This is a genomic window from Sulfuriflexus sp., from assembly GCF_032250955.1.
Classification (GTDB): Bacteria; Pseudomonadota; Gammaproteobacteria; order AKS1; family AKS1; genus Sulfuriflexus.
On the sequence record NZ_JAVVES010000009.1, the window covers coordinates 1 to 55,780 of the forward strand.

Here is a 55,780-nt window from a genome sequence, read left to right on the forward strand (position 1 = left end):
AGTAAATAAAACAATGTGTTATCGAATCTAAATCCCCTCACCCTAACCCTCTCCCGAAGGGAGAGGGAATTAACGGGTCAGCAGTGACTTTAATTATAACTACAAACGTAGTGGCACCTTGTGAGAAGTAAGTTACAAGGCGACACTAATTGATAGTGATCAGTATCTGTTAACCCGCATGTGGCATATAGAGCTAAACTCTGTCAGTGCGTAGAATATGGTGAACCATCCTGCGGAATATCCCTGGTCAAGTTATCACTGCAATGGATTAGGAAAAGAAAATTTGCCAGTTACGCCCCATCGAGCATATAGGCGTCGAGGGTCAATAGACCCAGACCGGCAATAAAGCTATCGTCAACTATTCCGTACCCATATTCCAGAGATGACGCTGAATGCAATACGCGAAGCGACCAATAAAGCCTGGGTTATGGGGGACGAAAAATTCAAAAACCAGAATATCGAATAATATAAGCAGGTAGGTAGGTACAATCCAGTGGCCATGATCGTGACAGAAAATCTACGATTTATCATCAGCACCGAGACGGTTAATTAATCAACGAGACAGACCCCTTGATGCATTTTCTGTATACGGCATGCTCAATTCGTTCTACCTGCTCGGCAGTCTATTCGTTACTCCTCGTATGACGCATGAAATTCACGAACAGTAAATCGACTCAATGCCAGCACGATTGGCAAAATAATATGTTCATCCACCAAGTGCAACAAATGGAGGATGATAGTCACTACAGACGCCAATAAGCCAGCAATGACATCCCACTCATAACTGGAAAAATATTTAAAGTTCATATTTTATATAACTCAGGTATTCATCAACTTATTTACCATCACAGAATTGTGCAACACGTCCTGTAGAGTGTATTGGCTGATTTCATTGAGAAACGCATCCTGTGCTTTATAAAAAATACGGTTCAAATCACAGGACGTTCTCAATGGACAATGAGTCTGCTGGCAATCAATCAAGGAGTTTCGTCCTTCAAATTCCAGAAACACCTGCCCCAGGTTAATATTTTCCAGTGTCTCACTCAATTCCATACCACCCCCTTTACCAGTATAGGTATGGATATATTTCAATGAAGCGAGCCGATGCACGACCTTGCGCAAATGTTCGCGGGAAATACCATAAAATTCGGCAATTTCCACCATCGTCACACGATGCTGATCATTAATGGCCAGATACATTAGTACCCGATAAGCGTAATCTGTATAGCGGCTGATTTGCATAATGTCGTCATTTTACCTCACTTCTCCCCATGTTTATATTATTGTCACTGTCATTTCCTGGATAACAGAATACCTAACCTGGACGCCATCGACCCTGTGCCGTATGAGAATCAAAATGTAAGAGGCTGAAAAAACAACGAAATTAAGTATCTGAAACACCTGGGAAACACAGTTCCACAGCGTGTAATGTGTGGCATCAATCAATGATTGTACAACCCTGATAAATGCACTCATCAGCAACAATGAAAACATCAGTATCACCGTAAGAGGGGGTTCGAAGACATTACGTCCGGTATGTCCCAGTGCAATACGGGCCATCAGGCCGATACCACCAACGGTAAACGCATGTATTGCCCCCCTGCCAGATGGACAAAGTCTTTAGCAGAGAACCTAACAGGAGGCGTCTTCCAGACGTCCGGCGTATATGACCAGGTAAATCACTCTACGGCAAGCATAAATCTGTGTATGTATCGAACCTCTTCTATTAAGAAATAATTTCACCTTGCTTATTACCCATCTATATTCCCTGTTATCATCACCCCCATTGAAAAATGAACTTGCACTGACCGCTGTGACGCGGTCATTTGCAAAACTTAGTCCTTTTTCTTCTTTTTCTTCTTTTTCTTTTTGATTTTGGTGCCTTTAAACGCAGCGTGGTTATGCATGCCATAGGGTTTCTTTAACATCTCGCTCATGTAGAAATCAGGATCATAACTGGCATCCTTGTCCTTCCAGACATACCAGTCATCTTTCTCAATACCCTCGTATTCCACAATCATTACTGCTCCGCCCGGCATTTTTCCATTATTTGTCGTATGCGGTTCAATGTGATCATGATTAATCCAGCGGCCCGGGTTGTTCATCCGTACGATGACATCCATCCGCGCCCCTTCCGGTACATGTACCACATCCGCCCAGTAGGGTGATTTGAGCGGCAGACCATCCTTGTGGGTGACCAGCACATCATGGCCATGCAGATGATAGGCGGTCTCGGAGCTGACGCCATAAAGCCGAAGTCGCAGTACATCACCTTCCTTTACTCGCAGAGGCTGGCTGGAAGGAAAAGACTTGCCATTGATTGAATAATAGTCAGCTACTTCTCTGGGATGACCACCTTTACCATATTCCATCGCCACATCAGAATTCCAGCCGGAGAACATTAATACGACATCTTTGGTAACCTCTTTTTCCAGGGCAGTAGGTTCTTTTGGATCAACAATAAGCGGTCCCCACATTCCTCTTAGCCCGACATGCTCGGCAACATTGACATGACAGTGATACCAGAGACTGCCCGGTTTATCAGCAACAAACTTGTACACATAACTGTCACCCGGTTCAATCGCTTGCTGGGTTACTTTCGGTACACCATCACTGCGCCATGAATTGGTCTGATAAACACCATGCCAGTGAATGGTATGATTCAATGCAGTGAGATTATGCACGGTGACTTCAACATCATCACCTTCCTTGACGTGTATCAGTGGTCCCGGTACCTGGCCGTTGTAAGCCCATACCCTGGCTTTAAAACCCGGAGCCACTTCAACCTCAACTTCTTCAATGGTCATTTCGAATTTTCGTAATTCGGCATAACTGCTGCTAAACGGATACATGAGCAGCAACAGGGCGAATAGTTGCCACACAATGTTATTCAATTTTATTAATGAACACTTCATGCGCTTTACCTCTATTTTGTTTTCTTCTCACAACACACGGTACGCAGGTAGCGCACCAGCGATTCAATTTGCTGATCGGACAGGTTGCCGTCCCAGTTCGGCATCAGTACCGATTTATCAATGGCCTTACCGCCATGCTTGATTGCCTTGAACAGGTCCTTGTCCGTACGTGACTGCATCTCCCTGGTGTCGGTATGATCCTTGGGTAATACCTCCATATCGGCGACATTAATGCCATAACCGTCACCGCCGACCCCGTGGCATTGCACACAGTAAACCTGGTAAAGGCGCTTGCCGGCATCAATTCCGGATTCGTTGGCCTGCGCTGTCCGAATCATGACCACGGGTAACGTGGTGATAGTGATGCCCAGCAGCAAAGAAATAATGATTCGTCTCGTCATGGTGTTTTCTCCCCAATGAGTTTCAGGTAATCCACCAGTTTGTGAATATCGGCTTCCTGGAGATGACGGTTTGGCATCATGGAATGCGGATCCCAGGCTACCGGATCCTTGATGTAGGACACTATGAATTCCGGCTTCATCCGCTTCCAGGCAGTGTACATTTCAGGTCCGGATAACCCGCCGCTATCTTCTGCATCACGATGACAGGCAGCGCAGCCCTTGAACTTGTTAAAGTTCATCTTGCCAAGCACGGCGGATACCTGTTTGGGCTGATAGGTTTGCGTCAATGATGGAACGTCCTGCGCATGCAATCCCATCAGATAATCGACCACGACTTTCGCTATGTCTTTTGGTACGGCAGGATGGGGGTGGAACGTATTGTCATCAATAACATCGCCGTCATCCGTAACCACAGTGTGATGAGGCGGGAAACTGCCACCGGGCCGTATCCGGTGAGGCTTTTCCAGCCAGCTCTGCAACCACGTTTCATTGAATTTGTCACCAGCGTAATACAACAGCGGTCCTTTGCGCTCGATGCGCTCAATGATACCGCTAGCGGCAAAGTCCGGTTTGGTCACCGCATGACAACTGACACAATTGTCTTCTACATAACGCCGAGCATCCGCGGCAGTGGCGGTGTGACCGGCCAGGAGACCGGTCACACCCAATACCAATACAGCCAACCCGTTGCGTTTTTTCACCTTGTCATTATGTGTAAACATCATCATTCCTCGGATTAAATAACAGGTACGGGTTAGCGAAGAATGAGGTTGCCGTTCCTGCCTTTGGCGGGATCCGCATCCTTGTGATTCATTAATACGGTGATGGCACCGTTCAAGGCCTTTTTCATGCGGTGATCCACCAGCGCATTATTGGTAGCACGATCTGCGGGGCTGACCAGATCAAAAACCATGCCATGAGCCGGTGCCACATCAACCGTCTGCATGCCGTAAAGGACATTTTTCGGATTACCATTATCCCAGACACGTTCCCAGATCCCGGCGATCGGATGGAATGCTGCCGATTCATTGATACTGGCATTGACGAAATAGACTCGGACGCGTTCACCCGGTTTGGACTCCAGCGCAATACTGGCATTGGTGTCATGAACAGGGTCGTAATGGTATACCTTGCCGTTGATCAACGCCGCTTTCCAGCCCTTACCCATAGTGATATCTTTCGGCTTAGTGCCTTCCTTGAACAGGTCACCCTGTACAATCACATATTCACGATCCGGCTTCGGATAAGCTTCGCTGTAGCCTTCGCGGGGATCGACAATAATCACACCGTACATGCCACGGGCGATATGCTCGGACATGGCCTCTGATCCGCAGTGATAAATGAATACGCCTGGCACATCTGCCCTGAACTGAAATTTCCTGGTTTTACCCGGTTTCACCGGGGCAAACTCATTCAGGACATCGACCTGTGCGGCATGGAAATCCATGGAATGACTCTGTTTGTTGGACTTGTCGTTATGCAGGGTAAAATCCACCACATCCCCCTGCTTCACCCGTACCAGCGGACCCGGAATGGTGCCGCCAAACGTCCACATGGATTGCTTGTTGCCAGCGTTATCGATCTGTAGTTGTAACTCTTTGACCGTCATCTCGACATTGATGGTGTCAGCGTAGACATGACCAGACAATATGAATCCAAGTACACATAAGGTGTAGTTCAGTGTTTTCATGCTTAACTCCCTCTTTATGATGTTTTCATAATACATCTTATATCGACATTTAATGTATTTCAAGAACATCTTTTAGGGGAGATGCAGAATCATTAAATATTTTTATGGGAATAATAAATCAGGTTAAATATCAAATTGATAGATAAGAAAAAGCTAAACACTATCCACTCTGCCGTAGCAAGACGGTGTAGTTCCGTTAATGCCTGTTCACGTACACCGGAATCCCGCCTGGGGGAAAGACCTTATACACCGTACATTTGAAATCGGTACTATCCAGCAGCCAAAACAACCAGTCCTGCTCAAGCAAAGGCTGCGCCATACGCTGCGGGATAAAACAGGAACCATCGTTACTCATCAAAATCTGGATGCCCTGCCGGCCGATATTGACTGCTTGCGCCGGTCGTTCCATTTCGGGATAACTACTGTTGTGTTGAGCATAATAAAGCCTGTCCCGAGTCCACATAAATGTAATCCTCACCTGGTTAGTCGCACTAAATCCGCATATTCTTTTTTAACCTCGCCAAGAATACGCACACCCAGACCGTAACCGGAGAAAGGGTGCCAATAAACCATTTCATGTGCTAGACAGACTTCCACCCCTAGATTGCAAACTTCATCCTTGAAGAGTTCACTTTGAATATCCTTTGCCGTAATCAGGCCGCGCAGCTCAAAGTTGTCGTTGACCACCAGCACCTTCTCGATACGGTGTTTGTGCAGCAAGGCGACGACCTCTTCGCGTCCCGCGCCTTCCCGCACAGTCACCAGGCGATCCTTTGGGGTCATGATTTCAGAAACCGGGGCATCAACCCGCGTTTCGAAACGCATATCCCGACCGGTAACGATGCCGACCAGTTCGTTCTTGTCGACCACCGGCACACCCGAGATATTGTACTGTCTCGTCAGTTTGATCAGGTCACCAATCGTCGTCGAAGGCGGCACCGTAATCGGGTCCTTGACCACCCCGCTTTCAAACTTCTTCACGCGGTGGACTTCTTCAGCCTGGCGCTCAATGGAATTCTGAATAAGGGCAACGATTGTGTTACATGCAAACGACTAGCTGCTTCGAGAGAGCTGCCATTCGCCGCTACAGCAAGAAATTTTCGTATTTACTCAATATTAACGTTTTTGATATCGAATATTTCGATATATAAGCCCAATAAATATCGTTTGTCATGCTCTAACATTTTCCAATATGGTTTGCCTTCCTAAATGACAAAAAAATACAGGAATATGCTCATGTCTAGCGACGATAAAGGTCAGGCCATCAGGACATATGATCGTGATTTACCCCAAACTGAAACATACGATTCCGAAATCTTTAAACCTGAACTGCATCTTGCGGATATAAAACGTCTTGACGCACCACCGGTACTATCCCGACTAGTTAAAGATGCAGGAATAAAATTTAACGGCTCGCATCCCTGGGATGTCCAGATACACAATGAAGTAACCTATCGACGGATATTGGCCAAAGGTTCTCTAGGCCTTGGTGAGGCCTATATGGACGGTCAGTGGGATGCGGTTTCACTCGACGAATTATTTACACGTCTTATGAATTTTGATATCGATCAAAAAGTTCATGGCTGGGCAAAGTTCAGACTTTTATTTGAAATGTTCCGTCATAAGCTCTTTAACCTGCAAACTTCCAAACGTGCTTTTCAGGTAGCAAAACAGCATTATGATATTGGTAATGATGTATTTGAAGCCATGCTTGATTCGACCATGAGTTACTCATGTGCTTACTGGGAAAACGCCCAAACGCTCGAACAGGCGCAACTGAACAAACTCGACATGATTTGTCGAAAACTCGATCTTCAGCCAGGTGAACGCCTTCTTGAAATCGGTTGTGGCTGGGGCGGACTCGCACATCATGCTGCCATGAATTACGACATTGAAGTAGTAGGCATCACAATATCCAAAGAACAACAACACTTCGCCAGGCGACGATGTATTGATTTGCCCGTGAAGATTGAATTAATAGACTATCGCGACCTGAATGGAGAATTCGACAAGATTGTTTCGGTTGGAATGTTTGAGCATGTGGGGCCAAAAAACTATTCAACATACTTTGATCAGGTATTCAGGTTATTGAAACCTGATGGTCTGTTCCTGTTACATACCATAGGCAATTATTGTGCCACCAAAACCGTTGATCCCTGGATTGACAAATACATTTTCCCGAATGGCAAACTGCCTTCAGCAAAGGAAATCACATCCATAATCGAAAAAAAATTCCTTATCGAGGACTGGCATAACTTTGGTCAGGATTATGACAGGACATTAATGGCCTGGATGCAAAACTTCGAGCAGGCATGGCCTGAACTAAAAAATAAATATGACCAGCGTTTTTATAGGATGTGGAAATACTATCTATTAAGTTGCGCTGGTTTCTTTCGTAGCCGCCAGGGTCAGTTATGGCAAATCATGATGAGTAAACGTGAGCGATCAAAAATATATCGTTCAGTGCGATACTGATATTACGACATTCCGCACACTGGAGAAATTCGGTTATAGACCAATTAATTCTTCAGAAAAAAAAGAATTTCAAGGGTCCACCGGTCTATGTCGCGGTGTTCAAGGACATTAGACAGAAATGTCTGGAACCGGAATGCAAAGATGTCTCCCTTGATGGACTCTTTATGCGTTGCCTCTTTTCACAGAAAGCGAGCCCACTGGCCTGATGTGGCACAATAACCTGAAGTCCAGTAACTGGAGAGCCATACAGTTTAACTATACCTTCCCGCTCAATAAACGCATACGCAGTTATCTTCAGCTATTTAGCGGCCACGGTGAATCGCTGATCGATCATGATCACTACAATAATCATATCAGTATCGGTGTCACACTCATCGTCTGGCTGTGGTCAGGCTTCGACAGACACCGGAATTTGCACAGAGACCTGCTCGGCCTCGATCAATTGGCCATGACCTGGTAATTCCTGTCAATATTCCATTGATAAGGTATAAGGAAGTATAATCCCCCTTTTCACTGAAAAACCACCCTGACTACCCCGAATCCACCCTTTCCCTGTATCGTCGGCAACGTCCCTGTTATTCATCTTGAGTTTTTCCTAATCAAACACGCTGACCTGTGGAGGGGCGCGCGCGTCGGGCAGTCGAACCGCGTCCTGGCATTCGCCCTTTTCCTTCAGGTGATTCAGGATCTTCTGGATCACCACCGGATTCTCAATGCAGGCGATGATCCTGACTGGTCCACCGCAGGCCTGGCAGCATGGCGGTCTCCCGGTTTGTCATCCACTCCCCGGCCGCCTGCCGCATTGTGTCCACGGCCAGCTCAGATTCAAAACCCAGCTTGCCAGCATCACGCAGGGTTTCCAGTTCAATCAGCCGTATCTCTATCTCTGCACTACCCGCATCGAGGTGATACCCACCATCATCATGATTTTCGTATGCATGGTAACCGAGAACAGTGCGCTCAATCAGGTACTGCGCCACGAGTTGCCGGACAAGCAGGTGAAGGCCTATCCGCCGCCCGATGTGAAGGCGAAACCCTGAACGGCTGAGGCCCCGCGGGGCATCTCGCCGGGTGCGTGATCAGTCGTCATCATCGTCCCGCCCTGGACGGAATGCTTTTCGGCGTGAACCATAGTAGGAGGGATCGTCCAGCATCCTCAGCGGCGTCGCCTGCCCGCCACGGACCATGATCATGCCGCGTACACGCCGACGCGTCGCCTGGTCCTCCTCGCTGAAGCGCCGCTGCGTGCGCGTGCCATCGCCCTGCACCACTTCATACTCATCGGCCAGTGTCACGAACAGGGTGTGGTAGCCGCCTTCGGCGAGCCCCTCACTACCGACCTGATAGCCTACCTGTCCCAGGGCATCCAGCGTGGTGATCACACCGTCAGCATCGGCATAGAGGCGATGTTGCTGCCGGTCAGGGCCGGTGCCCTCCAGAGCGAGGATGCGCACCAGTACCACAGGGCGATTGGTCGCCTGTGCCGAAACAACCGCCGGGAGTGCTTCGGCAGCGACATGGGATGGGAATGCGAGTTGCGACAGGGAAAGCAGGGCCAAAAGCCTGAAGGTACGGATCATCGGAGGGAGCCTCTCTGTGGATGGAAAACGTGCAGGGAGGTTATCAGCCGAAACTTAAATGAGGATGAATGGCCTCTGCGTTAGCCTTGATCGTGATTGCTAGGCACGTTATGTTCCGCTTCACTGCCGGAGCGGGGATTGACCCCGCAGACCTCGTTACCGGGTGCCGCGACGTCGATCTTACGCGGATAGGACAGGTTTATCTCCTCCATTATGAGTATAGGAAACATAAACACCGTTTTTACCCAAGTCCAGCGGTGGTTCGCCGTCAGTGGATCACCTTTTCGCAGCCCGACCGGCTGAAGGTCACCCTGAATTCCATGCCTGTTACCGAATAACCTGCCCGTTTTTTCTCCCTTTACATCCTAAATCTGACCGCCAGCAAGCCGTGACCCTGCCGTGGCTCACGATGCGGCGGCTTGAATCGATCAGTCGAGTTTCGGTATCAGGTGAACAGGCCCATTGGCAGTACCCGACTCTTGGGCAAGAAGGTATGCGCTGTTGTTTCAACCTTGTCTTTCAGATGCTCCAGGATCTTCTTGATCACCACCGGATCCTCAATGCAGGCGATGATCCTGACTGGCCCACCGCAGGCCTGGCAGCATGGCGGTCTCCCGATTTGTCATCCACTCCCCGGCCGCCGGCCGCATTTCAGATAATCATGGAATTCGCGTTGCACGTAACCCGGCAGTTCCCTTCCCTGCGCTGCCACATGCGTAGCAAATGCCGGGTAATACTCTTCGACGATTCGGTAGAGAAGCGTTTGCTCGGGCCGGGCTGGTAACGGTAAGCGCCCCATCCCGTGCCGACAGTCCACGCCGTAGCAGTAGGGAACATGAGTCGCGCACTGTTAGAACCCCTTCGGGTTTCATTCAGCACTTCTTCGCTATTCTCAGGTCATCCATGCGATACTGTACAAACATACAGTCTATCGTCAGGTGACTGCCCCAATCAACCTGTGTTTATCTCACCTTCGTATACATCCTACTCCCACTCGATGGTAAACAAGCCTGAAAAGGCCTTTAATTTTGTTGAGCTATATTTAGTCATAACGTCGATACCATGATTAGAAAATCCTTAAGTGAGTCGAGAACGATGCGGGCGCAACCCGAGATGCGTATCGATTAAGCATCCCATGCACCGTCATGTAATTCTGCATTAAAATATCCGGGGCTTGAAAGCACAAGGTCTTCCGTGGTCGTTTCAGAACCACCTGGCCGGGAGCACGTCATGCATGGCCGATCAGCGGTCTACAGCAAATGTTTCCTCACTGTCATGGCGTGCCTTTGGAATACTCACGGTCGGCGATCAAGTGTGCCCAGGCGAGCGGGCTGATTGCAGTATCCGCATAAATACCAAACACCAGCGTCGCGACGGCAGTCACCAGCGGCGGCAGGAGCAGTAGCCAGACGGTTTCACGCCAGTGCCTCGCCGGGATATTCTCGTCCGGCCAGGCATCCGCCCGCTGGCGGAACCATGCCCGGAATACAATAGGCAGAAAATACGCGGCGTTGAGCAAGCTCGATGTCCACAATACCCAGACCACCCAGCGCATGTCAGCCGCCATAGCGCCGTCCATCAACCATACCTTGCTTACCGCACCGGCGGTAAACGGCGCACCCATCATACCCAACGCTGCGATGCTGAACGCCAGTGTGGTCAGCGGCATGCGCCGTCCGGTGCCATTCATCTCGCTTATCTTGTGAATGCCCAGCGTCTCGGCGTAGTTGCCGGCACAGAAGAATAGCGTGATCTTCATGATGCCCTGATGCACCAAATGAACGAGTCCGCCGATGGTGCCGGCTGGGCCGAACAAGGCAACACCAAGCGCGATATAGGAAACCTGGCTGACGGTGGAGTAGGCCAGCCGTTTCTTAAGGTCGTTCTGGAACAGCGCTCGCAGACTACCCCAGATGATGGTCACGGCCGCAACGACGGCAAGCGGCGTCAACAGATTAAGTAACTGCGCGAACTCCACGCCGTAGACATCATAAACGACCCGCACGATGCCAAAGGCGCCGGCCTTCACCACCGCCACTGCGTGCAACAATTCGCTGACCGGCGCAGGGGCGACCATGGCCAGCGGCAACCAACCGTGTAACGGCACCAGCGCTGCTTTCACGCCCAGCCCGGCGATCAGCAGGAAAAAGATCGCAATCAGCACCGGATGGTGTGCCGTGTCCAAACTGTGAAGAAAACCGCGCTCGGTAAATTCCAACGTGCCGGTCAAGGTGTAAAGCCATACTGTGCCCAGTAATAGCAGGCGTGTCTGGCGCAAGGCCTGCACGGAACCCCACACGATGGCCGTCGCGCCCAGCAAGCCCAGGAATGCTGCTACACCGTCGCCGGCGAATGGACCGAAGAGCATGATCCACAAGCGCAGCAATATATAGAATGAAGCCTTTATCACCAGCGCCGAGAGCACGGCGCTCACTGGCGACGGGGCGCTGGCATGGGCAGGCGGCAACCATAAATGCAGGGGGAACAAGGCAGTCTTCAGTATCAGTCCTGCACTCATCAGACCCAGCGCAGCCCAGGCCGCCGACACCGGCGTCATCCGCCCGGCCAGCGTCGCGATGTCCACGCTGCCGAAGGCGTGATAGAGCAGCGCCACGCCCAACAGATAAGCGAGCGATCCCGACAGTGTCGCCAGCAGATAACGCATGGCCCCGGCGAGGGCATCCCGGCCGCCCGACAATGCCGTCAAGGCAACGACCGCCAGCCCCATCAGCTCCAGTGTGACATACAGATTGAACAGGTCGGCCGAGAGAAACAGCGCATTCAGCGCCGCGAGCAGGAACAGCCAGAGTGGCCAGAAACGGTGCGCTTCATCAACAGTGAAATACGCCGATGCGTAGACACTGCACCCTATTCCCACCAGGGCGGTCATGGTAAGCAGCATCAGGCTCAACCCGTCGGCGTACAGCACGATGCCCAGCGGCGCATCCCAGCCACCTACTGCATGATGGAATACCCCATGCTGCCAAAGCTGCAACGCCAGGCCTGTCACCGCCAGCGCGATGGCCAGGCTGCAAAACAACGCCAGCGTCTGTGCAACGCGCGGTCATACGAATGCCATCATCCCAGTCGCCAGCAGCAGGGCAATCAGCACGATGCCCCACGGGATTGCTATCGGGACATCGTCCATTACGGTTTGTCTTCCTTGCTGTCGGGTAATACCGCGTGGCCGGTTTCAGCCGTCAGTTTGAGCATCAACACCAGCGCCAATGCCGTGGCCGCGACCGCGACCGCCACAACGATGCCGGTGATGATCATGGCGTGCGGTACGGGATCCAGTATGGCAATTCCATTACGCGTTGCCATAGCTGCCAGCACCAGGAACACGCCGCTGCCCATCACATTGATCGCCAGAATCTTACGCAGCAGATGACGGTGCACCAGCAAGGCATGCAAGCCGATAGAAAAAAGTCCTGTGCCGGCGAGTGCGTAGAAAAATGCCGCACTCATTGCTGATCCTCTTTGTTGGGTGCTGCGCCCAGAAACAGCGCGATCAGGGTGGTGCCGATTGAAATCGTGGCGGTCGTTTCGATGATCAGGATCAAGCATCCAGCCCACGCTGGGGGCAACTGCAGCAACCTGCCCTCCAGTAACAGGGGGATCACAGCCAGCAGCATAAAAGTCACCGGACCCGCCACCAGCACGAGTCGCAAGGGCAATGCCGCCAGTGCGGCGGGCAGCTGCCAACCCGTCAGCAACATCAACACCCCGACGGCAGCAAGCATGGCACCCGCCTGAAAGGCGCCACCGGGCGCATGAGCGCCAGCCCATAACAGGTAGGCGGCGACCAGAATCAACAAGGGAGCCAGCAGGCGCGACAAGGTGTCCAGCACCAAACCGGGAGCCGCCTCGCGTCGCGGGGTAGTCATACCCAGAGACCACGCACCGAGCAGCGCCAGCAACAACACCATCACCTCCAGCAGGGTGTCATAACTACGGAAATTGAGCAGCACCGCCGTCACCGGATTGCTGACACCGCTTCGGTCAAGGTTCGCGGCGACATCCTCGCCAAGCCCGGCAGCATCAGGTGGCAACGGCCAGATGGCGTAAGCCAGCGCCATGGCAAGAAACAGGATCGAAACCAAAACAGGAATGGACCGGATGCCGCACAAGCTTCTGGTGATATCAACATTCACATTCGGCGAGGTGATGCGCAGTTTCACAAATGCCGCCAGCAATAACGCGCCGGTAAGACCGGCGCCGATAGCGGCCTCGGCCAGGGCAATGTCCGGCGCCTCCAGCCGCACCCAGACTAACGCCATCACCAGGCCAAATGCGATAAACAGGACGATGGCCTTAAACAGATCGCCACTGGCCAGCGCCCCCCAGGCCAGTCCCATCAGTGCCAAGGCCAGCAGGACATCGATGATCCAGGCGATCAGCGCTTCCATGGACGCCCCCCCGCCGCAACGCTCCTTCCGCGATCAGATACGACACGCTCGCCCCGGCGAGCAGCACCAGCAACCAGATCAGCAGCAGTTTTCCCGCCACTGCCCAGGATTCCGCCTGCACTGCGAGCCCCGTCACGGTCAGACCCAGGCCCACGTTGTCGGCCTTGGTCAGGGCATGCAGCCGGGTAAAGACATCTGGGAAGCGCAGCAAACCAAAGGTGCCCGCCAGAAAGAACAGGCCGCCGATGAGCAGCAGTGCGGCGGCGAGATAATCAGCCGGCGTCATTCCCACTTCCTGAATTTGGCCACGCACGGCGCACGAACGCCACCACCGTCACCGCCGTCACCGCCGCCAGAAGGGCGAACACCAGCGCCACATCGCGCAACGCCGCACTGCCGGCCGCCTCGGCAAGCAACAGCAGAATCGCCACCGCAGTAGTGCCGAACACCTGCGCCGCCAGCATGCGATCGGCGGCTGTCGGCCCGCGCAACACCCGCCACATACCGGCACCAGGGTTCAATACAAGGAACAAAGCCAGGGTGAAAAACAGTGTCTGCATGCCGTGCCAATCCTCCAGCGTAACCGGGGTCACAAAGCCGGGCGGCTTGATAGCCAGCGCCGGAACCTCCTTGTGTGCTGCTCTTTCAGCAGGTGTATATCGTCGCCGGCAAAAAATCGGTCCATCCAGTCCCGCGGTTCAATGATTTCAAGGAATGAGGTACCGACCAGAACCTTGGCGTTGATTTCGATCCGTGCACGATAAGGCTCGTTCAAGGATTCCAGCCACTGTGTCCTGGCGTTCATCGACCTGGCCTGCATATCGCCTGGCGCCGATCCGCCGCCTGGTATTCTGATGCTCTCCGGAACATGCTCGGTAACAGTGACGACCGTTACGCGCGCCTGATTGCTCTCCGCCAGGGCTACAGCGTGCTCAATGGCACACCGGCAAGCAATTTCAGACTTCATCACGCAAGGAATATTCTGAAATCGTCTCATCTCATTCCCCTCCATGGGAAGTCATCAGCAACACGCCACACATGCGCGCCACGCGTTGTTCCAGTGCCTTCAGTTCGGTCATAAAATCTCCACGGCTATCCAGAACGTGAACCTTTAATATTTGCCCATCCAGCGTGGCACTCAATGTACCTGGCAACAAACTTACGATATTGGCCAGAATAACCCGCGGCAGTCCCGCAGGCAGCCGAAGCGGATAATCGATGAGTGCCGGGGCGATAGGCATGCCAGGATGAAACGCTCGCCAGGCCACATCCACACCGCCCTGCAGGGAACGCCGAAGGAAAAAGGGAGCGAACTTGAACAGTTCCTGCCAGACAAGGGGTACAGGCGGCAGTAGCGCTACGCTGGCAATCACCGCGAACGACACGGCCGGGACACCAATCCACCACGACTGTACATCGCCGTCGGTGAGCATCCACCACAAAAGTGAAAACAATAGGACGCGCGACACGACCATCGACCAATCAAGTTTTTGATAATTAGGCATCATTCATGATTCACGCAGACCAGATTAATTGGCCCGTTTGTTCAAATGGTTGTGGCATAGCCTGTCCCATAATGTAATCAGCCGCCTCGCGGGCAGCATCCGCGAATGGCATCTGAATCAGATCGACGTCCGCCTGTTCCAGTCGGGCTGCATAATCCAGCGCTTGCGCCGTGATAGCGATCAGGCCGCGGTAACCGAGACTACGCAGCGAGTCGATAAGCGATAGATTAACATGGCGTTCGCGTGCCATACTCACTACACAATGCGCCCGTCCAGGCGGTAGCGTCGCGATGAACCCAGGATCTTCGATATCCCCGAACATGACCAGGTGTTCCCTGGCATCTCCTACACGAACCAGGACCGGGTTGAGATCGACTCCATGCACCTATCAGCCCCTTTCACGCAACGTCCGGGCTATGCCGTTGCCGTAACGCCCCAGCCCGAACAGCACGACCAACGGTACCGCATCATCCGACACGGTATCCTGTACGGCTTCCTGATGAGATTGTCAGCATTCGAAGACTCCGAGCCAGGGCGCCAGGCGCTCATACAGCGGTTAAGAATATAGGATCATGTACGTAGAGATACTGATGGTGATCAACCCGACCAAGATTATCAAGCCCATGGACCCGGCACTGACATTATTCTGTGTGGCAACACCAACGACCATGCTCGTAATCAAGCGGCCTTCTGGAACAGCAAGAAACTCACTCTGGCGCCTGGCTATGACATTTGCCCGCAAGGCCACACAGGCAACGAAGCTTCACAGGCCATGCTGATATCGGCCAACAACAACCTCAGCCATCTCAAAACCTGTCTTGAGACAACAAACCACTTCCTGTTTTCGCAAGACGATGCGCGCGCCCTGTTAGGCCACCTGACAGAGACTATCGAAAAGCACTGGGATACGGTCTGTCCTGTTGGTTGCAATCTTTTCAGTTAGGCGACACCACCGAACCGGCGTAGAACACATCGCACTCATCGCCTGGCAAGAGGTCTCTCCCCTTCTCGAACAACCTGAGCACCGGACCGGCGAGGGACTTGAGCATACTCGGTTTTTCAACCACCGGGTTCTGGAAGCTGCCACGTACAGCTTGTTTGACCTTGGCACAGCCCTTTGCGTCTATCAGTGCAACGGTCACATCATCGAACTGTTTGTTGACGAAATCGAGCTTCCCCTGGAGGGCAAGCCGGTTCTTGTCCGTGGCCATGGCCACGTCCTGTGCCTGTGCCACCCCGTGCTCGACCTTCCAGTCGGAGACAAGTTTGCGGATTCGGCTGTGGCCCGCTGACGCCTGCAAAAGGTTTGAGAAGTCGTAGCCTTTCGTGACCACCAGGCCCACGGGGCCGGCAAAGAAAAAGGCGCCGACATCCACGAGATTGAAGTGTTGACTGGACTCGAAGCGGGCGAAGGCCTCATCGAGATCAGTGCCGTTGACCGTGAGGTTCTCGCCGCGCAGTGCGATCTGCCCTTCGGCTGACTGCCGCATTTCCTTCGCAGTCTCTCCCTGCATCGACAGCTTCATGGTGAAATCCATCGGCCCTTCTGCAACCTTCTGTGACGCCCGCATTTTAAAGAATTCCTCGATGCGGAATTGCGGCAGTGAATAATCCACATGGTACAGCGGGACTGCGCCCGAAAAGTCCGCCTGGATACTTCCCGATCCCTGTGCGCCAAAGAGACGCAGGGTGACCGGCTTGAGATCGATAACCCCTTTGGTTGCGTTGGCCGAGACCTTCAAATCAGATAGCGCGAAGTCGTTTCTGTGGGCTTCCCTGCAGGCGAGTTTCGCCACGAATGAAATATGCTTCATGAGGCCCGGGTCTTTCCCACGCCCGAATCGCACCTGGTTTACGTCCAGACTGCAATCGTTGGCCTCGAATACTTCACCTGATTGCTTGTCGGTGTAGAGGAAAGTCGCGTCCGACATGGAGACTTTTGTAAAATCCTGGACAGGCAAGATTGCACCAGTCGTCGATGGTTTTTCGAAATTGAATGTGCCTGCGACGTTCCGCTCGATTGAAATCAGGGGATGTTTCAGCGTTATCGAACGGAGCCGGACTTCCCTGTGGAGTAGTGGGATGAGATCAATCCCAAGCCTGGCCTCCCTGGCGAAGGCGACATCCATCCCCTTGTTGCGAACATGCACGTCCTCCAGTGTGATGCGCAACCCGGGGAAGATGGATATCCCAAGCCGACCGTCGACGCTGACTTGCATCCCTGATGCGCTTGAGACGGTTTCTTCCAGGCGAGGCTTGTAGGCATTGACGTCTATAAAAAAAACCAGCGCCACTGCGGCGATGACAAGGAGCCCGATGAGAGTACCGGCGCCGAAGAGGATGATCTTGTTTTTTTTTGACATTGGCCAGTTCCAGATCCGCGCTCACTCCACTGACATCCGGGACAACCGGCCCAACCGTTGGTAAGCCATCGTGAACCGCTCCATCAGGACAGGTTTTTTATACCCTCATTTTGCCTTGTTCGGCAACAGGCTACAACGGCTAGCGCTTCCTTCCCCCAAGAAGCAGGAACACGCCACCAATGGCGATCGCCCCCACGCCAGCCCAAATGGGGACGTTGACTGTCTGTTTGTCCTTGATCGTCAGTTCGAGAGGTCCCAGTTTGGCGTCATGCGTGTCCTTGGTGAAGGTGAAACCACCATACGCCAGCCCCAGGACACCGGCCACGATCAACACGAGTGCCACGATTTGAACTGGTTTCATTCTATCTCCTCCTGATTTCATGAGCATCTGGATCCCTGCACTGACAGTGTGCGGGGAGTAACTGGCAAATCCAGTACCGCAACAACCACACCGCGCTGCCTCGTGCCCTGCTGCAGATAATCATCTTAATGGTCGTTACAATCGACGACCCTGGATGACCTGAAGCAGAATCACCACAATTGCGATGACCAGGAGGATATGAATCAATCCACCCACGGTATACGAACTGACCAGGCCCAGAAGCCAAAGTACAATCAGGATAACTGCAATAGTCCACAACATTTTCTTCTCCTTTTTTCCGCGCAGCGCGCTGCACAAAACTCCATATTTGTTAATGCTATTAGCGAAGAACAATTAGTGCATTGATATAAATCAACATAGCCAAATTATTATTGTTATCTCACTGCTGTCCCGTTAATTCCCTCTCCCTTCGGGATAACGCCGATTAAAGGGTGATGAAATTTCATGTGTTCATGCGCATCAATCAACCTGGTTACCTTATTTACCCGAAGCTTACTGCTTGTCAGGCTTATGTTAACGGGACAGCAGTGTTGTTATATATAGTCTCACATATAGCACCTATACTGATCCGCTTATACGCACAAACAGGATCAGGAACAGCGCAAACAGGATTTGTGCTATCCATACCCCGGTGTCGGCGATACCACTAAAGCCGAAAACATCTGCAATGTTCAAGATGAATAGAAATACTAATACCCAGGTAAGTATGTGCTTTTCTCCGGTGTCTGTTTCTGCGCACATCCTTGCCTGGAGTTTCGGTATTCTTCATTGCGATTCGTCAATGCCTTAGTCACATGTTTCTGCCAGATTGTCCGCACAATACAAATCGAGATGGAGGTCGGCATGAAAATTTATATAATCAACTTACTCATGGCATTCCTGTTACTCACTGGCCTGAGTGCCTGTTCAACCCGCGAAATGGCCACGGGCGCTGCTGCTGGTGGCGCCGCCTACGAGTATTCAAACAAGCGAGCCATGGACGAGCTTCAACAGGAATACGACGCAGGTCGCATCAACAGGGATGAATATGAACGACGCAAAAAGGAAATCGAAAAACGCTCGCTAGTTTATTAACCCCATCTAAGGAGAACCACCATGAAATCAGCAACTGCAATCGCCCTGACACTTATGCTCAGTATAGGATCCGTAACACTCCTGCTCAATGGTTGTGCCGCCACCAAGGACCGTCCGAGTACTGGCCAGTTCATCGATGACCGTACGATCACCACTAAAATCAAGGCCATGCTGTTGGACGACCCGCTTACCCAGGGGCTCAAGATCAATGTCGACACCTTCAAGGGGCAGGTGCAACTCAATGGTTTCGTGGCCTCGTATGATGAGAAGAAGCGTGCAGAGGCGCTGGCCAAATCGGTGGGCGGCGTCATATCGGTCACCAATAACCTTGAAGTCAAGTGAAAAACCAGCCACCGGTAAACTGGCGGCTCGTGAATATTTGTCCTTTCCATTAATCCGATGATGGCCTTTTCCTTTCCCGAAGCAATATGACATGGTGTCTGCACCCTCCCGAGGCGGACGCCGCTCATCATGAGCCGCTGGTGGTAGTGCCGAGCGAGAGCCGCGCCAATGTTCTGGCGGTAGAAAAGACGCAGATCAAGGGCGCGGGCACGGATTTCCGGGGCCACATCCGGCGCGCAGTGGTGCGGACGATGTGTTGTATATCGCGCCAAAATTCATGCGCCTGGTGTCCGTGGTGGGCATGGCCGCCATGTTCCTGCTCGGTAGTGGCATTCTGGTCCATGGATGGCCTCTTCTGCATCATGTTCTTAAAGGCCTGACCCATGGCAAGGGAACCGTGCTTGTGATTCTCATGCCCTGCCTGGCGTATTCGTTGGCCTGCGCACCCCAGGAGTGGTTAGCCTGTTCATCGTTCCCATCGTATTGGTGGTAATGCTAGTAGTTTGGCGCGAATAGCTGGAAGAACGGCTACAGGCCGCCGGACAAAGCAAAACAAGCGAACCGGTGCATATTTGCCGAATTTGCAGGGTTAGTCGCAGGCAAGGGCGATTACACACAGGGATATAACCTGCCCGAGGCGCGCCGCTGGATGCCGTGCCTCAAGAAAATTGCTAAAGTCTGGGGCGTTACTGCCGCTATGATAGTCAGTTGACCAACTTGGAAATTGACTATGCCTGTCACACAAAACCACCAGCGACTGATCAAGGCCGCCACCAAACTGTTTCACACCCGGGGCTATGCTGCTTCCAGTCTGAAACATCTGGCCGCAACATCCGACGTGCCATTGGGGAATATTTACTACTATTTCAAAACCAAAGACGCACTGGCTGATGCCGTGGCCGAGGGACACCACGAGGTCTTTTGTAGCCTGTTTGCCGAACTCGAGGCGCGACATGCCGATCCAGGGCAGCGTCTGCTGGCCTTTTTGGAGTACCCGCGCGCGCAGCGCCACGTCTTCACCCAACGCGGTTGTCCGGTTGGTGCACTTGCGCTTGAACTCAAGAAGGCTGGTACTGATTCGTATCAGTCGGTACGCGCCATTTTTCGCCTGCAACTGGACTGGTTCACGGCCCAGTTTGCCTTGGTCGGTCGCAAGGACGCCGCTACGCTTGCCGAACACCTCGTGGCGGCATTACAGGGCGCAATATTGCTCAGTCATACGTTTAACGACCACGCGATATTGACCCGGCAGCTCACCAGCCTGCGCGCATGGTTGCAGCCCTTAGTCACTTCATAAACAACGAACAAAAACGTAAGCGAGCATAAATGATGACTCTTAAAACAGTATTCATACCGACGATACGGCTGATGGGGCGCTTACGCATCCCCGCCAAGTTTGCCGTGATTACTCTGGTGTTTTTAATCCCAATGCTGACCTTGATTGGTATCGTGGTGTACGAGCGAACCGAGGCGCTGGCGCGCACCGATACACAACGCCAGGGTCTGGTGCATGCAGCCTCGGTCAGGCAGTTACTGGATCAGTTGATCGGCCTGCGCGGCGAAGCGCAAAGCATCGACACTGCCAGCAGGCAGGTAAGGATCGGCACTGTGGGTATGGTTTTACAGCGCCTGCACGACGCCCAGATAGTGAACAGCAACAGCGTGGCTGCGCAGCAAACGCGTGAACTGGCGGAAACATGGCAGAGTTTTCAATCCACCAACAAACAGACAGGCAGCACACAAAATGCGACGCTGTATGAGCTCGTGACCGGCAGCTTGCACCTGATGCAAGTCGTCGCCGAGACGTATGGCCTGCAACTCGATGGCGAGGCGGACAGTCATTACCTGACCGAAACCGCCATGCTGCGCCTGCCCATGGTGTCCGAGAATCTCGGCCGGATCGCCGATACGGGCAGCACCGTGGTCCGCCAGGGCTCCTTCACACCCGAGGGTTACCTCGCGTTGACCGCGGCCATCAAGGATCTGGAAAATTCGCTGGCGCAAACCCGGCACAGCTTTGACAATGTTCGGCAGTCCAGTAGCGCGCTGGAGTCTGCTTTGCAGCCCTTGCACGCAGATGCCATGGTGCAGCTGCAAAGCGTGATCGATGCCACTCGCACAAAAATGCTCGATCCGGATAGCCTGCAAATCTCACTACCTGAATTCACCGCCCTGGTGGCAGCGACGCGGACGCACCTGGTGACGTTTTATGATGCCGCGTTTGCCAGCCTCGATGACGTGCTCGCGCAACGTCATGCGCGGCTGCAGCGTGAACGCGGGCAGGCGATAATAGTCACCGGCGTCATGCTCCTGTTGGCCGGGTATCTGTTTACCGGGTTTTATTTCTCGACCCGGGACACGATAGACCAGCTCGGCGACACAGTCGATCGCTTGGCCGAAGGCGATCTTACCGCGCGCGCCCGGGTCGGCACGCGTGACGAGTTATCGCAGATCGCCGGGCGCATCAATATCATGGCCGCACACTTCCAACAACTGGTCGCACAGGTCATTGCAGCCACGTACCAGGTCGATGACCGTGCACAGGCGAGCAGCACCGCCGCGCATGAAGTGCATGCCGGTGCAACGCAGCAAAACAGCGACATCGAGCAGGTGGCGCAGGCGATTCGGCAACTGTCGGACACGGTGCAGGAGATGGCCATCAATGCCAGCAATGCCGCCGACGCGGCGAAGGATGCCGATGAACAGGCAACGAGCGGCAAGGAAGTCGTAATACACGCCATGCGTACCATCAACCGGTTGGCGGAGAATGTCCAACAGGCCAGCGACGTCATTCAGCAACTTGAAACAGACAGTGCCACCATCGGCAGCGTGTTGAACGTCATCGGCGAAATCGCCGAGCAAACCAATTTGCTCGCCCTGAACGCGGCTATAGAAGCGGCGCGCGCCGGTGAGCACGGCCGCGGGTTTGCGGTGGTGGCCGACGAAGTGCGCAATCTGGCCAACAAGACCACCGATTCCACGGCGAAGATCCATGCGATTATCGATAACCTGCGCGGCTCGACCCGATCAGCGGTCGACATCATGTCAGCCGGCAGCGAGGCTGCGCAGGCCAGTGTGGCCGAGGCCGGCCAGGCCGCCGAGGCGTTGGAATCGATCACCCGCGCGGTCACAACCATCAACGACATGAATTTCCATATCTCCAGCGCCGTGGAGGAGCAAAGCGCGGTAGCCAGTGACATCCACCGCAATGTCGATGCCATCCGTAATATCGCCGCGAACACCGTCGGCGTGGCGGGACAGACACGCGAAACCATGGATGAACTACTGGCGATTTCCTGCCAATTACAAACACTGGTAGACCACTTTCGCGTCGGCGAAGCAGTGGAAGAGCACAACCGCGCCGGCTGACGACAAGGGTTTCGCCTGATAAATAGCATAGTGTGCCCGACGCGTGGGCTCGCACCACCTGACACAAAGGAGCAGGCATTAAGAAAGGGCGCCATAGCGCCCTTCTGTTACCGCTGACAAAAACCGCCGCGCCGGTCACTACTTTTCGGCGATATCCTCCAGCATTTAGGCATGGATGATCGCCTGACAAGGTCGGTATCCTTGACACTCTTGCCATTGGCCATGCACATCCGTTGGCTGCAATACGCCACTGGCATGTTTTGGTTGAGATCAGGAAAAGAGAAAATATTCCCTCTTCGCGTGCCTCAATAATAGAAAGCCTCTAATTGAGGTGTAAATACCACCGCCACAAAGGGCAAAGTACCGTAGCCCTAAGTTTAGATTATATGGTCATACGAGCTTCTGGGCGTGCGACTGGCGGATTTATGGCTTTTTCGGAGTCGTGTAAGGAACCTCTTTCTGAAACGATTCCCAGATAGTGTCATACCCTACGTAACCCTTTTCATTTGCCTCTTTCTGACGTGTTGTCAAAAAGCGCGATTTGCCTTCAGGAACTTTTGGTCTGGTTGCAGGTGCGTGTCCGCTCATAAGTAACCCCTTATTACTAAAAATCGCGATGGCCACTACAGGAAATTGCAGTTTAAAACTATCACGATATATACTGTGTACTTTACCTCTTTTGAAGCAGAATCATAATAGAATACTTCTATAATATTTTTTAATTGGGTATTCATATATCTAATAAAGGTGGTTTCCACAAGGGAATTGATGGCTTTAGCCTCGCCCACCATTCTACGTGATTCGCAATTAGAGCGCCGCGTCTATTCAGCCTATACGTTATAATCACCGGCTATGTTTAGTTAATTAATGAGAACACATTCCTGGAGAAAAATCTTGGCATCAAATAAAGGACGAGCCTACTTCGCACTTGCTGGTTATCACTTTAACCCCGATGACATCACCCGTTTGCTTGGCATAGAGCCCACCTCAGTCAATAGTGCTGGCGCCAGAAGCGGATTGGACAAACCCGTAATAAGCTCATGGGAATTGTCGACGGATACTGTCACAACGGAAAATGGCACTGATGAGGTCGATGTTTATAAACTGACTGACATCATCCTTAAGCAACTCGAACCCATTAAGGGAGAAATTCTGCAAGTGTGTAAAAGCCACAACCTGTCACCCAGAATCGGCGTGGTGCTGACCTTATCTATTGATAAGGATGAAACCTGCCCGGATGTAGGCTTCGGTGCCAGAATGATTAAATTTCTGGCCGAGATCGGGGCGTTTATTGATATAGATTATCGGCTTTCAGAACGGATTTGATATCGTGTTAACTATTTTTGTCTTCCCAGTAGTTAGCCCTGTTCCTTAAAATCCAACGCACGCCGCCTCGCGGATCCTCAACATCACCTTTGTATCTTGGCATGACATGCACATGTAAATGGTGAACGCTCTGCCCGGCAGCCTCGCCAACATTAATCCCGATATTGTAACCAGCTGGTGCGAACTCTTTGTCTAAAATAACTTTAGCCTTCTGAATAGCCTTACCAATAGCCAGCAACTCGCCTTCTGTAGCTTCAAAAAAAGAAGCAAAATGCCGCTTCGGAACTATCAATGTGTGACCAGAAGTCGCGGGGTAAGTATCCAGAAAAGTTATTGTGTATTCACATTCATCTAGAATTCTCTCATCCCTGAACTTGCAAAAAATACATTCATTACTCATGGCAGTCAGTTGTGCAACAAGGTTCGCGCCTTACTCAACTGCTCTTCGCAGTGTTTTAGGCACAATGGTTGAAGGACATGCGGAAAACACTCGATAATCAATTCAAATTCATCTGCAACTTCGTCAGCAAGCACTATATCTTTTGTTAATTCAGCGAGTACACCTTGTGCCGTTGCCTTATTGACTCGGCATAATACTGCCAGGTGAAAAGGAAGTTGTTGTTCCATGCATACCGTTAATGCCGTCTCATAGGCCCTAATTGCTTCTTCCAGGCGTTCGGGGTTTTTTTCGGACTCACCCAAATGATGCAGTACTGCGCCACGGTTATTATGAGTGGCGGTTAATTCAAGAGCGTAATCATCTGCATCGAATTCTGCCAGTGCATTCTTATAAGCAACAACCGACTTTTGGAAGGTACGGTTACCTTTGAGAAGACGACCGTATATATGAAAAGTCACACCCAGTTGAAACATTACCGAAGCCCATCGTTGCGGCGTTTCTTTTCGGGAATATTCCAATAACGCGGCAGAATAAGCATCAATGGATTTTTTCAATGATTTTGTGTCAGACTCCTGTCTGCCCAGCGCCTGCAGGGCAGAACCCAGATTAGATTGCGTTGCAGCCCAGTCAAGCGGTGAATCTTCCTGACTAAACACTTCCAGCGCATGGTTAAAGCATGCGATTGCCTTGTTAAATAAATCAGCATCCCTTTGTTGCTGCCCAAGTGCCGATAATATATTGCCAAGGCTATTTTGTGTTGCAGCCCAATCTGAAGGTGATTGCTGACGAATTTCCTCAGTCAATGTAGCCTCAAGCATATCGCGCGCATTTGTGAACACATTGGCACTGTAACGGTGTTGCTCAAAATTGCCGCGTGTATAAATAAAATTATCCGGCACGGTCACCCTATTGTCAGCGCTGACACTCCTGGCTTCATCATCAGAAACCAGGCTTTTATAGTATTCAATCGCTTTTTCCAGCGCCTTATTGTCTGGATAAAAAATATAATTATTTGAGAATTTCATTGATATCCGGATCCGCGCCTACTGCACCACCAAGTTCGATTTCTTCATCAGTTGCGTCACGTATGGTCAATACCTCCAGCGTGAAAATAACGTCTCTGCCACACAGCGGATTATTTCCATCGACGGTTAATGTTTTGTCATCGAAGCGAGTGACGATAAAATTTCTGGGCTCACCTTTTTCATTTTCCATGGTAATGGTCATACCGATTTCCCGATATTCCTCCGGGACATTTTCGATATTATCAGTAAACACCAGCGACTCATCTCTCTCGCCATATAACAGTTTAGTATCAACCGGCACTTCGATGACATCACCGACCTTTTTACCATCCAGCTCTTTAGTCACCTGTTCTGACAGAACATCGTTCACGCCGTGAACATAACCCAGGGGATAGTCAACGGTGACAAGTACGTCACCGGTTTTTTTATCGATGACCTTATAATTTAGTTCAACGAATTTTTCGTTTTGAATTGTATCTGACATAACTAGAATAGCCTGCTTTATATAAATCTGCCTTAGAACAACGTAGCGCCAAAGATTTTTACCTTGTCATTTTCATAACCCAGCACCAGTCTGCCCAGCCATTCACTTCCGTCCTTGCTGTTTCTCTGTTTATACAGAACTGTCACATACTCACCACGACGAATGATGCCAAGATATTCATAATCTTCAGACAGGTTTTTCGCCAGGTCGCTTCTTGCAAACTGCTTACCCATCTCAATTTCATTAGCACCCATTTGCAGAGCAGATGAAAAATTGCGGGTGAAAGCACCGTAATTTTTTTCATTCGAGTATTTGACAAGGTCAGCCCACATCGGGTTTGCCAGCGCTAAAATCTCTTCATCTGTTTTTTCAATAATATTCATCAAACAAGCTCCATCAAAAAACACAATGTTTTTCAATATTATTCACAGCAGTGATTATTCCGCTCTATATAATAATAAAAAAAGGACCAACACTAAACATGCCGGTCCTTTTTTAACGCAAATATTGTTACCCGGCTTGTAGTAAAATCAAGCCTTTATTTGCTTATTTCTCGTCATCACCTACCAGGTGGTAACAAGGTGCTTTTTCCATTGTGTACTCACCTGTGTTGCGATCACGATGAGAAACTGTCAGTACGTGCCAGTTTTCATCATCCAGCTTCATCGCATCACCACGGTAGTAGTAACCAGGCCAGCGAGTTTCCTTACGGAACAACGTATGCTGGAACACACTCTCAGAAGTACGGAAACGGTGCTTGAGTTCCCATGCACGCAGTAGTTCATGGATATCCTGAGCAGCGACTTTTTCCAGATCTTCCTCAAGAATCGCCATCTTCTTAAGACCGATTTGCAGTAGCTTTTCGTTGGTCATGTAGTTTACACCAAAACCACCACAGTACTCGTCCATCATCTTCTGCAGACGATCAAGCCCCTGACGTGGGTTGATGAAGTTAGGATTTACCGTACCGGCAACAACTTCGTTACTGCCTACAGTATAGGTTTCCAGTGGCTTGTAGATTTCCTTTTTACGGTCTTCAATCTGCTTCTCGGAAACACGGATGCCTTCTGCCTTGCCATCATCAATATATTTACAGGCAGCTTTAGCAGCCAGACGACCTTCAGTGAAAGAACCCGATGAGAATGCGTGTGGTGTACCACCTACCGCATCACCCGCGCCAAACAGACCTTCGACTGTAGTCATACGGTTGTAGCCCCAGAAATATTCATCTGGAGATACGTCTTCCGGACCTGAACACCATGCACCACAACCCGTTGCATGCGAACCCATTACGTATGGCTCGGAAGTTGTTAATTCAGGGTTTTCGTATTTAGGATCAACGTCAGTTGCAGCCCAAAGTACCGCCTGACCGACAGTCATACCCAGGAAGTTGTGCCAGCCGATCTCTTCAAGATGAGGATCCTGGAAGGCTTCCATAGTGACCATGTGGATCGGACCACGACCGGCATTTACTTCTGAAATAAATGCATGGTTACGCAAACAGGTCGGTATTGGCTTGTGAGACAAGTGCTGACCTTCCGTATCCAGATATTCTTTACCTACCATTTCCGTTAGAGCCGGGAACCACTTGGATTCATACTCTTCACCCAGACAGTTTTGTGTATAAGTCTTGAGGTGCAGGAAGTATGCGCCTACAGGACCATAACCATCCTTGAATCGAGCCAGTACGATACGGTTTTCCATTTGCGTCATCTTCGCGCCTGCTTCGATCATAAGACCATACGCAGAACCTGAAGACCATGGTGCGTACCAGACACGACCCGCACCTTCACCGACTGAACGCGGCTTGAAGATATTGGATGCACCACCGGCACCACAGATTACAGTCTTGGACTTGAATACATGGTAGTTACCAGTACGTACATTGAAGCCTACAGCACCCGCTATTCGGTTCTCTTTGGCGTCATCCATCAGCAGATGGGTTACGCAGATACGGTTGAATACCTTGTCTGATGATTTTTTCGCAGCTTCTGCAACAATCGGCTTGTATGATTCACCGTGAATCATGATCTGCCAGCGGCCTTCGCGCAGGTATGCCCCCGTCTTGGGGTTCTTCATCAGTGGCAGACCCCATTCTTCAAACTGATGTACAGCGGAGTCAACGTGGCGAGCCATATCGAACGCGAGATCTTCACGCACCATACCCATCAGGTCCATACGAGCATAACGGACGTGATCTTCCGGATTGTTCTCACCGAAGCGCGTACCCATGTAACAGTTGATAGCATAAAGACCCTGGGCTACCGCACCTGAACGATCGATATTGGCTTTTTCTGCAATGACAATTTTCTTGTCCTTGCCCCAATATCTTGCTTCAAATGCCGCACCAGTACCGCCTAAACCAGCACCAACGACCAGGACGTCAATATCGTCTTCAATAATAGTTTTGTAGCCCATTAGTAATATACTCCTGCTTTCAATGTCAGGCCATTGGACTCGAGAGTATGGAGACCACCTTCATCGAGACGAATGTATTTAGGTTCGTTGTACAGCAGATGACTGTCGCGCATCTCCTGGGTAGGCGCAGACTCATCAGCAAGCTTGGGAATAAATTTGCCCCAGGGCCTGGTCGTGATAGGCGCCAACAGCTCCATGTCTTTTTTACCGTTGCGGAACTTGATGCGCCAGGCAATGGTGCCCTTTTCTTCATCACGAAGAACGCGTACCGAGTGGCCCAGTGGAGCGAAATCTGCATAGCCACGTACATCGATTGCCTGATGAGGACAGGCTTTTACGCAGGAATAACATTCCCAGCACATATTAGGTTCGATGTTGTAGGCACGTCTAAGTGTTTTATCGATGTGCATGATGTCGGAAGGACAAATATCTACGCATTGCCCACAACCATCACAACGAGTCATATATACAAAAGTTGGCATAATATTTCTCTACTTTAAAGTTGATTTAGTTAAGTAAGTGTTAGTAGTGGTTTGGTCTTTCACGCTTGATACCAAGACCCATATTAGGTGGGTTCTTGCCCATGTACTCAGGGATATCCGGAAATCTTTTCTGTACATCAGGATCCGTCAAATCAAAGTCAGCAGGCAAATTCTCTCTTGAACCATCGGCTCGGGTAACTTTTTTCTGAAAAGCGGCCGCAGGCTTGAAGAACATATGTGCAAATTTGGACCATAGTACGCCGCCAAACAGGACCGTGCTTGACAAGATAAACAACGCGAAGGCTATGGTTGATGCCATAGAGACACCTTGTGACTGCAGATATGACCAGATTAATCCGAAAGTTGCAGTGGCGAGCAGCGAGAGAATAAACAAATCTGCACGTTCCAGGCGATACCATGGCAGGCCTTCCGAAGAAACATCAACCCGGATGAAAAACCAGAACCAGTAGCCGCCAATAGCCAGCATCAGCGCGCCCGTATGCCAGAGCCTGGGGAGGATGGCAGGCGCAGGTGTTTCAGGAGCTGAATAGCCAAAAATCAGAATGGCGGTGGTAACAACAAACAGAATGAAACCATACATGGTCAACAAATGGGAAAGTCTGCGTCTTACGTTGCAGAATTCAGAAGAAGTCAACACTTCACTTGCTACTGTTGAAATTGCAAGACCTGCTTTTTCCCCGGCACCCACTGACCGCTTCGCACTCGCCTGTGCCTTTTTCGCATTCTCGAAAAAGTACCGCGCACTTTTCTTATGAATCATGTCAAGTATTGTGCCACCTATAACCAGCAGTACCATCAAAATGAGATACCCCTGCATTACATTGGGTGGTATAGATGCCGAAAGCTCGGCAAAAGGATTGGTCGTGAACATTTGGATTATCCTCTAAATATTATCATTGTTGACCACAAAATTATTGGCCGACAGGTTATCTTTAAAATGGGCAGACGTCGAGCATAGTAAGCCTAAGCCCCTATACAAAAAATCTATACCCCCCTGTTACATGTATGTCTGTCGTTGCGGCAATTGAATCACCCTGCGCGATGGCAAGGTGCGCTACGTCCAGGGTAACCCACATCACCCATAATTAAGGTTGAAATCTGCGCCAAGGGCAGTTCGGGCACCATGAAGCAGTGTTCGCCGGCCGCGACCAGACGCAGACCCTCACCGGCATGTTAGCCAAAAATTTGAGCATTTTAGATTATAAACCCTCTTTTCGCTGAAAAACCACCCCGAGCACCCCCAAACCAACCTGATATGTCTCGGCCAGGCTTCACACATCTCGCCCGGCGCGGTTGCCTGACCGGCGAGATAGGTCGGATTTCAGCCCTTTGGGAAGGGTTTCCTCGGGCCGGTGGCACTGGTAACGGACAGCGCCCGAACCGATGCCGGCCAGCCATGCCGAGGCGCGATGAGACATGGGTCTCAGGTCGTCCTTGCGATCTTAACGCCTGGAATGTCGGCGTGCACGCTATCGGCCTTGTCATCCTCTTTCATGTCCACCTTGCTCTGCATCTGCGCCTGACCTTCCTGGAGCAAGCCCCCCCTGGGCAGGTCGTCGATGTCGCCTAAAGAGCTTGGCGGTGAGGTTGGCCATGTGGTCTCTCCTGTTCAGGTTTTGACCTACGGAAACTGCGTGTACTTATGTGCGGCAGCGTACAGAGGTATTTGCGCAACCCGGATACGCTGTCACAGCAAATTTCAGGGGAAATCATATTGTTACAACTAATTTGTGGTATTTGTTATGGAAGCACCATTGGTGAAATGACATTAGCATGAGTCGCCTTCAATACACGCTGTATCAAAATGAAATATAAGAATTTTCTTATTATTTATATCCGCGGGTCATCCGCCTCAGACCATAAATAACCTATATAGAGGGTACTCATGAAAGTTAAATTAATTACCGCCGCTGTGGCCGCTGTCATCACGGCTTGGGCGCCAGTCAGTATGGCCCGCCAATCTGTGGCGCTTCCCTATTTGTTCGGCGACGCGCCAGGTGACAGCGTTGGGCAGGATACGGGTGTTGATACGACGGGTGCCGGGCTCTTGACGATCAGGCCTGATATCAACATCAATACGCTTAACGATGTTGGCGGCGGTATTACAAGCAACACCAACAATGTGGCCAGTATCCTGTTCGAGGGCAACTCGACGGTGACGGGATTCACGGGGACGAGCGCAATCAGGTTCAACGCCATCACGGCCGGCGCTAACGCGACAACGGTGAACTTCAACGGGGATGTTTTTACAACCACGTTCAATGTCAGCGGCACCGGGACCGTCAATTTCAATGGCGACCTCAATCGGGGCATTGTTGCGGCCAGCACCATTATTCAAAATGATGGTTTTATTAATATCGGTTCAGGTACGCTGTTCAATAGCGCCATCACAACCCTTACCGCCAACACTGGTACTTTGACGCTCAACGGTGGCAGTAGCGTGAATGGTGCGATTGGTGGCGCAAGCGGCCTGAAACAAATCAACGTGGTCGGCGGCAATGCCTCGGTGATCGGCGCAGTACAAGCGCTAGGCTTCAACCTTGGTGCGAATACCTTGAACATCAATGGGGCGTTAACCATTAACGCCGCCGGGACAATTTCAACCACGTTTGCCAGCGATGCTGTATTCGGCAAGATTGTCGCGACCGGTAACTCTGCCATCGATGCCGGTGGCGTTACCGTGAGTACGACCGTCACGGGCGCACTGACAGAGGGAACCACTTACCGGATTGTGGAAGCACCGTCTGGCACCAATGCCGCCCCGGTAACCGTTATCAACAATAGTCCACGTTACACGTTTTCCGGCCTGCCGACGACCCTTGGCAACGTTGACATCATCCTGAGCAACATCGCGCCCCTCGAGACGCTGGTCACCGCGCCTGGCGCTTTGGCAGTCGCCTCCATCCTGAATGAGAATGCGCCGGTCGGCTCCGATCTTCGGGTCATCCAGGACGCAATTGCCGTACTTCCCACCACGGGCGCCATCAATAACGCGCTGGCGCAACTCGCCCCCGGCGACACCAATCTGGCAGCGCCTTGGGTGGCAGCACAGACGACGCGACAGTTTGACGACCTCTGGATGGCACAGGTGGATCAGATCCAGGCTGCCTGTTGCGATGCCAACTGTGGGCCCAACAAGCCCAATGTGCCAGCAGACTTGTATGCGTGTAAGGACGCCGAGCAAAAAGGCAAGTGGTGGGCGAAGGGCTTCGGCAGGCAAGGCGAGCAGGGCGACGTCGCCAACATGAACGGGTACGATACCGAAACCTACGGTTTGATGATTGCCCATGACAAGCCGCTGAATAACCAGACCCGCGTCGGTTTTGGCTTTGGCTATGCGGAGAGCGAGATCGATGGCAACCATACATCGAGCAACACGGATATCGATTCTTACCAGATCACGGGTTATCTGCATCATGCACCGGGGCTCTGGTATGTCCAGGCGGCATTGACGGCCGGCGTCAATGATTACGAAAGCACCCGTCACATCGTCTTTCCGGGAGTGAATCGTACGGCGACGTCCGACTACACCGGGCAGCAATACTCAGGCATCGTCACCGTGGGAAGACATTACCAGGTGAACGAAACAACCATCACGCCGCTCGCTTCATTGCGAGCGTCCCACATCCGTGTAGGCAGCTATACGGAACGTGGCGCGGGCGACGTGAGCCTGCGTGTCAAGAGCCAGGATTATGACTTTGTTCAGTCCACCCTGGGCGTGAAGGCGGAGCGTATCATTCGCTCCGGCAACAGCACTTACGCACCCGAGGTGCACGCCAAGTGGCTGCATGATTTCAACTCGACGACGATGGAGCAGGATGCGAGATTCACCGGTGGCGGCACAATCTTCAACACGCAAGGGATCAAGCAGGACCGTGATTTGTTCAACGTCGGCGCGGGCGTCACGTTTCTGTCATGCAACTGTGACAAGGCTTCATGGACAGTCAAGGGACTCTATGACTATAAGTGGAATGACAGCGAATACTCATCGCACCAGGTATCGCTCATTGCAAGCCTGGAGTTCTAAATGCTCAGCGTTTGAACTTGCACAACAGCAGATCCTGGGCATTAACCTCAGGTCTGCTTTTTTTTATTCAACCCCCTGCAATTGCCCTGTCTGCAGCCTTGTAGATCGGCGTCACTTCCATTCAAAAGCACATTGGTCTTTCCGCGCCATTTGCATTGATTTTACTAATGAACTAAAGCAGCATGTACGGCAAGGGCCGCCGGATCGATTTTAACCGTCTGTCTGATTGCGCACACAGACAATCCTGGCGTCTATACTGACGTACGACATCGAGTATCCGCCCTGCCGGTTCTGCAAGGAGGGCGAACATGGACAATAACTGGAGAACGCGCTTGGATGCACCTCACGACCCCCACCAAAATCACCTGCTTGACGCCCTGTCGGCAGCGGAATACGCGTGCCTGCTGCCCTATCTGGAATCGGTCCTGTTGCCGCTTGGCCAGGTGCTATACGAATCCGGCGAGCAGATGTGTCATGTCTATTTCCCCACCACTTCGATCGTGTCCCTGCTCTATGTCCTGGAGGATGGTGCATCAGCTGAAATCGCCGTAGTCGGCAACGAGGGCATCGTCGGCGTCTCCCTCTTCATGGGCGGCGAAACCACGCCCAGCCGGGCCCTCGTGCAAAGCGCAGGTCATGCGTATCGCTTGAAGGGTCAGTTTCTGAAGCAGGAATTCAATCGCTCCGGCGAGTTGCAGCATCTATTGCTGCGCTACACCCAGGCCTTGCTGACCCAGATGGCGCAGACTGCGGTATGCAACCGCCATCATTCGGTGGATCAGCAACTGTGCCGCTGGCTGCTGCTGAGCATGGACCGCCTGCCCTCCAACGAGCTGACCATGACGCAAGAGTTGATCGCCAACATGCTTGGCGTCCGCCGCGAGGGTGTCACCGAGGCCGCTGGCAAGCTGCAGCGTGCCGGCTTGATCGAATATCACCGCGGCCGCATCACCGTGCTCGACCGGGCAGGCCTGGAGGCGCGGTCCTGCGAGTGCTATGCGGTGGTCAAGAAGGAATCTGATCGCCTGCTCCAGTACGTCTGACCGATCGGCAGTGGCGTGACGTTCAGGAATAATTGCCATATACATCCGGATCGGGCGTTTGCTCCCGTTTAAATGCATGGCGTAACACAACTCCCCATGAAATCCGTGCTTCTCGCGAAGGTCGTTTTTCCCGTCTTTTTGGGAAACAGGACTGGGCGAGGCCATTGCATGCCTCCCGGCACCATCCATCGTCACTCCCGGCGCCCTCGACAACTGCTCCATGCGTTGCTCTCGACAATTGCTCCTGCATTGTTCTGCCTTCATCTATCCAGGGTTTATTCTTTCTTGCCCCACAGCTCTTCCAGTCGCTGGTCCCTTCCACAAGTATAGCGATAAAATTTGTAACGGATTGGATTCTTTTTGTAATAGTCCTGGTGGTATTGTTCGGCAGGATAGAATTCCCCCGCCCTGGTGATCTCCGTTACAACAGGTTCTGCGAATGGTCTGGATCGCTGCAGGGCCTCTTTGGAGACTCCCGCCAATTTCCGTTGTTCTTCATTGGTATAAAAAATGGCAGTGCGGTACTGGTCACCTTTATCGCAAAATTGCCGTTCCGGTGTAGTCGGGTCAACACTGTGCCAGAAGACATCCAGAAGTTTCTCATAACTGACCCTGGTCTCGTCATAGGTGATTTGCACCGCTTCCGCATGGCCGGTACTACCTCCGGAAACTTCTTCGTAAGTCGGATTTTTCTTTTCTCCACCGATATATCCGGAAACCGTATTCACCACTCCGGGTACCTTGTCGAAATCCGCCTCCACACACCAGAAGCAACCGCCGGCAAAGATGGCAGTCTCATGGTTTGCGACAGCTTTCGCCTCATTCCCGGGATTTTGCTGTGCGATGCCAGTAACGGGCAGGAGCGCCCCGACCATCAGAACCAGCCATAAACGAAACATGATGTTCTTCTCCATTTAATCGTTCCTATAATCAGGCCGGAATGAATTTGAGCGCCAGGCCATTGTTGCAATAACGTTTTCCGGTCGGTTCGGGGCCGTCATTAAAGACATGCCCCTGGTGTCCTTCACAGCGAGCACAATGATATTCTGTCCGAGGCCAAATGAGTTTAAAGTCCAGTCTGGTCTCCACGGCATCGGGCATATGGGTAAAGAAACTCGGCCAACCGGTTCCGCTGTCGTATTTCATATCCGAGGTGAATAACGGCAATTCGCAGGCGGCACATACATAGGTGCCTTCGCGTTTTTCATCATTCAGGGGACTGGAAAACGGCGGTTCGGTTCCTTCCTTGCGAAGGATATGATATTGCCCCGGCGTAAGGATTTTCTTCCATTCCTCATCGGTCTTGATGATTTTTTCCACGGAAGACTTTTCCTGTTTTTCTTCACGGGTAAAAGCCCCGACGCCAATCAGGGAAGCAGCAGAGATGCCTGCCAGGCTAATGATGAAATGTCTTCTATCCATGCGTATTCTCCCATTCCGTTGCCAATATCCAGAGAAAAAAAGGATGTTGATCAAGGCAGAGTGAATTAACCAATATAGACAGTTACTTTGCTTGTTTGGTTCCTTGGGAAATTACTGGTGGAGAATTATGGTTGCCATGGGTGTATGCGACCAGCATGCACCCTTTTCCTTCAGGTGATCCAGGAACTTCTGGATCACCACCGGGTCTTCGATGCAGGCAATGGCTTTCATGTCGCCACCGCATTCCCGGCAGGTCTCAATGTAACGTGAATGGATTCACTAATGCCGTGGGCGCTGGGATGCGCAGGAGCGACCGATATTGAACACACGCTTCAAACGCTGCGCCCATGTTAATCCCAGGGATGGCATGTATGCCGGTTTTGCAGGAGAAAAAACGGCCATCAATGCGCGCCGTTCGGTGGGCGTTGGCGGTTCATCGGGTACCTTGGCCTTGCCCCGCTTCGCCGTCGTCACCAAGCGCGATATTGGCTGTTGGGGGCAAACACGCCATGGAAACAGGTGAGATTGACGCGCGGCTTCGGCGCCGCTATCTTACTAGTCGTAAGTCCTCTCCTCTTCGGTTGAAAAGAGTAATTGCTGTTCTATGGCTTCGACCGGCATTCCAATCGCAAATCCCTGTGCATAATCAATGTCCAGTTCCCTCAAGAGGTCGAGAAGGTTCTCATCTTCGACATGCTTTGCCGTTACCTGTATCTCTTTCTCACGCGCCAGAGCAACAATATCCCTGACTAGCTTCTGCGCGCCTTGTTGCGTAGATAGATTCCGGATCAAATCCCCGTTGATTTTTATCATGTCAACAGGGAGCTGCTGAAGGAACTGGCGTGCCGGGCCATGGCCGAAATCGTCAAGCACTACAGGGCAGCCAATGGTCTTTAATTTTGAAATGAGCGTGCGGGCCTGATTGAGATATTCAAGCGCAGTCGCCTCCGTGATCTCGATATGCAACTGACCGGACCTGAGAGAGTTTTCATGTATTGCCGCTTCGATGTTCTCGAACAATTGCGGGTCTTCAAGTGAAGAGCGTGACAGGTTGAGCGAGACCCAGATCGGATGTTGTGACAGGGCACCGATCTTTCGTGCAGTTTTGCGAATAACCATGCGGTCGATTGGCACAGAAAGGCCGAAACGCTCCGCGGATCCCAGGAATAACCCCGGGCTGATGAGCTGGCCATCGCGATCCTCCATGCGCAAGAGGGCCTCGTAGCCCGGAGTGGTATTGTCGGACAAGCGGAGTAGCGGCTGATAGAGCAGCAGAAATTGATCATTTTCCAATGCTCTGCGCAGTCTGACTTCCCACTGGACATGCTCCTGCACACGCGCCATTTCCTGTTGCGACGATGAGTAAATGCGCCAGCAGTTACCGCCGGTGGACTTGGCTTCATACATTGCGGCATCTGCGTACGTGACGAGCTCATCAAGGTCGGTGGCATGGTCAGGAAACAGCGCCATGCCGATACTGGCACTCGGTCGTAATTTGCGTTCACCGAGGTCGATATCAGTATCATTAAATAAACGGAGCAATTTATTTGCCACCTCGGTTGCTGCCTGACTGGACGTCTCGGGAAGAAGAATGGCGAATTCATCACCACCCCAGCGAGAAATGATATCTGTAGCACGAAACGTCCTGGTTAACAGTTCCGATACCGCCACCAGATAGCGATCGCCAGCGATATGACCATAGTTGTCGTTGACAAATTTGAACTTGTCCAGATCCATGAATATGAGGATTGCACTGCGCTGGTAACGTAGGGCGATCAGCATCCATTTTTCGAGTTCATTCTGAAAACGTCGACGATTAAGTAATCCGGTGAGTGCATCGTGCTCGGCCATATGAACGATTTTATCGTTGGCTTCTTTTGCCTCATCAAGCGCCCGTCTCAGTGATTCTGTTTTGGCTGCTACCTGTTGTTCCAGCGATGCAGAAAATTTCAGGAGCTTGTCCTGGCGAATACCGGCGAGACGTGCGAACAGGCTCAGGAAGAAAGGGGCGGTATCAATGAAATACAGCAGGCGGTTTTCATGCGCGGTTACAATCATCGCAACAGGACCTGGGCCGCCTGGGAGATCACCTATGAGATAGAGGTAAATAATTGCGCCAACCGGGAAACACAGCCCGAAAAAGGCACCATAAAGTGTGTATTTTGTGGTTTCGCTTAGTGGCAGCATGCGATATCGACTATACCAAATTATATGTTTCTTGAATTCAAGTTTTACGTTGCGATTTTTCAATGCCGAATATGCGATGTTTCACTATCATTAAAGCCGAATTCGTCGTTTAATCGCGGCGTCTGGTGCAAGCTATTGATTACACTAGGGATCAAAAAATGTCCGCTTAACTAAAGGTGAAGCCAGGGTTTTATGAACCCCCTGTGAAACCAATATCTCGTCCCATGCATCCATGTTTAAACCACGGATTCAGGTTAAGTACTGAAAGCATCAGTAATCACAACAAACAGTCAATGGATGGAGAATAACCGATGGCCGACACAAGCGCTGAAATAAATAAATTGCGGCAGGATATGGACGCGTTACGCGCCGATGTAAAGTCCCTCATGAACTCATTAAAGGATATGGGTGTCGAACGAGGCCAGGAGGCTGTAAACCGCGCCCGGCAGGCAGGTGAATCGCTGATGGAGGGTGCCGAAGAGCTGCATCAGAAAGCGGGTCGACATATCAGTGATCGTCCGTTAACCTCGGTATTGTCTTCGTTCGGGCTGGGGTTTCTGATCGGAATGTTGCTGGATCGACGGCACTGATTGATTCGTGCGCAATCTCATCCAGTTATTTCGCGACACCATCGTCGCAGAGTTCGCCAGGTTACGCCTTGGTCTTTTTAGTATTGCTGCCTCTCTGATACTGCTGGCTGTGGCGGGCGGCATCTGCCTCATCGGGTCCGCCTTTCTGCTGTATGGCGTGTTTGATTCACTGTCCCGCCTGATGCCGACCTGGATGGCAGGTGGACTCATTGCGTTAGGCGTCACCGTCATTGCCATGCTACTGGCGTATTGGGGTCGTCAGCGGCTTGTGGTTCGCTCGTTGTCGCCGCCCTTGGCGGATGCTACTAGCACTCCGGCCGCCGAGCAGATGCGCAAAGTGGCGGAAAGCGGCATCAATGCCGGAGAGTTGCTCAAACGCAGCGGGCTGCGGCCGGGCGACCTGGCGATAGCCGCCTTTATCGCAGGTTTGGTGATGAGCAGGAGCACGCGCGAACGTAACAAGGCACAGAAGAATTAAAGGGGGTTGGTGACAAATCCTAATAAAAATAATTCTCGTTTGTCACTGACCGCTTTTACGTCGACCCCTTTTACGCAAGACCGTCGCGCAGGACCCAGAGCGAGGGAGTATCGGGTTCCATGGCCACGTCGTGCTGCTGGCCATTGACGTTGAGTTGCAATATGATTTCCCTCCATGATGCGAAGGGACGGATGTCATATTACGCTAACACCAATCGGTATGCCGCTCTATGACCTGTGATCGTATATTCGAAATGACTAATATTTTTTTAACTGCCTGTATTGCATAACAATGCCGTCTCAATGGCAGGCCTGCTGTGCCAGGGTTTGTGACGCCGGTGTGAAAACTGGATTGCCGGACTCGTCCAGGCTCACGCGTACGACCAGGGGCGTAGTGGTGACCGGGTCCGCGTCCGGGCGGGTGACATGGATGACCACGTCCACCGGCTGCTCACGTAACTGTTCCGCGCTGATCGGGAACTGCGTGCCGAGACCGCGCACTCCCTTGACGGCATTGTCGAAGCCCAACCGTTTCCAGATGCCCAGGTCTTCGGTGGGCACATGGAAGGTGCCGAACAGGTTACGACCGCTCTCCGACCAGCCACCTTCGCGGTGTTCCACGTGCTCACCATCCACCCAGCGATCATAGGTCCAGTTCACGGTCAGCGACCAGTCCTGGTACAGATGGTAAATCAGGTAGCGCACTGGGCCAGCGCGCTGCCCTTGCGCATCCTGCAGGAACACGGTCTGAAATGTGCCGTCACCGGGGGTCGCGTCGATCATGCTGCTGATCAGCAGGCCGTCGGGAGTCATGACACCACCTACCTTGACATGCGTGGTACCAGCGGCATCCGTCAGCATGACCTTGTCGCCGTCCGCCACCGGGTCATCCCGGATCTCCGGCCCTTCTGCTTCCTCGTCACCACCAGCGCTGCCCAACAGGCCGCCGCCACCACCGAGCATACCGCCGAGTAACCCGCCCACGGTCTCTTCCACCTTGGCCTGGGTGTGGGCGCCACTGCCCACCGCGTCATTACTGCCCACGCGTATGGCATCCGTCGCCGCCGGTTCGGGACAGGCCGCACGCTTGTTGCATTTCTCGCGGACACAATCCTCCAGTGCCTTGGTCAGGCGATTAATTTCATCACGAGTATCATCCAGCTGTTTGTCCAGGGCATCAATCTTGCGGCGCAGGTCAGCTTCTTTCTGCTTGAATTCCTGCAACTGCTTTTCAAGTTTTTTAATTTTCTCCCTGGCGCGCCGGGCGGACATCGAGTCTCTTTCATAGGAATCGATGACTTTGCCATCACCGTCTTTCGTGGTGACACGCACCTTGCCGCCGCCAATGTTCTCCGCGCGCTTGGTGAGCCCGCTTTCTGGATCAAAGCTCTCGGCAAGGGCACCTTTCTGCGCTTCAATGCCAGCCTGCAGTTCCGCGATATCCTCGCCGATATCCGCCTGTTCCAGTTGGTTGTCAATGGCCTGTTGTTCCACTTCTCCCTTACGCCGATGCAGATCACCTAAACGCTGCGTGGCCGTGTTCAACTGATCGGCAATGTCCTGGCACTCGGGACAAGGGTTGTCCACGCTCCACTTGGGCTTGGGCTCGGGCTCGGGCTTGGGCTCGGGCTCGGGCTCGGGTGCCGGTCTGGGCTTTGGTTTGGGGGCAACTGGCGGCGTCGGTGTGCCTGAAGATGGCGGCGTGCCGCTACCACTGGTGGTGCCGACGGTGGATGTGGAGGTGCGTGGCGGATAACACTGACGACGGATGTCGTTCATTACCCGGCGCAGGGCCTGCAGGTTCTTGGTGCGATTCCGCTGCAGGCGGTTGGACAGGTATTCACCCTCGGCTTCCAATTGCGCAAAGGTCCAGCTGCCGAATTGCGGCAGATCGAATGTCTTTAGCATGGCGAAGGCGAAATTCTGGCCACCGCCGTCGCGGGCATCCTTGAAAATCGCGCCGAGCAGGCGCAAGGTGCTGGGGCAAGGGTTCCGTACCTTGTCCCAGTTGTCGATAATGTGTTCGATGGAGGTCAGCGAGCCACCCGCCATGGGAGCTCCCGCCTCGTTAAGGAATTTTCCCAGCAGGTCCGCGACACCCTGGGTGCCGGTACCGGTAGGGCCGGACCAGCTGCCGACAGGCAGCGCCAGGCAAACCAGTAAACATGTAACGGAAAAGAATTGCTTCCACCAGGCTGACTTCACTGAAGCACTCCTGCCGTGTCCGATGGGGTATGAGCATAACGTTACCACTGCTCGGTGCAACCATGCAATAGCCGGGGTAAATGTTAGCAAACCGGAAACCTGTCAATTTCATCATTACATAGGCGATATAGATGCTTACCAGCACCACGTTAATATTGCCCAGGCGCGGATCAACGGAAACATGCCACACCGACACAGCGTCGCTTTAATAACATGTATACCACGAGAAAACCCCCGGTAAGTTTCAGCACGATGTTGCCACCATCACCCGGGGACACAAAGGGACAGTCCGTTGGCGTACCACTGCAAGCACCGAGAGAGGTACTGCCCGGGACTTCCGGCAGGCCTGGCGCGTTGCTCGGTTCACTATTGGTGGCAGTGGGCACGGCGTGGCCATGGTGACCATGCATTGCAAGGCGAGTTTGTAGACTCACCGGGAATCAATCATATTTTCAAAAAGATAGCTTCCTACCGATTCGTATGAACCCTACTCCCACTCTATTGTAAATAAGCCTTTTTTATCTTTTATTTTCAAAGACTTATTTTCCCGTTAATTGATAATACCATGAAAAATACCATGCTCAGAAATTTCTTAAAAATAATTTCATTTCTTGCCTAATGATCCATCTAAAAAGTCCGGGAACCAAGCAGATCGGGGCAAAGAGCGTCCAACTCTGTGGAGATACTCCGCACTACCTATTTTACAGTATCTCTACCGACGCCGCCTAAAGAGTTTGTAGTCATTCTTGACGACTAAATCGAAATGCTCAGAGTGATTCCCGGGCAGGCCATCCATCTTGCTAATGATGCTTGAGTAACGAGGCTGCTGGACTATTTGCCATCTCCCCCTACCCAAATCTGCAGGATGTACATCAACCACGAATCGGTCTTGAGAAGAATGGCCCTGAGCTGCTCATCGGTCAGCTCTGTCTCCAATTCGTGGACCCGGTTGAACAGCTCGATCAGCTTCACCAGTGCCCGAGTGTCGTGCATCAGGAAGTCGGTCAGCGGATCGTTGTTCAGCTCCCGACAGACATACAGTACCCTGGCTCGACGGGTTGGCTTGCCCTCATGTAACAGGTCCTTATGATTGGTAATCCCCGGAATCCATGCGGCAACGAACTCGTCGGGAGCCAATCGTCTGAGCAGATGGTTCCACAGCTCTCTGAGCGAGCTCAGTATGTGCCTCGCCCGGTCGGCATTGTTTCCATGCAGGGCGTCCCGAGCGCCGATGTACGGCCGAGCGAGTCCTGGATCGACCTGCTGTAGGAGAGCGATGCAGCCCGATGTTTCCAGCTCCACCTCTGTGACAAGCTGAATTTCCGTTTCGGCATCTTCCTCATCCCGTTCATCCAAGGGGCGAAGGGTCTCGAGCGCGAAGCTCGTGGTGTAGATTTCACGGGTAGCCCCAGGCAAAACGAAGGAAGGCAGGCGCGTAATGTCCGAGATATCGTGTAACGACTCCGCGAGGCTTCCATAAGATGCCGCAACGTGGGCTATCGAATTCTCCAGCCCCGAGATGACCGGCATCTCGATTTGGAAACGACTCCTTATGGCTTCAAAATCGATGCCTGCCATGAGCCGTTCCGTGGCGGTCAGTTGCAGAGAGGCATCGCACAAGGTCAGCTTGGCAGATGCCTGCAGTTGGGAAATTCTGGAAAAGTCCTGTTGAAGAGGTTTCAACTGGTCGAGCCAAGATTGATGAGCGGCATACAGACTCTCGGCAATGCGGCTCGATGCGGTGGCCTCTTTTATCACTTCCTGCCAGTGTTGATTAGCACTGGCGATCTCCTTTATCCGGGCTGCTGCTCCAGACATTTCGAGGGCGCGACTGATTTCCAACTGCTGACGGCGGATGGGTTCCATCGTGCGTTCCATCTGCTCGATCACGCTTAGGTAGGATGGCTTGACCAGAGGGTTGATGGTCTCCATGTCATTATGGAGCTTGGCGAGAGCGGCTTTGGCTGTTTTGAAATCGTCGGGCATGGCTTCCTATCCTTATGGCCCATCAGCGTCATTCTTGCCTACCAATGAGCCCAGCATCTGCTTGAGGAATGCCGCCCGGGAATCTATAAATGACTCGAAAGCCCCGAAAGAAAGATCGGTCCCCGTTGGTATCAAAAGATCCTCCTCTTTCGTTCCATTCTGTTTGGCCAGCCATTGATTGAGCGGCTCATCTTGCTTGGATTTGTTCTTGGAAGAATTCAGCAGATGAAGATTGGCGATACCGTTCCAGTTCTCGATATTTTCATAGAAGGGGCGGCCTCCCGGATTTCCAAATCCGACGTGCAAATCCAATCTTTTCTTTCTGAAGGATGCAGACGGATGCAGGTGGTCGATATCGAGAGACTGAGTGAAATCCAAGTCCGGAAACAAGAGCGCCAAGATCGAAAAGCAGGAAGAGTCGTCTTTTTGGGTTTTCAGCAACCTGTCGATGAAGTCGTCATCAAAAATAAGATCCTTTGCCGTGCCTCTGTAGTCGATGACTATTTCATCCAGTGGGAAACCCACTGTGCTTGAAAGACCCGATCGAATGATTTTCCGCAAATTGGTCAGCAGTGCGTCCCCTTGACCGCCGAACACACCCTTGAGCAAAGACATGTGGAGCCACTGTCGAATTCGCTTCCGTTCTTCCTCGTGCCGAGCCCTGTTGTTGATGTCCGTATATAGGCCAGGGTGTGTGAAAACTCGATTCCAATTATAATCATACCTTCCAACTGATGGGGGTATCCAATGAGCGGATTCATCGAAGGTGCATGCCGAGCACAAGCCACATTATTCCCTGATCGTCTGGACGATTACATTACCGAAGAAAATACTATTCGAGTCATCGATGCTTTTATCGATAGTCTTGACCTTTCGAAATTAGGCTTTAAGACAGTGTCCGCTGAGACGGGCCGCCCAGCTTACCACCCATCCACCATGCTCAAGTTGTTCCTTTATGGTTATCTAAATCGTATTCAGTCATCACGCCGATTGGAACGCGAAGCGGGTCGTAATGTTGAGTTGATGTGGTTGCTGGGGCGTTTGGCGCCAGACTTTAAAACCATCGCTGATTTCAGAAAGGATAACAGCAAAGGCATCAAGAACACCTGCCGATCATTCATCGACCTTTGCCGCCAAATGAATATGTTCACCGATGCCATAGTTGCGATTGATGGCAGTAAGTTCAAAGCGGTCAATAGTAAGGAAAATAATTACACACCGAAAAAATTGCAGTTTCACATAGAGCGCGTTGAAAAGCATATCGATGACTATTTAAAACAGCTGGATGTTGCTGATCAGAAAGACGATCAGGTCGTCGATGACACTTCGATCAAAGACAAAATTTCCTGGTTAAAAAATAGACTATCTGAACTTAAGATCATGGAAAAGGAAGTTGATAACCATCCTGAAAAACAGCTCTCAACCGTTGACCAAGATTCCCGGCTCATGAAAACAAAAGGGATGACAAGGGTCGTTTGTTACAACGTGCAAAGCGCGGTTGACACCAAGCATCATTTAATTGTTGCCCATGAAGTCACGAATAAACCGGATCGAGGACAGCTGTGCCAGATGGGGAAACAAGTGCAGTCTGCGCTGGGAAAAGAAGCCGTCACTGTTATCGCGGATAAGGGTTACTACAGCGGTCCAGACATCAAAGACACTCAGGACGCTGGTATGACAGTACTGGTACCCAAAGGTGATACATCAGGTAGTGAAAAGAAAGGGATTTTTAACCGCTCACTGTTTCAATATGATGCCGATAAAGATGTTTATATTTGTCCTGCGAATCAAGCACTCACTTATCGTTTCTCCGGTATTGAAAAAGGAATGACCATGAGGCGTTACTTTCTGGACATCATGACCTGTAGAGCATGTAGCCTGAAACCCCAATGCTCAACAAGTAAGGGACAGCGTAGGATCGCGCGCTGGGAACATCAGGATCAAATAGACCAAATGGATGCGGTGATGACAGAGATGCCTGATAGCATGCTGATCAGAAAGCAGACCGTTGAACACCCATTTGGAACGATAAAGTGCTGGATGGGGTCGACCCATTTCCTGACGAGAGGATTCGAAAAAGTCAGCACAGAAATGAGCCTGCATGTGCTGGCTTATAACCTGAGGCGGATGATATCGATACTTGGGCAAGATAAATTGATCGCCGCAATGGCGGCATAAGGAACATAGCCTTTTGTTTTAAAAATAGAGAGGATAATAGTCGGAATCTACCGCTATTTAATCGTTTAGATTTTGCACTTTGACTTGATCCAGCTGAAAATAAAATTGGCTTAGCATCGATCTCATGAACTCAAGAAAGCCTTACGTGGGTAGAATTACGATGTTTCCGAGTTTTCACACAGCCTGAGGCCTTGTTTGCCATTCATCTTGTCCCGACTTTTGTGGAAGAGATAATAGGCAATTGGAATGGCGGCGTTTTTCGCTCTCAAGGCAGCATCGTTGAGACCAAAGGATCGAATGAGTCGGAACACCTCCAAGATACAGGTTTTGATGTCGTCCCATTCTCGCTCGATTTTGGCGACCTGATCTCCGGTGAAATTCTTGACCTTGAATCGCACATCTGCGTCGGAGAGCATCAAGGCCGTTTTCAACACGAAATCACGGTCGATGGAAAATTCCATGTCGGCCCCGAAACGGACCTGATCCACCAGATCATCGATCTGTTGTCTCGCATCCTTCTTCCAGTTGGCCACAGCGATTGACATCAACAGATCGGAGAACGCGAGCGGTGTCCCTCCGTGGTTGGTTCGGATGAAGATGTCGAGGACGTGATCAATGGATTGATTGGTTTCGTTATAGAAGTGGATGGTGTTGTCCCGACGAATAGCGAAATACAACCGAGTGAGAGCCTTGCGTGCATACTTGTTGGATTCCTGCCGAATCCCTTGGAGAAAATCCATAACGATATCGAGAACGTCGTCGTCGGTTTCGGCTGCATCGAAATCGAGGATTTCACCAGCCTGAAACCAAATTTTGTCTGGCTTGCCCAGATCCTCCTTGAACTGCGTCTCAGTCAGGAATTTGAACTCGTGACTCATCATCTCCTCGTTCGATTCTTCGTCGAGAGGAGCCGCAAGGTTGAGATAGAGCTTGCGCGGCGGAAGGATGCTGTCGTCCTTAGTACGAGGCCACCATTTCCTGGGCAGCTTGTATGCGTAGGTTCCCTTGAGCCCTATGTAAAGCGAAGTCAATCGCTGTTGGCCATCGATGACGGCGAAGAAGTCGCCATGCCCTTTGGTGTCAAAATCAGGATTGTTTTCCTCGAAACGTTCACAATATCGTTCGAGGAATTGGTAAAAGCGAAAGCTCTTCTTGACCTCCGGTTCCCGGACCTCCCAGAACATGAATGTATTGATTGGGTAACCGCGCATGATCGAGTCGAACAGGACGCATATCTGCGAACTGCTCCAGGTAAATTTCCTCTGAATGGCTGGCAGCAAATAGTGCCTGTTGACGATTTGATGAATCGCCTTCTCGATTGTTATCGCCTTCTCGTACTCGCCAGCCACTTATTCCTCTCTCTCCGTTCGCTTTGTTTCGCAAACCTGTCCCACAATGCACTGAGGCTTCAACTTCAACAGCTCGTCATCCAGCCCATAGCAGACCAGGGCGGACAAGTAGATGCGACTGTTCATCTCTTCCTCCGTATGCAGCTCTAACAAATCTACTGACCCTGGCACCGGCGCCTTTAGGTTTTGAAATCCTAGTACTTACTCCTTACCGGTCCACAGCCGTTTTAGTGCTGCCACCGTGTTGCGTAATGCGAGGACGACACTTAATCTTCACTGCGCCCCGGGTAAAAGAGTCGTCTGATGCCTTGCTCGACCAAACATAGGCTTCACCCGTACCTAGGTGACTCATCTTGTCTGAAGTCAACTCTCCGAGAGCAGCGTTGGCCTTCTGGATATGTTTAAGCCATGCCGGAGAATTGAATTTGTGCATAATGATCTGCGAAGACAGCTCAATCAACGACACGGGGACCGATGGTGGATCTTGGGATGCCACCATGATGCTGGTTCCCTTGTGTCGCATCTCGCGAACAACTTCAACCAGGCCAGAAACCAAATCATCGTTCTCGATGTACTTATGGGCCTCGTCGAAAACAACCAGCTTATTGAAAGCGCTCCCCTGATAGGTAGCCTCGGAGAATATTTGCAACATCACCACAAAAAGACCAAGCGCCTCATCTTTCTCGATGTATTCGTCGCGCAGGTCTACGATGATCAGGCGACCAGGGCGAATCAAATCCTGAAGGCACTGGCTGTCATCGACATATTCACTGGCAAACAGCAGTCGCGTCTGAGCCAGTTCCTTCAAGTGGTCAGACAAACCGGAATTATCAATGCCGGAGCGAAGCGCGTCCAAGGTCAGGTTATCTCGGAGACCGCGCATGATGAGATTGATCTGGCGCATGTACATGCTTTGGCTGCCGATGGCTCCCATCAGGAATTTCCAGTGAGCAGCCTTTAGCTCAGAGGCTGAGAAGGCAATCGGTCTCACTTCGATGTCGGGGTACTCGGCCCTGCGATCGTCCACCTTGTTCGCAGGGGTAAGAATCAGCACATCCTTCAGAGCTTCCGGATTGGCCTTGTAACGCTCACGAAGGATGCGGACCTCCTCATCCACCGTGTTGGCATTGATCATCGAGGTAAATTCAGGCGCATAATCCTGAGTCGGGCTGTAATGAAAGATGACTGTGGCAAGCGGGCTTGGCAGCACATTGATATGCTGGAGTGGCATGGAGGCCATCTCGATCACCGTTCCAAGGGTGTAGCTCTTGCCACCGCCTTGAACGCCAAAAAGACTGATCGTATGGGTGTGGTTTAGATCCAAAGCAATCTTTCTGCCGGACACTTCCCCAAGTAAACCGTACTGAGGCGACTCGCCGTTCACTCCAAGCATAATGTCGTAGCTAACATTGGCAGGAGGCGTTGGCTCCGACACAGACTTTTGTGTCTCATCCTCCTTGGTTTCTGAAAAAGTATCCGGCACTGCCACCGCGGATTGTTCCTCATCCTTCTCATCCTCTTCAGAGACGACAGAAACTTCGTGGGCCTGGTCGACAGGCTCAGGTTCTTGTTCCGACCTCTCGGTTACAGATGCAGGTTCTTCCTCCGCTTCGGGTGCAGACGGTACCTCGGGTTCCTCCCAAAGTTCATCCACGGTCCAGGATGTTGATCTCTCGCGTTTGGGTGCAATAAAGGCAGCCGAATCGAGTTTTGGAACATTTGGGATGAACTGTTCACTGAGAAGATTGGAGGTGTGTTCCTCTTCAGTTTCAACGGACACAGGCTTACGGCAGTTATCAAGAAGAGCATGAATCAGGTCCTTGCCTATGCGGTGAAATTCAATGCCCACCTCGTTGTCGGGAGCCTCGGTTCCTGCCTTGTCGAAGTCAAAGATCAGAGCGCAGCGTCGAAATTGCAGCGAGTAGCCTTGTTCGATGGACTCGAGCAGGCCTCGCGCTTCTTGCGCGGCGGTAATGTCAAAGATGCCATAACGCAGGGAACGCTCAAGATAGAACCGAAGAATCTGTGCCAGTTCCCGGCTCTTCAGTAGCCTGTCCGGACGGTCTGGATTTTTAAGTGCCGGATCAAAGTGACGCTGAAGAATGCGCTCGCTTTGATTAATTTGAGATGAAATCCTCTCCTTGAGCTGGTTGAAAGCCGCAAAGTCACCCACTTGCGAGTAACATTTCACCTCGATCAGGTTGCAGGTGATGGTTCTGTCTGTAAGGTCGATGTCGAATAACGCCAGATCGGTGCGCTGAAGACTGATCGCGTCGTTGACATCGTCAGTTTCACCACTGGAACGATAGAGGTCTGTATGAGCATCCAAAGGTACAATGACCTGGTTGCTCAATGCTCCCTGATACTCGAGGTAGAGCCGAGCCAGGGCCAGACCGAGGGCTTCCGCCTGCTGCGTCGGTGCGGAGATCAGCTTCAGTGCAAGCTGCCCTGACAGAGAACGGAGATTCGCCAGAATCTGAACCGATTGCTCGCCATCGGCCGACAGGCCGTGTCCGAGCAGAACCGGCTTGAGCATTGCCTCGAGTTCATCGTTGGATCGCGAGGAAATGATCAGGTTGTGCGTCGCCTGCGAACTGGCTCCCGGGACATAATCAATGAGGTAATCCGGCCTGTTTTTCCGCCCCCCATGATCAAAGAATTCAATCCCCATATTGCGATCAATGGTGAATACCCAGTCACTGATCTGATGGACTTCATAGATCAACTCACGCTGAGCAACATCCAGTCCCAGGGTAATGACGGGTACCGCTTTGAAACTGGACCCGGACGCAGCAACGGCTGAAGTTGCGAAACAGAGATGGCGGCTCAGAGATGAAAGCAGGTCAAAACAGGCTGCCTGGCTATCTGAATTGAGCGACCGACCGACTACAGGCCGCTTGTTCCAATAGGTCCCGGAATCATCGTCAACATACTCGGTGTCGAAATCCTGTATCAGTCCATGGAGCGGTGTGATCCCCATAGGCTTCTCAGCAATCGAAAGTTCCTCGGCGGGGAACACATCCAGCAATACGCTGATGTGGGCAGGAAATTCCTTGGCGTTCGCATGAAATTCGGAAATCGCGTGCTTGGCCAGATTGAGCTTTGAAAACAGATGGCTGCCGGTGGAGGTCGCAAAAGCATCAGCCGCCTCGTTGACGGTGGCTCCCGGACGAACCATCGATTCAAGAGACTCGCCTAGCACCGGAGAGTCAGGGTCCGACGTAAACAGGCGGATATCGTAGCGAAGGTCAGCGTGTTCGCGCTTCTGTTGCAGCGATAATAAGGCATCCGCTATGACCGACCCTGCGCCGGGATTAAAGACATTCAGTGACAACTCGCGAACGTAAGGATGCTGAGAGAGATACCGTTCAATTTTGTCAGCGATCACCTTGCCGCTAATGTCTGCGCCCGCTGCCGAGGGTTCAGCCAGGCCAAGAGCGGAGCAGATTTCCGCCATCAGTCCGCGTGAGTTTTCCTCCGTCGTCGGCGCGTACAATGCCCAAAAAGCATTTAGATTGTCGACCGGGGTAAAAATGCGTCCATCCTCTACAGGAACTCCGACTGGATATGCCGATGGCACTAGCCCATCCAAAAGAGCAGACCTGACATGCGGGATGTGGCTCTTCCCGCCCGCCTTAATTTTTTCAAGCCAGTCCTTGCCCAAGGCCACCCAACTGCTTAGCCATAAGGCGCGAAGTGGATGCGTCGGTGAGACCAGAACCGCCTCACGATGCCTGCCTCGGAAGTCTGTCAAAATGACGTGAATGGAGTCCACGGCAAGCACATTGCGGAGTGCCTGAAGATGCTGCTGGCGTTCAGCCCCGGACGTCGTTTCCGCCTGTCTGATGAGATTTCGAACCAGGTCGAGGTAGGCTTCGGCATAGGCCAGGCACTCCCTCTCGGCATCTCTGAAGGAGAGCCCCTGCATGATCAATTCAGCGGTGTCTTTCCTTACCGCTGCAAACATCTCCTCCCGAGCGGCCAGGAAAGATGCCATGGCTGCTGATGAGGGAAGAGTCAGTCCAACCTCTGAAGGAGGTTCGGCAGTATCTAAATTGATCTGCATCCTCCAGCCGGATGGATGTTTGGGCTCGGCCAATATCCTCTGCTCAATCGTTTTGAGCATACGTGACAGCGGAATCTGCACCGCGCCTTCACGACCAAACTTGGCCAACAGTATTTCTTGACGTGAGGCCTTTTTCGAACGACCCCCTTCTGCCCAAGCGACGCTGCTCAAAGCAATTTCGTCGGGTTCACGTTCATCAGCAAGGGCGGTGAGTTGCAAGCGAAATCGGGCGTGCTCGAGACTCTGCTCAATAGGGATCGCCCGCTGAGGTGGTTCCTCCTCAATACTCCCGCCAGGAAGGACGTAGAAAGGTTCACTCTCATAAGAATTGGCGGACTCAGAGCCAGAATCCGTTTCCAGCGGAATCGGATCGCCATCAGAGGTCCAAGGAAGAACCCTGATGAAGTGCCATCCTTCCTCGAACTCGATCTTATTGAGTTTTGCGAGGTTGGTCGTGCACTGCAGACGGTTCGGCGTCCAGGCTTTCACCTTCTTGGATTTTCCGACCGGACCATCGTTCTGTGAAATGATTTGGACCGTAAAATGATCCAAACCGCTGACTTTTCCTGGATGAGGATTAACCTCAAAGACCACATTCATCTTTCTGCGGTCGTTGGGAATCAGAATTTGCTGTCCGATGAGTCCGGATAACTGATCGTCGACTTCATCTTCCTGCACGACTGGTAGATCGGTTTCCAGAACTGTCAGCAAAACCTTGTCCAGGGAGAGTTCTTCCTGGAAGGTCCACTTGTCAAACGAAATGCTCCACCAACTCTTGTCCGTCGCGATGGGGGGTGTCCATACTTCCGGTTCCTGAATGTCGTATTTCTCAAAGTATGTGAACAGGCGCGACTCAAGGGTCTTGTCGCTGAGCCCCAGGTCCGCGATGCGTCCTCGCACGGATTTGTGCGAAACCATCAGATTCCGGACACTACCAAGGTTCCGCCTGATCTTGCCGGTGACCATACCGGGATCGGCAAACAGCTTGAAGTCCGGAATCAGCGTCAGCTCATACAGGCTGGCACCGAGTGTTTCACCGTCAATACCGTTTTCCAGCGCCGTGAGCAGGTACCTCGCGCGGGCAACATCATCCGCGAACAGCCATTCCGCTTCGGACAAGATTCCGAAAAGATCACGTACATGAACAACCAGGGTAGCTGGAAGCCGGTCAAGTAAAGAGTCAATAAGATCTTCGTAAATAGCTGTGAAGGTCAGTTCCTCGAACGTCGCCACTCCAAAAGAATCTTCAGCGCTGGTACGCAGTGAAGTTGGGATAAAAACCAGCAGCGGTTGACGCAACTCACCATTTGCGCCAGGGTTCCGCAGTTCCACCAGCTTCGTAGAGGTTACTCGGTAAGGCAGACTTTCCTGATCATGGCTTCCAAGGATAAAAATGTTGCCATCTGGACGGGTCCGGCGCAGCTCCTTGCAGACTGACTCCATAACTGCATCATCGAGATCGGTGACGCGCATGCAGTGTCCTGGGCCACGATCACCCAGAATTCCATCGATACGTGGACACAGCAAGCCAGCGACCGCCGCGTTTAATTTATCCTGAAATAGCTTGATGAACGCATTACTCATCCGCGCCTCCCGTTCTTATCTGATCCGTTATTTCCCTCAATCGTATAGCGCGGCGATACCTTCTGAGTCACATAGGCATCCGACAGATCCTCGTAGAAACCAATTTCGCGCAAACGTCGCTTGAAGGCCTCAAGGTTTAGGCGTAGCGCACGTCGATCCAGGATGCTGCTATTGGCCTGCCCGCTTTCTGGAAGCCGCTCGATATGGAGGCCGTAGCGATTTCTCAGGAAAGCGAGCAGCTCCTCGATGCGAACTTCCCGAGTTACAAACCGGCCGCCGTCCTGGGTTAGAACGGCCACCTGTAGGAGCACCTCAAGCAGTTTGCTGCCCAGTACAAACCGGCGCGGACTTCCCTTGGTCCGCGGTTGAGCCAACAAACCGGTTTCCTTGTTTTTAAGAAGCAGAGAGTCCAAACACTCGGTGATGTACTGACGGTGATATTTACCCCGATACGCCATCAAAATCTCGATGAAGGATTCGAACTCTCCGAGGCCCATTGACATTACATCGCGAATTTCCGGATCGACATCCTCATTGCCCGCTGAGGACTCTTCAATCAGACTGGCTAGGCGGAATTTGAAGTAGGCCTGCCGGTCTGAATCGTGATCAGGCTTCAGCAAGGAAACCAGATCACCCACGGAAAACACCCCATTGGCCGGCGAGGCAAGCTTGCCTGTTTTCTTGCTCAGGTAGTCCGCCATTTCATCGAGCTTCTTGACGACGAAATTGGCTTGCACAAAGGCGGGGATCTGGCGATACAACCGGTCGGTAGATTTTCGAGCCAACTCAGCCATGTGTGGGTTACTCACATCCCCCATATCCACCACCAGTGCAACTCGGTAGGGACAGCCTTCGAGCGCATTATCGAGTCCAGGGTCAATCGGGCATTCCGTCGTGCTACAAAGATCATTACCTGAGCGTTGCTTCACCAACTTGGGTAACATTTGCAGAAGTTTGAGATGATAGAGCGCCTGATGAAAGGCCATCAGGGTCTTGAGATAATCCACCAGTACCGAGCGCGGAATGTATGGCTCGTAGGCCAGTAGCCGCAGGATATCATCGGCCATAATGTCGGCCTGACCGATGCACAGCGGCTGGAACCGCGAAGGCTCCTTAGAATCCTTCGTGTCCTGGGTGACCTGGTGATCCAAGCGTAAGATTGCCTGCGTCTCCACATCGACAGAGGAGCTGGGATCGTAGCGGTCTGTTACCAGATCGATTCCTGGGAAGAAGAATCGCTTCAAAGCATCGCGGGCGGCCTGACCCTTGCCTTTTCGGGCGTAAAAAAGCATCCAGTAAATCTGTTCGGCAGCACCGTAATCGCGGGTGTGTTTGGCATTACGAAATTTATAAGTGTTTCCATGCAACGGCCGTGGTGCGGCGAGGGCTTGATTGCTCTTCCCTCGGTTAACCATATCCATCAGATCCGTTTCGATCCAGCTACGAACGATGTCGGGGTATTTATCAAATCCCGAGAACCACTCAGGGTGTTCCAAAAAATCTTCCAGGAACTCATCCACGGAAAGGTCTCCACCTCGCGGAGGTCTCCTACTTCCCCAACCATCGTATTTCAGCCGAGGAAAAAGCATCGTAAGCACACGATCCATTTCAATATGCTTGAAATCAACGTAGGAAACTTTCGGAATTCTGAATTCCTTATCACGTCCTTTAATTGACATGGTAAGAGGCTCCTTTTTCTGAGACCTGCATACTCAACACGCCGTCGTCCTTGCGACTGATTTCGTAAAACTTGTGGCCAGCTTTGGTTAATAAAACCTCCTTGTACGGCACAGATGCCAGGAGATTCTTGAAAACCGCCAGGCTCAGATAGAATCCTTCTTGCTCCTCTATGCTTGGCCGGTAACCATTATTCAATCGCACCAGCATCTCGTAAATATCGAGATTGATGCGCAGGCTGGCCTTGTGACCATCGCCCGAGTCATAGAACAGCATCAGTGCTTGAGAAAGGCATTCCAGGAAAGGATGAGCTGACGTTTCCTGCTCGGTGCGGAGCGTGAAGCGCTCCCCATCAAACAGCCGGTAGCTACGGATGGTGCCTTTATCCACCTGGCGGACGCGCAGCGCCAACTGGTTACCCAGCCGTGCAGGATCACTGAGTCCTTCACCCCGGTTGATCGCGCGTAGGATTGTGGATACTTCTTCAGTGCTTTTCTTGCCGGGTTTTTCAATTGCATGCAAGAATGGATCGATGCTTTCGTAGGGCAACATATCTTCCCAGTGATCGTCCCGGCGCTCGAAGAAATGGCGGCGGCGCATGTGCGAGAGGTAATTTCGGTGTTTGCCGATCAACCGGGCGCGATTCTTCGATGAATAGTCTCGGGGTAGATGACTGAACAATGTCTCGATCAGCTCTTCATCGTAGTGACCGCGTTCGTCAAAGTTAAACCGGGATGGCTTATGGACTTGTGGCGCCAAAAAGCCAAGCTTTCCGTCAAGTTCTGGGTTGCTGACCTCGGCAACATCAATCTCGTGAAGTAACGAAATCAAACGATCATTAGAACCTTCCCGGCCACCCAGCCACGAGTTGAAGTAGAGCCCATCAAGAATACGGTTCTGGTTCTTCTCACCACCATTCTGGTAAAGCTGATGAATGCCATCGCAGTCGCGTGTACCCACCAGCATGAATGCCAGCGCAGAACGCAGATCGCGCATCGTAATGTGCAATCGGCCACGCAGATGGGTAATGGTGTAGAGCATCTTTAACCGCTCAATCACCTTGGGTCCAGAAACCGGGTCTTGGAAGGTTCTGGCATTGTGGTAGGCGTAGCACTTGCCCTTGAGGTCGCACTTTTCGCAAGCCTGCCAATATTCCTGCTGGGACATGCGAGTGATCAGTCGCTCCAGGATAGAAGGTTGACCTTCCTCGGGCTCGGCAACCACCGAGCGCAGGTTGAGGTTGATCACCGCGATGCCATCTTCTGGTGCAGCACCCGTCAGCCCTTGCTGGATCTGCTTGGCAAGCAACGGAAACTCGTCTTCATGCTCCAGGAAAAAATCGACCAAGCGACCTTCGTTAATGGCGATCAGGCGGGTTTGACTCTCCGGCCAGCCTGAGTTGTCTTTACCCGCGAAAGGACCGAAGAATTTCTGTAGCACGGCATCATTACGCTCATCGCCCTCATCCTGGCTGCCGTCGTAATTGCTCTGATAGGTGTGCCCCTTAAGCTGGAACACGGCACCGTTCGCGCCATGCTGCAGCTGTGCACCCTTGCTCTCGGCGAACGCCTCGAACTGCTGGATGAAGGCGGTCTTTCCATCACCGGCATTACCGCTGATGATCACCAGACGGAACTCACCCTTGAGCAGTGCGGGTTTGAGCTTCTCATCCAGGTAGGTCGGCACATAGGTCGCCTTGCCAACCTCATCCAGGCCACGGGTGCCCGCGTTGGAAACCTGGCTCTGGCTATACACGGTCAGCAAATGCATGACAAAGGGGTTGGTATTCGGTTCGGTTGGCTCGAAGCCTAGCTTCGCCACCGCCTTCAGCCCCACACTGATCTCGCCGGTGGTCAACACCGAGCGGTAACGCTTGACTTCAGCCAGGGCCAAAATGAATTCTTCCACCGAGGCAAAGCGATCCTTGCGTTCCGGCGCAACCATCTTCACCAGCACATTGATCAGTGAGGTGCTCAACTCGGCGCAGCCCTTGAACTGTTTGGGGTCCTTGGGTTGGGTCTTGATCGGTGGCGTGGGTTCGTCGAAGGGATATTTCCCGGTCAGACACTCATAGAAAGAGATGCCCAGGGCATACAGGTCGCGATCCATCCGATCCGAGGCATCCGGCTCGGACAAGTAGTCGTAATCCGGCGGCAGATAGCGGCGCGTTCCGCCACCGCCCTGAACCTCGTCGTTCTCGGTGACTGCGACGTTGAAGTCGATGATGCGAACGCCCTTGTCTGTCCAGAGCAGGTTGGAAGGCTTGACGTCCTGATGGTAAACCCCGTGTTTGTGCAGGTGGCCTAGTCCTTCAGCGGATTCGCGCAC

Annotated in this window: 53 protein-coding genes and 3 pseudogenes; 16 read left to right on the forward strand and 40 right to left on the reverse strand. The window is 52.0% G+C overall.

What is annotated here, in order from left to right:
* Positions 1-819: 819 nt before the first annotated feature.
* From RQ738_RS02475 to RQ738_RS13705, 7 genes and pseudogenes are all read right to left on the reverse strand, one after another.
* Complete coding sequence (locus tag RQ738_RS02475; protein WP_314161799.1) at positions 820-1,242, reverse strand: Rrf2 family transcriptional regulator; 423 nt, start codon at positions 1,240-1,242, stop codon at positions 820-822.
* Positions 1,243-1,275: 33 nt separating this feature from the next.
* Entirely contained in the window at positions 1,276-1,593 is a 318-nt protein-coding gene (locus RQ738_RS02480) for an NnrS family protein (protein ID WP_314161847.1), read from the reverse strand.
* Positions 1,594-1,835: 242 nt separating this feature from the next.
* Positions 1,836-2,807 carry a multicopper oxidase domain-containing protein gene (locus RQ738_RS02485; RefSeq protein WP_314161800.1) on the reverse strand — a complete coding sequence of 324 codons (972 nt, stop codon included), beginning with the start codon at positions 2,805-2,807 and terminating at the stop codon, positions 1,836-1,838.
* Positions 2,808-2,926: 119 nt separating this feature from the next.
* Positions 2,927-3,316, reverse strand: a complete 390-nt coding sequence (locus RQ738_RS02490; protein ID WP_314161801.1) for a cytochrome c — start codon at positions 3,314-3,316, stop codon at positions 2,927-2,929.
* Complete coding sequence (locus RQ738_RS02495) at positions 3,313-4,038, reverse strand: c-type cytochrome (protein WP_314161802.1); 726 nt, start codon at positions 4,036-4,038, stop codon at positions 3,313-3,315. The genes RQ738_RS02490 and RQ738_RS02495 overlap by 4 nt, the downstream gene beginning before the upstream one ends.
* A 32-nt stretch (positions 4,039-4,070) precedes the next feature.
* A complete protein-coding gene (locus RQ738_RS02500; protein ID WP_314161803.1) occupies positions 4,071-5,006 on the reverse strand; it encodes a multicopper oxidase domain-containing protein in 936 nt (311 codons plus the stop codon).
* A 486-nt stretch (positions 5,007-5,492) separates the two neighbouring features.
* Positions 5,493-6,020: pseudogene (locus tag RQ738_RS13705) on the reverse strand (CBS domain-containing protein); the annotation flags it as partial.
* Positions 6,021-6,242: 222 nt separating this feature from the next.
* Between RQ738_RS13705 and cfa the strand changes: the two are divergent.
* The 3 genes from cfa to RQ738_RS02525 all read left to right on the forward strand — a co-directional run bounded on the left by cfa (position 6,243) and on the right by RQ738_RS02525 (position 8,521).
* Positions 6,243-7,481: a cyclopropane fatty acyl phospholipid synthase gene (cfa, locus tag RQ738_RS02515; RefSeq protein ID WP_314161804.1), complete on the forward strand. Its 1,239-nt coding sequence runs from the start codon at positions 6,243-6,245 to the stop codon at positions 7,479-7,481.
* A gap of 169 nt (positions 7,482-7,650) precedes the next feature.
* Positions 7,651-7,941 carry a phospholipase A gene (locus RQ738_RS02520; RefSeq protein ID WP_314161805.1) on the forward strand — a complete coding sequence of 97 codons (291 nt, stop codon included), beginning with the start codon at positions 7,651-7,653 and terminating at the stop codon, positions 7,939-7,941.
* A gap of 253 nt (positions 7,942-8,194) precedes the next feature.
* Complete coding sequence (locus RQ738_RS02525; RefSeq protein WP_314161806.1) at positions 8,195-8,521, forward strand: hypothetical protein; 327 nt, start codon at positions 8,195-8,197, stop codon at positions 8,519-8,521.
* A gap of 39 nt (positions 8,522-8,560) precedes the next feature.
* On the opposite strand, the gene RQ738_RS02530 is transcribed toward RQ738_RS02525, so the two are convergent.
* From RQ738_RS02530 to RQ738_RS02575, 9 genes and pseudogenes are all read right to left on the reverse strand, one after another.
* Positions 8,561-8,935: a hypothetical protein gene (locus tag RQ738_RS02530; RefSeq protein WP_314161807.1), complete on the reverse strand. Its 375-nt coding sequence runs from the start codon at positions 8,933-8,935 to the stop codon at positions 8,561-8,563.
* Positions 8,936-10,334: 1,399 nt separating this feature from the next.
* On the reverse strand, positions 10,335-12,101 hold the full coding sequence (locus tag RQ738_RS02540; protein WP_314161808.1) for a proton-conducting transporter membrane subunit: 1,767 nt from the start codon (positions 12,099-12,101) through the stop codon (positions 10,335-10,337).
* Between the two features lie 107 nt (positions 12,102-12,208).
* Positions 12,209-12,529, reverse strand: a complete 321-nt coding sequence (locus RQ738_RS02545; protein ID WP_314161809.1) for an NADH-quinone oxidoreductase subunit K — start codon at positions 12,527-12,529, stop codon at positions 12,209-12,211.
* Positions 12,526-13,470: a hydrogenase subunit MbhD domain-containing protein gene (locus RQ738_RS02550; RefSeq protein ID WP_314161810.1), complete on the reverse strand. Its 945-nt coding sequence runs from the start codon at positions 13,468-13,470 to the stop codon at positions 12,526-12,528. Before RQ738_RS02550 ends, RQ738_RS02545 begins: the two co-directional genes overlap by 4 nt.
* Positions 13,454-13,756: pseudogene (gene mnhG / locus RQ738_RS02555) on the reverse strand (monovalent cation/H(+) antiporter subunit G); the annotation flags it as partial. The gene RQ738_RS02550 and the pseudogene mnhG, both read right to left, overlap by 17 nt.
* Positions 13,743-14,030, reverse strand: coding sequence for a monovalent cation/H+ antiporter complex subunit F (locus RQ738_RS02560; RefSeq protein ID WP_314161811.1), 288 nt, complete (start codon positions 14,028-14,030; stop codon positions 13,743-13,745). The pseudogene mnhG and the gene RQ738_RS02560, both read right to left, overlap by 14 nt.
* Before the next feature lie 29 nt (positions 14,031-14,059).
* Positions 14,060-14,467 carry a hypothetical protein gene (locus tag RQ738_RS02565; protein WP_314161812.1) on the reverse strand — a complete coding sequence of 136 codons (408 nt, stop codon included), beginning with the start codon at positions 14,465-14,467 and terminating at the stop codon, positions 14,060-14,062.
* Position 14,468: 1 nt separating this feature from the next.
* Positions 14,469-14,978, reverse strand: coding sequence for a Na+/H+ antiporter subunit E (locus RQ738_RS02570; RefSeq protein WP_314161813.1), 510 nt, complete (start codon positions 14,976-14,978; stop codon positions 14,469-14,471).
* A 7-nt stretch (positions 14,979-14,985) separates the two neighbouring features.
* Entirely contained in the window at positions 14,986-15,360 is a 375-nt protein-coding gene (locus RQ738_RS02575) for a hypothetical protein (protein ID WP_314161814.1), read from the reverse strand.
* A 261-nt stretch (positions 15,361-15,621) separates the two neighbouring features.
* Between RQ738_RS02575 and RQ738_RS02580 the strand changes: the two genes are divergently transcribed.
* A complete protein-coding gene (locus tag RQ738_RS02580) occupies positions 15,622-15,918 on the forward strand; it encodes a HipA domain-containing protein (RefSeq protein ID WP_314161848.1) in 297 nt (98 codons plus the stop codon).
* Here RQ738_RS02580 and RQ738_RS02585 read toward each other — a convergent pair.
* The 4 genes from RQ738_RS02585 to RQ738_RS02600 all read right to left on the reverse strand — a co-directional run bounded on the left by RQ738_RS02585 (position 15,911) and on the right by RQ738_RS02600 (position 18,461).
* Positions 15,911-17,338: an AsmA family protein gene (locus RQ738_RS02585; RefSeq protein ID WP_314161815.1), complete on the reverse strand. Its 1,428-nt coding sequence runs from the start codon at positions 17,336-17,338 to the stop codon at positions 15,911-15,913. The genes RQ738_RS02580 and RQ738_RS02585 overlap by 8 nt on opposite strands.
* 139 nt (positions 17,339-17,477) lie before the next feature.
* Positions 17,478-17,699: a hypothetical protein gene (locus RQ738_RS02590; protein ID WP_314161816.1), complete on the reverse strand. Its 222-nt coding sequence runs from the start codon at positions 17,697-17,699 to the stop codon at positions 17,478-17,480.
* 135 nt (positions 17,700-17,834) lie between these two features.
* Positions 17,835-17,981: a lmo0937 family membrane protein gene (locus tag RQ738_RS02595; RefSeq protein ID WP_314161817.1), complete on the reverse strand. Its 147-nt coding sequence runs from the start codon at positions 17,979-17,981 to the stop codon at positions 17,835-17,837.
* A gap of 297 nt (positions 17,982-18,278) precedes the next feature.
* Complete coding sequence (locus tag RQ738_RS02600) at positions 18,279-18,461, reverse strand: DUF1328 domain-containing protein (protein ID WP_409929514.1); 183 nt, start codon at positions 18,459-18,461, stop codon at positions 18,279-18,281.
* A 102-nt stretch (positions 18,462-18,563) separates the two neighbouring features.
* On the opposite strand from RQ738_RS02600, the gene RQ738_RS02605 reads away from it, so the two are divergent.
* Together RQ738_RS02605 and RQ738_RS02610 are read left to right on the forward strand one after the other, a co-directional pair.
* The gene (locus tag RQ738_RS02605; RefSeq protein WP_314161818.1) at positions 18,564-18,794 is read left to right on the forward strand and encodes a hypothetical protein; all 231 of its coding nucleotides are present in this window, start codon (positions 18,564-18,566) and stop codon (positions 18,792-18,794) included.
* Positions 18,795-18,815: 21 nt separating this feature from the next.
* Positions 18,816-19,136, forward strand: coding sequence for a BON domain-containing protein (locus tag RQ738_RS02610; RefSeq protein ID WP_314161819.1), 321 nt, complete (start codon positions 18,816-18,818; stop codon positions 19,134-19,136).
* A gap of 127 nt (positions 19,137-19,263) precedes the next feature.
* Here the strand turns inward: RQ738_RS02610 and RQ738_RS02615 are convergent, their stop codons facing one another.
* On the reverse strand, positions 19,264-19,500 hold the full coding sequence (locus RQ738_RS02615) for a hypothetical protein (protein ID WP_314161820.1): 237 nt from the start codon (positions 19,498-19,500) through the stop codon (positions 19,264-19,266).
* Between RQ738_RS02615 and RQ738_RS13710 the strand changes: the two genes are divergently transcribed.
* The 4 genes from RQ738_RS13710 (at position 19,447) to RQ738_RS02630 (ending at position 23,831) form a co-directional block, all read left to right on the forward strand.
* The gene (locus tag RQ738_RS13710; protein ID WP_409929517.1) at positions 19,447-19,629 is read left to right on the forward strand and encodes a hypothetical protein; all 183 of its coding nucleotides are present in this window, start codon (positions 19,447-19,449) and stop codon (positions 19,627-19,629) included. The two genes, RQ738_RS02615 and RQ738_RS13710, sit on opposite strands and share 54 nt — an antisense overlap.
* A 237-nt stretch (positions 19,630-19,866) precedes the next feature.
* Positions 19,867-20,433: a TetR/AcrR family transcriptional regulator gene (locus RQ738_RS02620; RefSeq protein WP_314161821.1), complete on the forward strand. Its 567-nt coding sequence runs from the start codon at positions 19,867-19,869 to the stop codon at positions 20,431-20,433.
* 29 nt (positions 20,434-20,462) lie between these two features.
* Positions 20,463-22,505: a methyl-accepting chemotaxis protein gene (locus tag RQ738_RS02625; RefSeq protein ID WP_314161822.1), complete on the forward strand. Its 2,043-nt coding sequence runs from the start codon at positions 20,463-20,465 to the stop codon at positions 22,503-22,505.
* Positions 22,506-23,399: 894 nt separating this feature from the next.
* Positions 23,400-23,831: a DUF4279 domain-containing protein gene (locus RQ738_RS02630; protein ID WP_314161823.1), complete on the forward strand. Its 432-nt coding sequence runs from the start codon at positions 23,400-23,402 to the stop codon at positions 23,829-23,831.
* A gap of 7 nt (positions 23,832-23,838) precedes the next feature.
* Here the strand turns inward: RQ738_RS02630 and RQ738_RS02635 are convergent, their stop codons facing one another.
* The 7 genes from RQ738_RS02635 to RQ738_RS02665 all read right to left on the reverse strand — a co-directional run bounded on the left by RQ738_RS02635 (position 23,839) and on the right by RQ738_RS02665 (position 29,532).
* Positions 23,839-24,231, reverse strand: a complete 393-nt coding sequence (locus tag RQ738_RS02635) for an HIT family protein (protein WP_314161824.1) — start codon at positions 24,229-24,231, stop codon at positions 23,839-23,841.
* 5 nt (positions 24,232-24,236) lie between these two features.
* Positions 24,237-25,256, reverse strand: coding sequence for a tetratricopeptide repeat protein (locus RQ738_RS02640; protein WP_314161825.1), 1,020 nt, complete (start codon positions 25,254-25,256; stop codon positions 24,237-24,239).
* Positions 25,240-25,740: a peptidylprolyl isomerase gene (locus RQ738_RS02645; protein ID WP_314161826.1), complete on the reverse strand. Its 501-nt coding sequence runs from the start codon at positions 25,738-25,740 to the stop codon at positions 25,240-25,242. The genes RQ738_RS02640 and RQ738_RS02645 overlap by 17 nt, the downstream gene beginning before the upstream one ends.
* A gap of 32 nt (positions 25,741-25,772) precedes the next feature.
* Positions 25,773-26,123, reverse strand: a complete 351-nt coding sequence (locus tag RQ738_RS02650; RefSeq protein ID WP_314161827.1) for a hypothetical protein — start codon at positions 26,121-26,123, stop codon at positions 25,773-25,775.
* Positions 26,124-26,286: 163 nt separating this feature from the next.
* The gene (aprA, locus tag RQ738_RS02655) at positions 26,287-28,158 is read right to left on the reverse strand and encodes an adenylyl-sulfate reductase subunit alpha (RefSeq protein WP_314161828.1); all 1,872 of its coding nucleotides are present in this window, start codon (positions 28,156-28,158) and stop codon (positions 26,287-26,289) included.
* Positions 28,158-28,640: an adenylyl-sulfate reductase subunit beta gene (gene aprB, locus RQ738_RS02660; RefSeq protein WP_314161829.1), complete on the reverse strand. Its 483-nt coding sequence runs from the start codon at positions 28,638-28,640 to the stop codon at positions 28,158-28,160. Before aprB ends, aprA begins: the two co-directional genes overlap by 1 nt.
* A gap of 40 nt (positions 28,641-28,680) precedes the next feature.
* Entirely contained in the window at positions 28,681-29,532 is an 852-nt protein-coding gene (locus RQ738_RS02665) for an adenylyl-sulfate reductase (RefSeq protein WP_314161830.1), read from the reverse strand.
* Between the two features lie 525 nt (positions 29,533-30,057).
* Between RQ738_RS02665 and RQ738_RS02670 the strand changes: the two genes are divergently transcribed.
* From RQ738_RS02670 to RQ738_RS02680, 3 genes are all read left to right on the forward strand, one after another.
* On the forward strand, positions 30,058-30,231 hold the full coding sequence (locus RQ738_RS02670; RefSeq protein WP_314161831.1) for a hypothetical protein: 174 nt from the start codon (positions 30,058-30,060) through the stop codon (positions 30,229-30,231).
* 315 nt (positions 30,232-30,546) lie between these two features.
* A complete protein-coding gene (locus RQ738_RS02675; RefSeq protein WP_314161832.1) occupies positions 30,547-32,688 on the forward strand; it encodes an autotransporter domain-containing protein in 2,142 nt (713 codons plus the stop codon).
* A gap of 308 nt (positions 32,689-32,996) precedes the next feature.
* Positions 32,997-33,731 (forward strand): Crp/Fnr family transcriptional regulator, encoded by a 735-nt coding sequence (locus RQ738_RS02680; RefSeq protein ID WP_314161833.1) that lies wholly within the window; start codon positions 32,997-32,999, stop codon positions 33,729-33,731.
* Between the two features lie 275 nt (positions 33,732-34,006).
* Here RQ738_RS02680 and msrA read toward each other — a convergent pair whose 3' ends face one another.
* From msrA to RQ738_RS02700, 4 genes and pseudogenes are all read right to left on the reverse strand, one after another.
* A complete protein-coding gene (gene msrA / locus RQ738_RS02685; RefSeq protein ID WP_314161834.1) occupies positions 34,007-34,645 on the reverse strand; it encodes a peptide-methionine (S)-S-oxide reductase MsrA in 639 nt (212 codons plus the stop codon).
* A gap of 16 nt (positions 34,646-34,661) precedes the next feature.
* Entirely contained in the window at positions 34,662-35,153 is a 492-nt protein-coding gene (gene msrB, locus RQ738_RS02690; protein ID WP_314161835.1) for a peptide-methionine (R)-S-oxide reductase MsrB, read from the reverse strand.
* A gap of 111 nt (positions 35,154-35,264) precedes the next feature.
* Positions 35,265-35,695 (reverse strand): annotated as a pseudogene (locus tag RQ738_RS02695) (hypothetical protein); the annotation flags it as partial.
* A 13-nt stretch (positions 35,696-35,708) separates the two neighbouring features.
* Complete coding sequence (locus tag RQ738_RS02700; protein WP_314161836.1) at positions 35,709-37,340, reverse strand: putative bifunctional diguanylate cyclase/phosphodiesterase; 1,632 nt, start codon at positions 37,338-37,340, stop codon at positions 35,709-35,711.
* 311 nt (positions 37,341-37,651) lie between these two features.
* Here RQ738_RS02700 and RQ738_RS02705 point away from each other — a divergent pair, with 311 nt between their 5' ends.
* Both RQ738_RS02705 and RQ738_RS02710 read left to right on the forward strand, forming a co-directional pair.
* The gene (locus RQ738_RS02705) at positions 37,652-37,930 is read left to right on the forward strand and encodes a hypothetical protein (RefSeq protein ID WP_314161837.1); all 279 of its coding nucleotides are present in this window, start codon (positions 37,652-37,654) and stop codon (positions 37,928-37,930) included.
* 7 nt (positions 37,931-37,937) lie between these two features.
* Positions 37,938-38,408, forward strand: a complete 471-nt coding sequence (locus RQ738_RS02710; protein ID WP_314161838.1) for a phage holin family protein — start codon at positions 37,938-37,940, stop codon at positions 38,406-38,408.
* Positions 38,409-38,707: 299 nt separating this feature from the next.
* On the opposite strand, the gene RQ738_RS02715 is transcribed toward RQ738_RS02710, so the two are convergent.
* The 4 genes from RQ738_RS02715 to RQ738_RS02730 all read right to left on the reverse strand — a co-directional run bounded on the left by RQ738_RS02715 (position 38,708) and on the right by RQ738_RS02730 (position 43,213).
* Positions 38,708-40,612: a hypothetical protein gene (locus tag RQ738_RS02715; RefSeq protein WP_314161839.1), complete on the reverse strand. Its 1,905-nt coding sequence runs from the start codon at positions 40,610-40,612 to the stop codon at positions 38,708-38,710.
* Positions 40,613-40,782: 170 nt separating this feature from the next.
* Positions 40,783-41,046 carry a hypothetical protein gene (locus RQ738_RS02720; RefSeq protein ID WP_314161840.1) on the reverse strand — a complete coding sequence of 88 codons (264 nt, stop codon included), beginning with the start codon at positions 41,044-41,046 and terminating at the stop codon, positions 40,783-40,785.
* A 397-nt stretch (positions 41,047-41,443) separates the two neighbouring features.
* A complete protein-coding gene (locus tag RQ738_RS02725; protein ID WP_314161841.1) occupies positions 41,444-42,598 on the reverse strand; it encodes a hypothetical protein in 1,155 nt (384 codons plus the stop codon).
* Between the two features lie 12 nt (positions 42,599-42,610).
* On the reverse strand, positions 42,611-43,213 hold the full coding sequence (locus RQ738_RS02730) for a hypothetical protein (RefSeq protein ID WP_314161842.1): 603 nt from the start codon (positions 43,211-43,213) through the stop codon (positions 42,611-42,613).
* A 132-nt stretch (positions 43,214-43,345) separates the two neighbouring features.
* On the opposite strand from RQ738_RS02730, the gene RQ738_RS02735 reads away from it, so the two are divergent.
* Complete coding sequence (locus tag RQ738_RS02735) at positions 43,346-44,776, forward strand: IS1182 family transposase (RefSeq protein ID WP_314161843.1); 1,431 nt, start codon at positions 43,346-43,348, stop codon at positions 44,774-44,776.
* 155 nt (positions 44,777-44,931) lie between these two features.
* On the opposite strand, the gene RQ738_RS02740 is transcribed toward RQ738_RS02735, so the two are convergent.
* The 4 genes from RQ738_RS02740 to RQ738_RS02755 form a co-directional block, all read right to left on the reverse strand.
* Positions 44,932-46,125 (reverse strand): DUF262 domain-containing protein, encoded by a 1,194-nt coding sequence (locus RQ738_RS02740; protein WP_314161844.1) that lies wholly within the window; start codon positions 46,123-46,125, stop codon positions 44,932-44,934.
* 208 nt (positions 46,126-46,333) lie between these two features.
* Complete coding sequence (gene mads8, locus RQ738_RS02745; protein WP_314161845.1) at positions 46,334-51,775, reverse strand: methylation-associated defense system ATP-binding protein MAD8; 5,442 nt, start codon at positions 51,773-51,775, stop codon at positions 46,334-46,336.
* Positions 51,772-53,454 carry a methylation-associated defense system protein MAD7 gene (mads7, locus tag RQ738_RS02750; RefSeq protein WP_314161846.1) on the reverse strand — a complete coding sequence of 561 codons (1,683 nt, stop codon included), beginning with the start codon at positions 53,452-53,454 and terminating at the stop codon, positions 51,772-51,774. The genes mads8 and mads7 overlap by 4 nt, the downstream gene beginning before the upstream one ends.
* The coding region (locus RQ738_RS02755) for a serine/threonine protein kinase (protein ID WP_409929516.1) at positions 53,444-55,780 on the reverse strand (2,337 nt) is incomplete at its 5' end. The genes RQ738_RS02755 and mads7, both read right to left, overlap by 11 nt.

What these genes read in the sequence shown, in the direction of transcription:
- RQ738_RS02635 (WP_314161824.1), bottom strand. Translation starts at nt 24,231, where the DNA reads ATGAGTAATGAATGTATTTTTTGCAAGTTCAGGGATGAGAGAATTCTA.
- RQ738_RS02650 (WP_314161827.1), bottom strand. Translation starts at nt 26,123, where the DNA reads ATGAATATTATTGAAAAAACAGATGAAGAGATTTTAGCGCTGGCAAAC.
- RQ738_RS02610 (WP_314161819.1), top strand. Translation starts at nt 18,816, where the DNA reads ATGAAATCAGCAACTGCAATCGCCCTGACACTTATGCTCAGTATAGGA.
- RQ738_RS02700 (WP_314161836.1), bottom strand. Translation starts at nt 37,340, where the DNA reads ATGCTGCCACTAAGCGAAACCACAAAATACACACTTTATGGTGCCTTT.
- RQ738_RS02525 (WP_314161806.1), top strand. Translation starts at nt 8,195, where the DNA reads ATGCAGGCGATGATCCTGACTGGTCCACCGCAGGCCTGGCAGCATGGC.
- RQ738_RS02730 (WP_314161842.1), bottom strand. Translation starts at nt 43,213, where the DNA reads ATGTCTTTGCTCAAGGGTGTGTTCGGCGGTCAAGGGGACGCACTGCTG.
- RQ738_RS02570 (WP_314161813.1), bottom strand. Translation starts at nt 14,978, where the DNA reads ATGATGCCTAATTATCAAAAACTTGATTGGTCGATGGTCGTGTCGCGC.
- RQ738_RS02615 (WP_314161820.1), bottom strand. Translation starts at nt 19,500, where the DNA reads ATGATGCAGAAGAGGCCATCCATGGACCAGAATGCCACTACCGAGCAG.
- RQ738_RS02545 (WP_314161809.1), bottom strand. Translation starts at nt 12,529, where the DNA reads ATGAGTGCGGCATTTTTCTACGCACTCGCCGGCACAGGACTTTTTTCT.
- RQ738_RS02595 (WP_314161817.1), bottom strand. Translation starts at nt 17,981, where the DNA reads ATGTTGTGGACTATTGCAGTTATCCTGATTGTACTTTGGCTTCTGGGC.
- RQ738_RS02645 (WP_314161826.1), bottom strand. Translation starts at nt 25,740, where the DNA reads ATGTCAGATACAATTCAAAACGAAAAATTCGTTGAACTAAATTATAAG.
- RQ738_RS02705 (WP_314161837.1), top strand. Translation starts at nt 37,652, where the DNA reads ATGGCCGACACAAGCGCTGAAATAAATAAATTGCGGCAGGATATGGAC.
- RQ738_RS02550 (WP_314161810.1), bottom strand. Translation starts at nt 13,470, where the DNA reads ATGGAAGCGCTGATCGCCTGGATCATCGATGTCCTGCTGGCCTTGGCA.
- aprA (WP_314161828.1), bottom strand. Translation starts at nt 28,158, where the DNA reads ATGGGCTACAAAACTATTATTGAAGACGATATTGACGTCCTGGTCGTT.
- msrB (WP_314161835.1), bottom strand. Translation starts at nt 35,153, where the DNA reads ATGGATAGAAGACATTTCATCATTAGCCTGGCAGGCATCTCTGCTGCT.
- RQ738_RS02600 (WP_409929514.1), bottom strand. Translation starts at nt 18,461, where the DNA reads ATGTGCGCAGAAACAGACACCGGAGAAAAGCACATACTTACCTGGGTA.
- RQ738_RS02680 (WP_314161833.1), top strand. Translation starts at nt 32,997, where the DNA reads ATGGACAATAACTGGAGAACGCGCTTGGATGCACCTCACGACCCCCAC.
- RQ738_RS02725 (WP_314161841.1), bottom strand. Translation starts at nt 42,598, where the DNA reads ATGCCCGACGATTTCAAAACAGCCAAAGCCGCTCTCGCCAAGCTCCAT.
- RQ738_RS02665 (WP_314161830.1), bottom strand. Translation starts at nt 29,532, where the DNA reads ATGTTCACGACCAATCCTTTTGCCGAGCTTTCGGCATCTATACCACCC.
- RQ738_RS02735 (WP_314161843.1), top strand. Translation starts at nt 43,346, where the DNA reads ATGAGCGGATTCATCGAAGGTGCATGCCGAGCACAAGCCACATTATTC.
- msrA (WP_314161834.1), bottom strand. Translation starts at nt 34,645, where the DNA reads ATGGAGAAGAACATCATGTTTCGTTTATGGCTGGTTCTGATGGTCGGG.
- RQ738_RS02620 (WP_314161821.1), top strand. Translation starts at nt 19,867, where the DNA reads ATGCCTGTCACACAAAACCACCAGCGACTGATCAAGGCCGCCACCAAA.
- RQ738_RS02490 (WP_314161801.1), bottom strand. Translation starts at nt 3,316, where the DNA reads ATGACGAGACGAATCATTATTTCTTTGCTGCTGGGCATCACTATCACC.
- RQ738_RS02670 (WP_314161831.1), top strand. Translation starts at nt 30,058, where the DNA reads ATGCCGAGGCGCGATGAGACATGGGTCTCAGGTCGTCCTTGCGATCTT.
- RQ738_RS02675 (WP_314161832.1), top strand. Translation starts at nt 30,547, where the DNA reads ATGAAAGTTAAATTAATTACCGCCGCTGTGGCCGCTGTCATCACGGCT.
- RQ738_RS02585 (WP_314161815.1), bottom strand. Translation starts at nt 17,338, where the DNA reads ATGTCAAAAAAAAACAAGATCATCCTCTTCGGCGCCGGTACTCTCATC.
- RQ738_RS02485 (WP_314161800.1), bottom strand. Translation starts at nt 2,807, where the DNA reads ATGACCATTGAAGAAGTTGAGGTTGAAGTGGCTCCGGGTTTTAAAGCC.
- RQ738_RS13710 (WP_409929517.1), top strand. Translation starts at nt 19,447, where the DNA reads ATGTTCCTGCTCGGTAGTGGCATTCTGGTCCATGGATGGCCTCTTCTG.
- aprB (WP_314161829.1), bottom strand. Translation starts at nt 28,640, where the DNA reads ATGCCAACTTTTGTATATATGACTCGTTGTGATGGTTGTGGGCAATGC.
- RQ738_RS02560 (WP_314161811.1), bottom strand. Translation starts at nt 14,030, where the DNA reads ATGCAGACACTGTTTTTCACCCTGGCTTTGTTCCTTGTATTGAACCCT.
- RQ738_RS02475 (WP_314161799.1), bottom strand. Translation starts at nt 1,242, where the DNA reads ATGCAAATCAGCCGCTATACAGATTACGCTTATCGGGTACTAATGTAT.
- RQ738_RS02605 (WP_314161818.1), top strand. Translation starts at nt 18,564, where the DNA reads ATGAAAATTTATATAATCAACTTACTCATGGCATTCCTGTTACTCACT.
- RQ738_RS02625 (WP_314161822.1), top strand. Translation starts at nt 20,463, where the DNA reads ATGATGACTCTTAAAACAGTATTCATACCGACGATACGGCTGATGGGG.
- RQ738_RS02565 (WP_314161812.1), bottom strand. Translation starts at nt 14,467, where the DNA reads ATGAGACGATTTCAGAATATTCCTTGCGTGATGAAGTCTGAAATTGCT.
- mads8 (WP_314161845.1), bottom strand. Translation starts at nt 51,775, where the DNA reads ATGAGTAATGCGTTCATCAAGCTATTTCAGGATAAATTAAACGCGGCG.
- RQ738_RS02495 (WP_314161802.1), bottom strand. Translation starts at nt 4,038, where the DNA reads ATGTTTACACATAATGACAAGGTGAAAAAACGCAACGGGTTGGCTGTA.
- RQ738_RS02590 (WP_314161816.1), bottom strand. Translation starts at nt 17,699, where the DNA reads ATGAAACCAGTTCAAATCGTGGCACTCGTGTTGATCGTGGCCGGTGTC.
- RQ738_RS02640 (WP_314161825.1), bottom strand. Translation starts at nt 25,256, where the DNA reads ATGAAATTCTCAAATAATTATATTTTTTATCCAGACAATAAGGCGCTG.
- cfa (WP_314161804.1), top strand. Translation starts at nt 6,243, where the DNA reads ATGTCTAGCGACGATAAAGGTCAGGCCATCAGGACATATGATCGTGAT.
- mads7 (WP_314161846.1), bottom strand. Translation starts at nt 53,454, where the DNA reads ATGTCAATTAAAGGACGTGATAAGGAATTCAGAATTCCGAAAGTTTCC.
- RQ738_RS02500 (WP_314161803.1), bottom strand. Translation starts at nt 5,006, where the DNA reads ATGAAAACACTGAACTACACCTTATGTGTACTTGGATTCATATTGTCT.